Origin of the sequence: Kordia sp. (assembly GCF_050633145.1) — a bacterium.
Lineage (GTDB): Bacteria > Bacteroidota > Bacteroidia > Flavobacteriales > Flavobacteriaceae > Kordia.
In genome coordinates this window covers 147,881-205,551 of sequence record NZ_JBOEFY010000004.1, presented here as the reverse complement: position 1 = coordinate 205,551, position 57,671 = coordinate 147,881, and the positions used below count along the sequence as shown (strand labels likewise).

General features: G+C 31.9%; 50 protein-coding genes and 1 tRNA gene (2 of these 51 running past the window's edge). 31 read left to right on the top strand and 20 right to left on the bottom strand.

Features of this window, described 5'->3' with window-relative positions; all coding sequences use genetic code 11:
• From gldK to ACRBBL_RS03105, 5 genes are all read left to right on the top strand, one after another.
• Positions 1-160: the end of a gliding motility lipoprotein GldK gene (gene gldK, locus ACRBBL_RS03125; RefSeq protein ID WP_431367584.1), read on the top strand. 1,205 nt of this gene lie to the left of the window's left edge; the window shows 160 of its 1,365 coding nt (coding positions 1,206-1,365); its start codon lies beyond the left edge, outside the window; its stop codon occupies positions 158-160.
• Between the two features lie 82 nt (positions 161-242).
• Positions 243-875 (top strand): gliding motility protein GldL, encoded by a 633-nt coding sequence (gene gldL / locus ACRBBL_RS03120; RefSeq protein ID WP_431367583.1) that lies wholly within the window; start codon positions 243-245, stop codon positions 873-875.
• Between the two features lie 53 nt (positions 876-928).
• On the top strand, positions 929-2,497 hold the full coding sequence (gene gldM / locus ACRBBL_RS03115) for a gliding motility protein GldM (protein ID WP_431367582.1): 1,569 nt from the start codon (positions 929-931) through the stop codon (positions 2,495-2,497).
• Positions 2,498-2,518: 21 nt separating this feature from the next.
• Positions 2,519-3,412: a gliding motility protein GldN gene (gene gldN / locus ACRBBL_RS03110; RefSeq protein WP_431367581.1), complete on the top strand. Its 894-nt coding sequence runs from the start codon at positions 2,519-2,521 to the stop codon at positions 3,410-3,412.
• Positions 3,413-3,544: 132 nt separating this feature from the next.
• Entirely contained in the window at positions 3,545-4,660 is a 1,116-nt protein-coding gene (locus ACRBBL_RS03105) for an NAD(P)/FAD-dependent oxidoreductase (protein ID WP_431367580.1), read from the top strand.
• Positions 4,661-4,669: 9 nt separating this feature from the next.
• Here ACRBBL_RS03105 and ACRBBL_RS03100 read toward each other — a convergent pair whose 3' ends face one another.
• Positions 4,670-5,059, bottom strand: a complete 390-nt coding sequence (locus ACRBBL_RS03100; protein ID WP_431367579.1) for a DUF983 domain-containing protein — start codon at positions 5,057-5,059, stop codon at positions 4,670-4,672.
• A gap of 85 nt (positions 5,060-5,144) precedes the next feature.
• Between ACRBBL_RS03100 and ACRBBL_RS03095 the strand changes: the two genes are divergently transcribed.
• The 3 genes from ACRBBL_RS03095 to ACRBBL_RS03085 all read left to right on the top strand — a co-directional run bounded on the left by ACRBBL_RS03095 (position 5,145) and on the right by ACRBBL_RS03085 (position 7,397).
• Positions 5,145-7,067, top strand: coding sequence for an ATP-binding cassette domain-containing protein (locus ACRBBL_RS03095; protein WP_431367578.1), 1,923 nt, complete (start codon positions 5,145-5,147; stop codon positions 7,065-7,067).
• A 16-nt stretch (positions 7,068-7,083) separates the two neighbouring features.
• Positions 7,084-7,266: a CPXCG motif-containing cysteine-rich protein gene (locus ACRBBL_RS03090; RefSeq protein WP_431367577.1), complete on the top strand. Its 183-nt coding sequence runs from the start codon at positions 7,084-7,086 to the stop codon at positions 7,264-7,266.
• 58 nt (positions 7,267-7,324) lie between these two features.
• Positions 7,325-7,397 (top strand) — tRNA-Met (locus tag ACRBBL_RS03085).
• A gap of 93 nt (positions 7,398-7,490) precedes the next feature.
• Here ACRBBL_RS03085 and ACRBBL_RS03080 read toward each other — a convergent pair.
• Together ACRBBL_RS03080 and ACRBBL_RS03075 are read right to left on the bottom strand one after the other, a co-directional pair.
• Positions 7,491-7,748, bottom strand: coding sequence for a hypothetical protein (locus ACRBBL_RS03080; RefSeq protein ID WP_431367576.1), 258 nt, complete (start codon positions 7,746-7,748; stop codon positions 7,491-7,493).
• A gap of 102 nt (positions 7,749-7,850) precedes the next feature.
• Complete coding sequence (locus ACRBBL_RS03075) at positions 7,851-9,509, bottom strand: helix-turn-helix domain-containing protein (RefSeq protein WP_431367575.1); 1,659 nt, start codon at positions 9,507-9,509, stop codon at positions 7,851-7,853.
• 209 nt (positions 9,510-9,718) lie between these two features.
• Between ACRBBL_RS03075 and ACRBBL_RS03070 the strand changes: the two genes are divergently transcribed.
• Positions 9,719-9,907 carry a hypothetical protein gene (locus tag ACRBBL_RS03070; protein WP_431367574.1) on the top strand — a complete coding sequence of 63 codons (189 nt, stop codon included), beginning with the start codon at positions 9,719-9,721 and terminating at the stop codon, positions 9,905-9,907.
• A gap of 220 nt (positions 9,908-10,127) precedes the next feature.
• On the opposite strand, the gene ACRBBL_RS03065 is transcribed toward ACRBBL_RS03070, so the two are convergent.
• Together ACRBBL_RS03065 and ACRBBL_RS03060 are read right to left on the bottom strand one after the other, a co-directional pair.
• Positions 10,128-13,334 (bottom strand): AsmA-like C-terminal region-containing protein, encoded by a 3,207-nt coding sequence (locus tag ACRBBL_RS03065; protein ID WP_431367573.1) that lies wholly within the window; start codon positions 13,332-13,334, stop codon positions 10,128-10,130.
• A 441-nt stretch (positions 13,335-13,775) separates the two neighbouring features.
• Entirely contained in the window at positions 13,776-16,775 is a 3,000-nt protein-coding gene (locus ACRBBL_RS03060; protein WP_431367572.1) for an AAA domain-containing protein, read from the bottom strand.
• A gap of 495 nt (positions 16,776-17,270) precedes the next feature.
• Between ACRBBL_RS03060 and ACRBBL_RS03055 the strand changes: the two genes are divergently transcribed.
• Entirely contained in the window at positions 17,271-18,002 is a 732-nt protein-coding gene (locus ACRBBL_RS03055) for a hypothetical protein (protein WP_431367571.1), read from the top strand.
• Between the two features lie 124 nt (positions 18,003-18,126).
• On the opposite strand, the gene ACRBBL_RS03050 is transcribed toward ACRBBL_RS03055, so the two are convergent.
• The 4 genes from ACRBBL_RS03050 to ACRBBL_RS03035 form a co-directional block, all read right to left on the bottom strand.
• Positions 18,127-18,765, bottom strand: a complete 639-nt coding sequence (locus ACRBBL_RS03050) for a response regulator (protein ID WP_431367570.1) — start codon at positions 18,763-18,765, stop codon at positions 18,127-18,129.
• A 2-nt stretch (positions 18,766-18,767) separates the two neighbouring features.
• Entirely contained in the window at positions 18,768-20,603 is a 1,836-nt protein-coding gene (locus ACRBBL_RS03045; protein ID WP_431367569.1) for a tetratricopeptide repeat-containing sensor histidine kinase, read from the bottom strand.
• 22 nt (positions 20,604-20,625) lie between these two features.
• Positions 20,626-21,144 (bottom strand): hypothetical protein, encoded by a 519-nt coding sequence (locus ACRBBL_RS03040; protein ID WP_431367568.1) that lies wholly within the window; start codon positions 21,142-21,144, stop codon positions 20,626-20,628.
• A gap of 115 nt (positions 21,145-21,259) precedes the next feature.
• On the bottom strand, positions 21,260-21,652 hold the full coding sequence (locus ACRBBL_RS03035; protein WP_431367567.1) for a fucose-binding lectin II: 393 nt from the start codon (positions 21,650-21,652) through the stop codon (positions 21,260-21,262).
• 378 nt (positions 21,653-22,030) lie between these two features.
• On the opposite strand from ACRBBL_RS03035, the gene ACRBBL_RS03030 reads away from it, so the two are divergent.
• The 3 genes from ACRBBL_RS03030 (at position 22,031) to ACRBBL_RS03020 (ending at position 25,143) form a co-directional block, all read left to right on the top strand.
• The gene (locus ACRBBL_RS03030; RefSeq protein WP_431367566.1) at positions 22,031-23,059 is read left to right on the top strand and encodes a TylF/MycF/NovP-related O-methyltransferase; all 1,029 of its coding nucleotides are present in this window, start codon (positions 22,031-22,033) and stop codon (positions 23,057-23,059) included.
• Positions 23,060-23,065: 6 nt separating this feature from the next.
• Complete coding sequence (locus tag ACRBBL_RS03025) at positions 23,066-24,349, top strand: hypothetical protein (protein ID WP_431367565.1); 1,284 nt, start codon at positions 23,066-23,068, stop codon at positions 24,347-24,349.
• 188 nt (positions 24,350-24,537) lie between these two features.
• On the top strand, positions 24,538-25,143 hold the full coding sequence (locus ACRBBL_RS03020; protein ID WP_431367564.1) for a hypothetical protein: 606 nt from the start codon (positions 24,538-24,540) through the stop codon (positions 25,141-25,143).
• 40 nt (positions 25,144-25,183) lie between these two features.
• On the opposite strand, the gene ACRBBL_RS03015 is transcribed toward ACRBBL_RS03020, so the two are convergent.
• On the bottom strand, positions 25,184-26,506 hold the full coding sequence (locus ACRBBL_RS03015; RefSeq protein WP_431367563.1) for a glycosyltransferase: 1,323 nt from the start codon (positions 26,504-26,506) through the stop codon (positions 25,184-25,186).
• Between the two features lie 74 nt (positions 26,507-26,580).
• Between ACRBBL_RS03015 and ACRBBL_RS03010 the strand changes: the two genes are divergently transcribed.
• The 7 genes from ACRBBL_RS03010 to ACRBBL_RS02980 all read left to right on the top strand — a co-directional run bounded on the left by ACRBBL_RS03010 (position 26,581) and on the right by ACRBBL_RS02980 (position 34,551).
• A complete protein-coding gene (locus tag ACRBBL_RS03010) occupies positions 26,581-27,531 on the top strand; it encodes an aminoglycoside phosphotransferase family protein (protein WP_431367562.1) in 951 nt (316 codons plus the stop codon).
• A 239-nt stretch (positions 27,532-27,770) separates the two neighbouring features.
• Complete coding sequence (locus ACRBBL_RS03005) at positions 27,771-31,298, top strand: cold shock domain-containing protein (RefSeq protein WP_431367561.1); 3,528 nt, start codon at positions 27,771-27,773, stop codon at positions 31,296-31,298.
• Positions 31,299-31,469: 171 nt separating this feature from the next.
• Positions 31,470-31,955 carry a hypothetical protein gene (locus tag ACRBBL_RS03000; RefSeq protein ID WP_431367560.1) on the top strand — a complete coding sequence of 162 codons (486 nt, stop codon included), beginning with the start codon at positions 31,470-31,472 and terminating at the stop codon, positions 31,953-31,955.
• Positions 31,956-32,002: 47 nt separating this feature from the next.
• Positions 32,003-32,578 (top strand): hypothetical protein, encoded by a 576-nt coding sequence (locus ACRBBL_RS02995; RefSeq protein WP_431367559.1) that lies wholly within the window; start codon positions 32,003-32,005, stop codon positions 32,576-32,578.
• A 192-nt stretch (positions 32,579-32,770) separates the two neighbouring features.
• Positions 32,771-33,190: a hypothetical protein gene (locus tag ACRBBL_RS02990; RefSeq protein WP_431367558.1), complete on the top strand. Its 420-nt coding sequence runs from the start codon at positions 32,771-32,773 to the stop codon at positions 33,188-33,190.
• Between the two features lie 143 nt (positions 33,191-33,333).
• Positions 33,334-33,888, top strand: a complete 555-nt coding sequence (locus ACRBBL_RS02985; RefSeq protein ID WP_431367557.1) for a hypothetical protein — start codon at positions 33,334-33,336, stop codon at positions 33,886-33,888.
• A 168-nt stretch (positions 33,889-34,056) separates the two neighbouring features.
• On the top strand, positions 34,057-34,551 hold the full coding sequence (locus ACRBBL_RS02980) for a hypothetical protein (RefSeq protein ID WP_431367556.1): 495 nt from the start codon (positions 34,057-34,059) through the stop codon (positions 34,549-34,551).
• Between the two features lie 277 nt (positions 34,552-34,828).
• Here ACRBBL_RS02980 and ACRBBL_RS02975 read toward each other — a convergent pair whose 3' ends face one another.
• The 9 genes from ACRBBL_RS02975 to ACRBBL_RS02935 form a co-directional block, all read right to left on the bottom strand.
• Positions 34,829-36,487, bottom strand: a complete 1,659-nt coding sequence (locus ACRBBL_RS02975; RefSeq protein WP_431367555.1) for a twitch domain-containing radical SAM protein — start codon at positions 36,485-36,487, stop codon at positions 34,829-34,831.
• Between the two features lie 20 nt (positions 36,488-36,507).
• Positions 36,508-38,124, bottom strand: a complete 1,617-nt coding sequence (locus tag ACRBBL_RS02970) for a GMC oxidoreductase (protein ID WP_431367554.1) — start codon at positions 38,122-38,124, stop codon at positions 36,508-36,510.
• Positions 38,125-38,136: 12 nt separating this feature from the next.
• A complete protein-coding gene (locus ACRBBL_RS02965) occupies positions 38,137-39,282 on the bottom strand; it encodes a glycosyltransferase (protein ID WP_431367553.1) in 1,146 nt (381 codons plus the stop codon).
• Between the two features lie 8 nt (positions 39,283-39,290).
• Positions 39,291-40,307 (bottom strand): hypothetical protein, encoded by a 1,017-nt coding sequence (locus ACRBBL_RS02960; RefSeq protein ID WP_431367552.1) that lies wholly within the window; start codon positions 40,305-40,307, stop codon positions 39,291-39,293.
• 614 nt (positions 40,308-40,921) lie between these two features.
• Entirely contained in the window at positions 40,922-41,743 is an 822-nt protein-coding gene (locus tag ACRBBL_RS02955) for a hypothetical protein (protein WP_431367551.1), read from the bottom strand.
• Positions 41,744-41,883: 140 nt separating this feature from the next.
• Entirely contained in the window at positions 41,884-42,765 is an 882-nt protein-coding gene (locus ACRBBL_RS02950) for a DUF6268 family outer membrane beta-barrel protein (protein ID WP_431367550.1), read from the bottom strand.
• A gap of 201 nt (positions 42,766-42,966) precedes the next feature.
• Positions 42,967-43,425 carry a DUF1572 domain-containing protein gene (locus ACRBBL_RS02945; RefSeq protein ID WP_431367549.1) on the bottom strand — a complete coding sequence of 153 codons (459 nt, stop codon included), beginning with the start codon at positions 43,423-43,425 and terminating at the stop codon, positions 42,967-42,969.
• Positions 43,426-43,447: 22 nt separating this feature from the next.
• Positions 43,448-44,704 carry an FAD-dependent oxidoreductase gene (locus tag ACRBBL_RS02940; protein ID WP_431367548.1) on the bottom strand — a complete coding sequence of 419 codons (1,257 nt, stop codon included), beginning with the start codon at positions 44,702-44,704 and terminating at the stop codon, positions 43,448-43,450.
• A gap of 114 nt (positions 44,705-44,818) precedes the next feature.
• Complete coding sequence (locus tag ACRBBL_RS02935) at positions 44,819-45,208, bottom strand: DUF4345 domain-containing protein (RefSeq protein WP_431367547.1); 390 nt, start codon at positions 45,206-45,208, stop codon at positions 44,819-44,821.
• A gap of 293 nt (positions 45,209-45,501) precedes the next feature.
• Here ACRBBL_RS02935 and ACRBBL_RS02930 point away from each other — a divergent pair, with 293 nt between their 5' ends.
• The 3 genes from ACRBBL_RS02930 to ACRBBL_RS02920 all read left to right on the top strand — a co-directional run bounded on the left by ACRBBL_RS02930 (position 45,502) and on the right by ACRBBL_RS02920 (position 47,770).
• Positions 45,502-46,446, top strand: coding sequence for a methyltransferase domain-containing protein (locus ACRBBL_RS02930; RefSeq protein WP_431367546.1), 945 nt, complete (start codon positions 45,502-45,504; stop codon positions 46,444-46,446).
• A gap of 74 nt (positions 46,447-46,520) precedes the next feature.
• On the top strand, positions 46,521-46,892 hold the full coding sequence (locus ACRBBL_RS02925) for a VOC family protein (protein WP_431367545.1): 372 nt from the start codon (positions 46,521-46,523) through the stop codon (positions 46,890-46,892).
• A gap of 173 nt (positions 46,893-47,065) precedes the next feature.
• Positions 47,066-47,770 (top strand): helix-turn-helix transcriptional regulator, encoded by a 705-nt coding sequence (locus ACRBBL_RS02920; RefSeq protein WP_431367544.1) that lies wholly within the window; start codon positions 47,066-47,068, stop codon positions 47,768-47,770.
• 9 nt (positions 47,771-47,779) lie between these two features.
• Here ACRBBL_RS02920 and ACRBBL_RS02915 read toward each other — a convergent pair whose 3' ends face one another.
• Entirely contained in the window at positions 47,780-48,712 is a 933-nt protein-coding gene (locus tag ACRBBL_RS02915) for an XAC2610-related protein (protein ID WP_431367543.1), read from the bottom strand.
• Positions 48,713-48,880: 168 nt separating this feature from the next.
• Here ACRBBL_RS02915 and ACRBBL_RS02910 point away from each other — a divergent pair, with 168 nt between their 5' ends.
• The 8 genes from ACRBBL_RS02910 to ACRBBL_RS02875 form a co-directional block, all read left to right on the top strand.
• The gene (locus ACRBBL_RS02910) at positions 48,881-49,519 is read left to right on the top strand and encodes a tetratricopeptide repeat protein (protein ID WP_431367542.1); all 639 of its coding nucleotides are present in this window, start codon (positions 48,881-48,883) and stop codon (positions 49,517-49,519) included.
• A 101-nt stretch (positions 49,520-49,620) separates the two neighbouring features.
• The gene (locus ACRBBL_RS02905) at positions 49,621-50,316 is read left to right on the top strand and encodes a hypothetical protein (RefSeq protein WP_431367541.1); all 696 of its coding nucleotides are present in this window, start codon (positions 49,621-49,623) and stop codon (positions 50,314-50,316) included.
• 24 nt (positions 50,317-50,340) lie between these two features.
• Positions 50,341-52,446 (top strand): MORN repeat-containing protein, encoded by a 2,106-nt coding sequence (locus ACRBBL_RS02900; protein ID WP_431367540.1) that lies wholly within the window; start codon positions 50,341-50,343, stop codon positions 52,444-52,446.
• Between the two features lie 19 nt (positions 52,447-52,465).
• Positions 52,466-53,080, top strand: coding sequence for a hypothetical protein (locus ACRBBL_RS02895; RefSeq protein ID WP_431367539.1), 615 nt, complete (start codon positions 52,466-52,468; stop codon positions 53,078-53,080).
• A gap of 142 nt (positions 53,081-53,222) precedes the next feature.
• Positions 53,223-54,329, top strand: a complete 1,107-nt coding sequence (locus ACRBBL_RS02890; RefSeq protein ID WP_431367538.1) for a hypothetical protein — start codon at positions 53,223-53,225, stop codon at positions 54,327-54,329.
• 360 nt (positions 54,330-54,689) lie between these two features.
• The gene (locus ACRBBL_RS02885; RefSeq protein ID WP_431367537.1) at positions 54,690-55,238 is read left to right on the top strand and encodes a hypothetical protein; all 549 of its coding nucleotides are present in this window, start codon (positions 54,690-54,692) and stop codon (positions 55,236-55,238) included.
• Positions 55,239-55,588: 350 nt separating this feature from the next.
• Positions 55,589-57,397 (top strand): tetratricopeptide repeat-containing sensor histidine kinase, encoded by a 1,809-nt coding sequence (locus ACRBBL_RS02880; RefSeq protein ID WP_431367536.1) that lies wholly within the window; start codon positions 55,589-55,591, stop codon positions 57,395-57,397.
• 215 nt (positions 57,398-57,612) lie between these two features.
• A protein-coding gene (locus ACRBBL_RS02875) for a response regulator (protein ID WP_431367535.1) crosses the window boundary here: on the top strand, positions 57,613-57,671 show its beginning. The gene runs 592 nt beyond the window's last position; the window shows 59 of its 651 coding nt (coding positions 1-59); its start codon is at positions 57,613-57,615; the stop codon falls past the right edge of the window.

Here is a 57,671-nt window from a genome sequence, read left to right as displayed (position 1 = left end):
TCGTAAAGTAATACGTGGTGGATCATGGAAAGATGTTGAGTACTTCTTACAAGTAAGTACAAGAGATTTTGAATACAAAGATTCGGCAAGAAGTTATATTGGTTTCAGAACTGTACAGAGTTACATGGGAACTGATGTTATCGGAACAGTGAAAAACTAAAAAACTAAATACTAAAATAAACCACGGTTAACCCAACACTTAAATTTTATTAACTAAACACTAAACTAAAAATTAGATTATTATGGCAAAGAATGGCAAGATCACGCTAACGAACATGGTATATGGACTAGGAGCGGCAATTGTAATTGTAGGAGCATTATTTAAAATTCAACACTGGCCTTACGGAAGTGAAATTTTGACTCTTGGAATGATTGTAGAAGCACTAGTATTTACATACTCAGCATTTGAAAGACAATCTGACGAACTGGATTGGTCATTAGTATACCCTGAATTATCAGGAGGATCAGCAAAAGCGAAAGCTAAAAAGCAAGAAGCAACTGATGCAGAAGGATTATTATCTAAAAAATTAGATAACTTATTAAAAGATGCTAGAATTGATGGAGAATTAATGAGTAGCTTAGGAGATAGTATTCGTAACTTCGAAGGAGCTGCAAAAGGAATTTCTCCAACTGTTGATGCAATTTCTTCTACAAAGAAATATGGAGAGCAAATGTCTTTAGCTGCAGCACAGATGGAATCTTTAAACAGTCTTTACAAAGTACAGATGGATAGCGCTAACCGTCAAGCGGCAATTAACGAAGAAGCAGTTGAAAATGCAGCTAAGTTAAAAGATCAAATGCAATCATTAGCATCTAACTTATCATCATTAAATGGTGTATACGGAGGAATGTTATCTGCAATGAACAAAAACTAATTAGTAGTTATATACGTAATTCAACAAAAACTAACTAAAAAAACTAATTAGAAATGGCAGGAGGAAAAGTATCTGCAAGGCAGAAAATGATTAACTTGATGTACTTGGTATTCATCGCTATGATGGCAATGAATATGTCTAAAGAAGTACTCTCAGCTTTCGGATTAATGGAAGCAAAGTTTGCAGACTCAAACGTCGCAACAATCGATAGAAACGACAAGTTACTTACAGAGCTTGAGACTAAAGGAAAAGAAAATCCAAAAGAATTTAAAGCTCCAGCAGCAAAAGCTCAGAAAGTAAAAATAGTTTCAGATAAATTCTATGCTTATTTAGAAGAGTTAAAAAAGGATTTATTAAAAGAAGGAAAATATACAGTTGATGCAGAGACAGGTAAATTACCTTTCGAAGCAATGGACAAAACTGATATCTTAGACGAAGCTTGGTTTACAGGTGACGGACTTACTAAAAAGGGTAAAGAAGTTATGGCTAAGATAGAGGAGTATAAAGGTGAAATTAATGCAATATTAGCTACAGACGAAAACTATAGAGGTAAAGCTGAAGAATTTGCAAAAACATTTAGTACTGCAAAAGTAACTAACAAAGACGGAAAAGAAATTGATTGGTTAGCATACCACTATCAAGGTTTCCCAGCAATCGCTTCATATACAAAGTTAACAGCGATGCAAAATGATATTAAGGTTACTGAATCTGATATGTTTAGCCTTTTCTTAGGAAATATTGTAACAGAAGCAACAACACTTAATAACTACAAAGCGATTGTATTAGCTGATAAATCAGCTTTCTTCGCAGGAGAAAAATTCCAAGGAAAAGTAGTAATTGGTAAATATGCAGACGTTCCACCAACAAAATTAGTAGTTCAAGGGAAAGAAGTTAACTTGTCTGAGGCTATTGATGATAGTGGAGCAGCAACGTTAGATTTCAACGTTGGAAACGTTGGAGAGCATGAAATTAAAGGAGAATTTACTTTTATTGAAAATAATAAAGAATTAAAAATTCCTATCATAGCTAACTATGTAGTAGTACCAAAACCTAATTCAGCTACAATTTCTGCTGATAAAATGAACGTAGTATATCGTGGAGTTAATAACCCAATGACAATATCATTTGCTGGTGTTGCTGATAATAAGGTGAATGCAACTGCTCCTGGATTAACTAAAAAAGGAACAGGAAAATACAACATGAAGCCTTCTACTGGAACAGAGGTTAAGATCAATGTTTCAGCTACACTTGACGATGGTTCAAGAGTTGGGGATAGCAAAACGTTCAGAATTAAGGAAATTCCTTCACCAACAGGATACTTCAGAGGTCTTTCTGGAGCACAGAAGATGTCTAAGTCTGGTGTTGAAAAAGGAACAGTGAAAGCTGATTTCGAATCATTCGATTTCGAATTCCCATTAAGAGTTACACAATTTGACTTTAAAGTACCTGGGCAGCCAACAATTACTGTTAGAGGAAGCAAATTAGATTCAAATGCTAAAAATGCTTTAAAGCGTGCTAGAAGAGGTCAAACAGTACAGATTATCAATATTAAGGCAAAACCAGTAAATCCTGGTCCGCTAATTAAAAAGGTATCGCCAGTAATTATTGAAATTACAAACTAAAATTATTTTAAAACATTTGTTATGAATTGGAGAAGTTTATTTACAATTGCATTTACAATATTAATCTCAGGATCAATGTTTGCTCAAGCAAATTTATTGAATGCCAAAGATCCGAGTCAAATAGGTGTGAAAACGCAAGCGCAAAAAGATGCAGATAATGACGGGCCATTACCGTATGGATATGTTGACGACAGAGATGTTCTTTGGTCTGCAACAACATGGGAAATTGTTGATCTTGATGAAAGAGTAAACTTCCCGTTATACTATCCAATTGATACTGTTGGTATGCGTGCTGACAGACGCTCTTTATACGATGTGTTAATGACGAATATAAAGTCAAAAAAGATAAAAAATATCTATGTTGATGGAAATTTCACAGAAACACGTACGCTTGAAGATATACAATCTAGTTTAAAGAAAACTGATACTTTACCTGAAGGTATTAATCAAATCAACAGAGGAGAGAAATTATCTGATGAGTATATTGAAACTAGAGAGCTTACCGCAGCTGATATTCAAGAATATCACGTAAAAGGAGTTTGGTACTTTGACAAACGTCAAGGAGAACTAAAATTCAGATTATTAGGTATTGCTCCTGTAGCTGTAGAAGCACAATTTGTAGATTTAGATGGTGAGCAAGATGCAATCGAATTATTTTGGATATTTTATCCAGATGCTCGAGAAATATTGCACAGTGCCAAAGCATTTAATAATAGAAATGCAGCTGTACCATTGTCTTTTGATCACTTATTAAACGCAAGACGCTTTAATGGATTGATCTATAAAGAAGAAAATGTACAAGGTGATAGACGTATCAAGGAATATGTAAAAGAGAATTCTCTCATGCAGTTATTGGAATCGGAACGAATCAAAGAAAAGATCAGAGGAAGAGAACAAGACATGTGGAATTACTAAAATTCATAACATAACAATATTAAAAACGCTCACTATTTTAGTGGGCGTTTTTTATGCGATAAATTGTAAGTTGACAAATTACTTTTTGCTTGATAGTTTGCCATCTAACTTGATACCTTTACTTTTGTACTTATGATAGATTATATAGTCGTTGGATTAGGTTTGGCTGGAATTGCTTTTTGTGAGGAATTGGAAACGGCTGGAAAAGAATTTGTAGTGTTTGAAGATGACTCTCAACAATCTTCAACCGTTGCAGGCGGATTATATAATCCAGTTATACTAAAACGATTCACGCCAGTTTGGAATGCTGATGAACAATTGGAAATAGCGATGCCTTTTTATAAAGTATTAGAAAAAAAACTACAAACAGCATTTGATGAAAAACTAGAAGTTTTAAGACGTTTTGTCGATGTAGAAGAGCAAAATATGTGGTTTGAAGCTTCTGATAAACCTAAACTATCTAAATACCTTGATACAAAACTCATCACAAATACAAATAAAGCTATTGATGCATCTTTCTCTTTAGGAAGAGTTAAAGAAACGGGGAGAATCTTTACGGGAAAACTACTCAAAGCATATCGAGAATATCTTCAAAATAAAAATAGCTTGCGGATAGAAAACTTTCAATATGACAAACTTAGTATTGCGGACAATTCAGTAACCTATCAAAACATTCAAGCGAAGAAAATTGTTTTCTGTGAAGGTTTCGGAATCAAACAAAACCCATTCTTTTCATACTTACCGCTCAACGGAACAAAAGGAGAATTACTAACTATAAAAGCGCCAAATTTAAAAGTAGATAGTGTCATAAAATCCTCTGTATTTATAATTCCTATGGGAAATGATATCTATCGAATTGGAGCAACATACAATTGGGAAGACAAAACAAATCTTCCGACAGAAGAAGCAAAAAATGAATTAGTTGAAAAACTATCTAAACTAATCAAGTGCGAATATGAAATCATAGATCAAGTAGCTGGAATACGGCCAACGGTTGCAGATAGAAGACCGTTAATAGGAACGCATCCAAAACATACACAAATAGCCGTTTTAAACGGTTTAGGAACGCGCGGTGTTATGATTGGTCCAACAGTTGCAAAACAACTCTACAATCATCTAATGCATCAAGCAGAATTGCCAGATGAAATAAACATCAAACGTTTCGAAAAAAGGTACAGAAAAAGTATAGCTAAAGAACTCGATGATAAAAGAAGAGCAGAAAACGCACGTCGAAAACAAAATTCATAACAAAAATAATTACGACTGAGTTTTATCTAATTTCTTATCATAAGACATAAAAAGATTAATCCAAATATTTCGCGATACACGCATAATTATAGGCATAAAACCAATAAGTGTTCCCATAATAGCAAAAAAAGTGACTAACAGACTAGCATTTAGAAACCACTTTGCAACTATAAAGGCGGCAAATGCAAAAGCAATTCCAACACCATAACTTACATACATAGCTCCGTAAAAAAAAGAAGGTTCAATTTTATAACGTGTACCACAATGTGAACATGTTTCGTTCATTTTCAACGTAGTATTCAATTTGTACGGATTTTTCACCTCATACATGCGTTCGTTTTGGCATTTTGGACAAGTTCCCGTTAAAATACTATTTAATTTCGATCCTTTTTTTAACATTTGTAAAAATATATTATAAAATCACTTTACTGCACTACAAAAGTAAGGTATACATTTTATAAAAACGGTAACTTTTGTCACACTCATGATAAATATTCACAATATAGCTGTTGCTTTTGGCGGAACATATCTGTTTAAAGATATTGCGTTCCGATTGAATGCAGGCGACAGTGTCGGACTGATTGGAAAAAATGGCGCAGGAAAATCTACGCTACTCAAAATTCTTGCAAAAGAAAACGAACCAGATGAAGGCGCAATTGCAACGGATAAAGACATTGCAATTGGTTTCTTAAAACAAGATATTGAATTCACGCAAGGGCGAACGGTTTTAGAAGAAAGCTATGAAGCTTTTGAGCAAATTCGGGAACTTGAATTAAAAATAGATCAAATAAATAATCAACTATCCGAACGTACAGATTACGATAGTGAATCGTACACTAAACTCATAGAGGATTTAAGTGAATTTACAACACGATACGAAATATTAGGCGGATACAATTACAAAGGCGACACCGAAAGAGTTTTACAAGGACTAGGTTTCAAACGTGAAGATTTCGACAAAAAAACGGATACCTTTTCTGGTGGTTGGCGTATGCGAATTGAATTAGCAAAGCTCTTACTGCAAAAAAACGATATCTTGCTCTTAGATGAGCCAACAAACCATTTGGATATAGAATCTATAATATGGTTAGAACAGTTCTTAAAAACGTTCCCTGGCGTTGTCATCATTGTGTCGCATGATAAGATGTTTCTGGATAATGTAACAAATAGAACTATTGAAATTTCACTAGGACGTATTTACGATTACAACAAACCATATTCAAAATATTTAATACAGCGACAAGAAATTCGCGAGCAGCAATTAGCAACGCAAAAAAATCAGGAAAAGCACATCCAACATACTGAAAAGCTGATTGAAAAATTTCGCGCCAAAGCTTCCAAAGCAACGATGGCACAATCGCTCATCAAAAAGCTGGAGAAAATTGATCGCATAGAAGTTGATGCTGATGACAATGCTGTAATGGCAATTCAATTTCCTTTGTCAATTCAACCTGGAAAAGTAGTTATAGAAGGTGAAAAGATCTCTAAAAACTATGGAGAAAAGCAAGTATTGTCAAACGTTAATTTATTTGTAGAAAGAAGTAGCAAAATTGCCTTTGTTGGACAAAACGGACAAGGAAAATCTACCTTGGCAAAAATTATTGTCAATGAAATTCCGCATGAAGGTAAGATGGAATTAGGGCACAATGTGCAAGTGGGTTATTTTGCGCAGAATCAGGCTGAATATTTAGATGGCAACCTTACGGTAGAAGATACAATGATTGAAGCTGCGGATGAAAAAACACGTCCAAAAGTGCGCGATATGCTCGGTGCTTTCCTATTTAGAGGTGATGAAGCAGAGAAAAAAGTAAAAGTGCTTTCTGGAGGAGAACGAAATCGTTTGGCGTTATGTAAAATGTTATTGCAGCCTTTCAATGTATTGGTTATGGATGAGCCGACGAATCACTTGGATATCAAATCTAAAAACGTACTCAAAAAAGCATTACAAACCTTTGAAGGAACTTTAATTCTTGTTTCGCATGATCGTGACTTTTTACAAGGACTCACCAACAAAGTCTATGAATTTAAAGATGAAAAAATAAAAGAATACCTCGGTGATATCAATTACTATTTGGATGAACGAAAAGTAGCAGACTTGCGAGAGGTTGAAAAACGCACGGTTGTAAAGCAAGAAGTTGTAAAATCGGAAGTGCCAAAACAATCGTACGAATCGCAAAAAAAGCTAAAATCGCTCAACAATAAGCTCAACAAAATTGAACGTTCCATTTCCGATTTAGAAAAAGAAATCAAAGATATCGATATGGAATTAGCGATTAATTATGAAGAAACCATTGCTAAGCCAGATTTCTTTGATATGTATCAAGGAAAAAAGAAAACTTTAGAGACTCTAATGGAAGATTGGGAAGAGCTTCAGGAAGAAATGGATGCATTAGAATCACAATCCTAAGCCGTATTTTTGTAAAATGAACGAATATTTTTTTCAATGTCCGTATTGTTGGTCAGCAATTTCCATGTTAATTGACACTTCTGTGAGTACTCAAAAATACATTGAAGACTGTGAAGTTTGCTGCAATCCGATTGAGTTAGAGGTGCTTAGTGAAGATGGAGAAATAAGCGGATTTCAAGCAAGAAATATAGAGCAATAAAAAATTTCACTTTTTTGTTGGTAGAATGAAAAATGGTTGTATATTTGCAGTCCAATATCGCGGGATAGAGCAGTAGGTAGCTCGTCGGGCTCATAACCCGAAGGTCACTGGTTCGAGTCCAGTTCCCGCTACTAAGTAAAGCTTCACAGAAATGTGAAGCTTTTTTTTTGCATTTAACTTATCCTAAAAGATACAACAGTTACCTAACTACAATATTTTTAAACTCATATGTTTTGTTGCGTATGTTGATTATTAGTATCAGGTTTTAAACATGCATTTCCTTGTAGTGTTATTACGATATTTTCACATGTAAAACCAGGAGAAGTTGCTTGTAATCCTGTAGATTGTCCAGTGCAATCATCTGTATCTTTGTCTTCCCCATTATTTGGATTAGGAGTATTTGTTCCTCCTAGAATAATGGTAGTATTCAAGTTTGCAATCTTAAATTTTTTAAATACCATTAATTTTTTGCCTTTTTTCATACTATAAATTATTAATTGAATGTACTCAAAGCTAATTATTCATTTGATAAAACAAGGAAAAAATAAACTTCAACAATTGATAATTCACTGAATTATCAATTACTATTGACTTTCTCGTACTTTTTTGATGAAATAAGAAGGGTTTAGCCCTGTTCTTTTTCGAAAAGCTCTTAGAAAACCTTCCTGATTTGAAAATCCGGCTTCTGCGGCAATTGCCCTTATAGTGTATTTTAAGTATAATGGATCGTGTTGAATACGAGTTATCATATAATCAATACGTAAATCATTAATATACGTTGCAAAGTTTTTCCCTTTATGAGAATTGATAATCTTAGATAAATATTTGGAATTCGTATTCACAATTTTTGCTACATCTTTCAAGGATATTTGATTAGTGAGGTAGTGTTTTTCTTCTTCAAAAACAGCTAGTTGTTTTAAAATTTCTTGAATAGTTCGTTCATCTATATCTATAGCAATCGGACGTATTTGTGCATTCTCTACTATAATTTCTTCTTCTATGATAGCACTAGGTCGATTTACAATTGCATCATATCTTTTTTTGTAAACTTTTTTCAAAGTATAATAATAGACCAATCCACCTAATGTCAATACAACAAGTATGATACTTATGATGAGTATCAAATTTTTATCACTTTTTAAATCTGCTATCAAATGATCCCTACTTTCCATTAATTCTGGAATGTCATATTTCTTTGTAATTGTAGTAGATAAATATTTATAATTTGTATGACTAATACTATCTGCTTTTAGCAACTGTTCTATATAATATAATTGCAACTCTTTATCTTTTTTTTCTTTCGAATCTTTTATCAAATACAAATAGGATTCACGTATGGGTAGAAATAAATTTTGGGTTTCAGTAAAAGCAGTATCTATTTTCTTAAAAAGCGATAGTGCTTTCTCTCTTTCTTGTAAAGCATCATAACTTTTTGCTAAATAAAAACTGGAAGTTATTTTGTTTGATTTGTCCAAATAAGGAATGCCTTTTTCTAAACTATCAACAGCAGCTTTATAACTCCCTTTTAAAGATAGATTGATTCCGGAGCAAACGATAAAACGGTAATACAAGTCCATTAACTTATTTTCTAACGCTAATTGGATTCCTTGCTGATTAATGATACTACTTTTTTCCAATTGTCCAGTTTCATAATAAATCGCCGTTAAATGAAGTAATATGTTTAAATAACTAGACATATTCATCTCTTTTTTTGCTTCCTCATAAACGATGCACTCTTTAAATAGTTTTATGGCTTCTTCATAATTACCTATTCTGCGTTTTAGAAAAGCAATATTGTATTTTATGTAATATTGATATGTTTTATCTTGATTTGTATTTGCATAAGATTCCGCAAATAAATAATTATCGATGGCTCTTTGGTAATCTTCTGCCATATCTAAAAACAAACCTTTATAAAAGTATCCTTTCATGGGAAACTCCTTATCCGTTTTTAAATCTTTAGTATAAAAAAGCGTACTATCTATATATAGCATTTTCTTTTGATGATCTGTATTTTTTACACTCAGCAAATAATATGCTCTTCCTATCAATTCTTTACGCTGACTCTCTTGTGCTTTTTTTAAATAATATCTGATGAGTGTTTCTGCTTTATCTATAGCTACTTTTTTATGCAGCACCTTTTTTTTCAATGCAATACCTTCTTCTAATAAAGCATCACTTTTTTGTGCATAACAGCATAAAATGACTGAGAAAAAACAGAAAAATGGAAGCAATTTCTTCATATAAGTATTTATGGTTCTGACAAATATAACCGAAATCGTACGCGAACTAATTCTTTTAAAGACTCAAATCTTTTACAATTCCATGAATTGCGTTTATAATTCAGAGAATTGTAAATACCTTCTGTTGACTCATGTTTTATTTAGCGCTTGTTTTGTCTCTGTATTAATACACGAAATAAAAATCATTTAAAATTTAAAATCTAGAAATTATGAAAAAAAGAAACATTAAGAATTTAATGCTTAAAAAAGAAACAATTAGCATATTGACTGATAAAGAAAAATTAGGTATAGAAGGAGGAATTACTCCTATAACAACATCATCCGCTGTCTGCGTAGGGGCTACTGCACGACTAACTATTTATTTAAGTGAAAAATATTGCCCTAGTCCAAACAGTTAAAAAATGTAAATCAAAACAAATTACATTAGAATTTTTTCAATACACATGGAGTAAATATTTGTGGATTCGAAACAATAAAACCAACTATAGTTTATTTAAGGTCGGAAGCAATTCCGGCCTACTTTTTAAGAGCTAAAAAACGTATTAGAATCATCATGTTTGATGATAACGGTAATAAGTTGAAAGAGATTTTTGCGACGGTTATTAATCTAACGCATTGTTACTTTTTCTTCTTCCTCTTCTTTTTACCCAATGAAATCTTATAGTCATTTATATTTCCTTTGACCTTTAGATTGAGATACCATATTCTTTTGTTAGGATCTACTTCTATAATCTCATCTTCTTTCTCTTTATCAGTAATAGTACGGTCTTTCTTGCGTCCAAATATTTTTTTCCAGGCAGCTTTTCTTACAATTTTCCAAGGAATACGTAAATAATATTCGATATTTTGATTACTATCATGCATACCGGATAATTCCATATGACCCAAAGTAGATTCAATCGTCATAGACGGAATATTAATCTTTCCTTTCTTTATGTCCAAGCTATTTTGTAAGGTGTCAAACCGAATGTTTCGGAGGTTTTTATCTCCCATATACTTTGAAAGTGCCAACATTGGATCGTAATTCTTTAATCTTCCATTTAATACTTTTACGTCCATTTCTATAGTTGATTGATCCAAATCTGGTACCAAATCTGGGTATACTCTAATCTTCCCTTTAATTCTAGAGGTGAGTTTCCCTTGTAAATTTTCTGAAACGAGATGATCTTGACCGAAATTTTCAAACTTGAATAGCAATTTATCCAAATCCACATTATTCATATGCAAATCCGGCTGAAGATAAATATGCTTTGGATCGCTACCATTAAAATATCCACTTAATCGAATATTTCCTCCTGCAGCATCCATGTGTAGCGTATCTACATAAATGTAATGGTTAGGTGTCGTTCTTAAATCTGCTTTGATTTTTTGAAGATCTATTCTATGGTAAATAAAGTGAGCAATATCTACCTCAAATCGCATGTCTGTAAATGGCAACTCATATAAATTGAAGGCCTCTGCATGTGCTGTTACATCTGCAGTTTTTGAAGTAACAACCGCTGCTGGTTTTGGCGGGCTTAAATCAAAATTAAAGAGTGCATCATAATCAATATAATTTGCTTTCAATTTGAGGTAATTATCTCTTTTCTTTATTTGCTGATCGTCCCCTAAATAATAGTTTAAATCGAAATTAAAATTAGTAGTTCCTATTTCGCCATGAAAGTCATTGATAACAATGTGCTGATCTTCATAATGTATATTTCCTTTAAAATCATGAAAACGCAACGGATGCAATTTCATTTTTGTATTTAATTTATCTAAATCCAGATCGATGGAGTGTAAAGAAGAATCTTTATAGTGCATGCTAGAATCAAAATGCAATGCTAAATTGTCAAATTCTTCATGTCTGTATTCTTCTGGAACATAATTTTCTCCTTTATACGAAAAAACATCTTCCAATTTTAATTTATTAGAAGTGAGATTGATATCTAAGTCCACATCTCCATTAAGTTCTGGTTGCATCCAAAAAGCATAATCATGTATGAGTCCGTCAAAATGAAAATCACTATCATCTATATATCCCGTAAAATCTACTATTTTAAGGTCTACACTATCTATTAATACATCAGCATGGAAATCATGTAATTTATGCGGATAATGCTTCAAATTTGCATGTAAACTATCAATGAAAAATTCACCTTTCGGTAAATATTTAGATTCTGTAAAATCTTTAGCAGAAGCCTTAAAAGAAAATCCTAAACTGAGATTCTCTACCTGTTCATCAATACCAGTTTGGATAGAGTCTTGTGCTGAATATCCTGTCAATTGCGAAATATCCAGATACTTAGAGGAAATATCGAAATGAGCTTCTATTGGTATGTTCGTATGATGTACTATGGCAGGTAAGTCTGATAGAAAACCGCTAATAGATAAATCTGTATTGCCCATTGACATATCAAATTGTTTCAACGTAGCTTCTTTACCATTCATTACTAGGTTTACATTCAAAGTGTCTAAAGGAGCAGGCAGGTTTTTGGCGTTTAAACTCAAGTTTTTTACAGTCAACTGCGCAAAGTATGCTTGATTGAGTTTTTGTAATGCCTTTTCGGGTTTGTCAATATCAATAATATCATGAAAATTCATTTTCAACGAAACTTGTCCAGATGCACCTTGTACTTGCTCTAGTTCAAAAAAGTCTGCAATAAAATTCAGATTAAAGTTAGAGTCTATTTGCATATCAACTTCTGGAGATTCAAAATTCTTAACAAGAATAGAACCTTCAAATTCTCCCTTTTCCAAAGAAGCGGTCATGTCTGTTAAGGAAAATTCCATGGTACTTGCATTTCTATTTTCACCATTTGTAAAATGGCCAATAAAACCCATATTATCTATCTTTTTTCCTTTTTTAGTATTCTCTAAAAAAGCTTTTTTAGCTCCAAAATTTGCATTGATAGAAGGTCTATTTCCTTTATTGGATGCTCCTTTGATACTAGCATTAAAATAAATTTCACCAGCATTTTTGTATTTTTCTAATATTGGTATTACATCAGCTGGAGCGAAAGCTATAAACATATCAAAATTGGGCTTTGTTCCCTTTATAGAAAGATCAAGGTCTACATCATTCTTTATATCTATAGAACCTTCTAACTCAAAATCGCCATTTTCCATGACAATACCAGAAGGTTGTATGTCAAGAATACCAGTGTATTCATTAAATACCACGTCTGTATGAATTTCTAAATGTTTTTTATGGAAGAAAGTAGTGTCTCTATTTTTTATCACATTTAATTCCAAATCGGCATCTACATGACCTGAGATAACGCTGTCTTTTTTGCTAAAACTACCTGTGCCTGCATATACGAACTTTTCGACATCTGTATTCGTCGCTTCATCTAAAGTGTGAATATCTAGATTTTTAAATTGAATCTTTTTTAAATGAATATTAGTGGAAGGTGTTTCTGTATCAGATGTACTGGCTATGGAGTTTTGAATGTTTGTAGTATTGTTTTCGTGAATAACAATATTGAATACACCATCTTCAACGATTAAAGATTGAATATCATAATTTCCACTTACAATATCCCATAGGTTAAAGCCAACATACACATCTTTTACATCCATGATAACAGGTGCATTGTCCTCTTTTGTTTCAAAAATTTGGAAATCATATACCTTTAAAGAGATGTATGGAAAGTTGCCAAAAAGAGATAATTCACTCTCACCAACTCTAATAAGACCTTTATGTTCTTTGTTTAGCTTAGCAATTTCCTCTTTAATAATTTCAGATTGATAACTTTGAACATATAATATGAGACCTCCTAGCAATAAAAGCGGGACTATGATTAATCCTAATAAAATTCGTTTCCATAATTTTTTAATCTTCAAAGTAGCTGTCTTTTAGAATTAGAAAAAGTGTTTGCCCTTAAAAGTAACGAATTCGTATGAAAAAAACTTATTTAGTTTTAAATCAACTTATTGATTAGGTATAATTAAAGTCGTTTTTCCTTAGGTCACGATATTATAGTTCTTACTATTTTAGTTATATATGTTCAATTAATAATTAGAAAATCGAATGCGGTTGGAGATTCTAAACGGAATAGGCTAGGATTAACTAGTTAAAGATCAAAGATTTTTAGTTCCGTTACTAGCAAAGACACTTCAAAAATGGAGAGTCTTTTTTTATTTAAAGAATACAGAATAGGTACAGAATTTTGTATGGATCAAAACTAATTAAAAAACCTGTTATATTCTGACTTGAGATCTTATTGTTATTGATTTGACTTTATTCTAGAGGTATGATTTGTTGTATTGTTTATTAGGTCTTTATTAGCTTGTTGAATCGTAATTGTCAAACAATGTTTTTTGATAGATATCTCCTTTGAATTTATTTATTAATTCTCTAATAAACTCGTAGTGTTTCACATATTGATTTGGGATAAATAGTAATTTAATTCCCTTAGCTTTTAAAAGCTCCATTTTTATTTTATCAGATTTGATTGTACTCTTTCTTGAATAATGTTCGCTACCGTTTAATTCAAAAACAATTTTAGGAACATTGTTTTCATAAAGTACTCCGTCAAATTCTTTTTTATTTACTAATTTATTATTCTTTTCTTCGGGGAATACATCAATAATTTTAACATTCCTTCTAAATTTACTACCTCTGTTAGAGCAATAATGATTCATAGTCAGATAAAATTCATTCTCAAACTTTGAATCATTTGAGAAGCCAATGGTAAACTTATTTACAACACTCTGTGAAACACTTGTTGTCCCATTTTTTGCTACATAATCAATCAAAGCATATAAATCATCATCTCTTCTTGAAAGAATATCAATTGCTTTTTTGTCTGTTACGACAATCAGATTCTCTTTTGCTCTTGTAACTCCAACATTTATCAATTGACTATTATTCTTTATCCAATCGTATGTTTTAGAAGATGTATTTTTTGAAATTGCAGTAGATATTATTATGGTCTTGTTTTCCTGACCTTGTACTTTATGGATCGTTCCACAACTAACAGAACTATCTATTTCCTCTTTATTTTTTGCAACCTTTAAATAATAATTTATTACTTCTTCTTGATTTCTGAATGGTGTAATAATGAATACGTCTTTTAAATTATTTTCTTTTATATAGTTTACGATTGCCTTAGCTTCTTCTATTTGTGAGTTTCTATTTTTATTATTTACATTATTTACATCTATGAGTTTAATTTCTCCTTGTGTTTTAATCGCTTTAAGATTTAATTTACTTTCATAAAATCTCATATTAGAATAATTAATAATCTTTTTACCGCATCTATAATGATAGCTTAATAGGATATTTCGCGAAATATTATCAATGCTCTTGTACACAGAAAGAATAGAATTGTTGAAGTAATCATAATGCTCATCAACTTGAAATTTTTTCATTAACTGCTCGTTTCGTGTTTCTTCAAAAATTACAATAGGTTTCAGTTGATTTGTATCACCAATTAAAACCATGTTTGTACATTTTGAAATTGGAATTAAGCTAGTAGCAATGTCACATTGTCCTGCTTCATCAATAGCTAGTAAGTCAAACTTAAACTTTCTTCCCAACCTACGACATGATATGTTGGTTGTTAAAACTATGGGAAATACTTTTGTGAATCTTTCTAAGTTTTCATCGTCTGATATCCATGTGTTGAAAACCTTGACTTGCTCGTCTTCATCTTCTAAATACAGTATTTCAATAAGGTCACTGTATTTTTTAGTTTTTAGCCGCTTAATGTATCTTAAACATTCAAAGTAAAAGAATTGTAACAACTGATAATTATCTTTAATAACCTCAAATATCCCTTTTACATTATCATCCGTTGTTTCAGGAATTTCCTTTAATCGTTTTTCGAGTTTGTTTTTTTCTTGTTCAAGTAAGTAATAACTACCTTTTGATAATAAGCTATTAACAAAATCTAAATTTTGTTCTAAGTCAATTCGATCTTCATAATTTTTTAGTTTTTTAAGAAGTATTTCGTTTTTTATTCTTGATTTTTCTTTTAAATTAAATAGAAGTTTTTCTTTTGGGACATCATTTATTTTAAATTCGTATAATTCTTTTATCCTTTTTAAAGCTTTTGCCACTAACTTGTTGTTGCCAAGTCGTATAATGGGAAATAATATCTCTTTATTTTTGTATTTACCCAAAAACAATTTGTCTTTTATTCCATCAATTGGAATATTATTATTTGAGGAAATAAGCAAGGTTTTATTATTGGTCAAACAATTCACTACAATATTTAAGATGGTTTGAGTTTTACCAGTACCTGGAGGACCTTGTACATACGTTACAGGAAACTTTAATGAATTATAGATTGTTCTTAATTGATCTATATTGATATTATTGTCATAAAGGACTATATGAGGTTCTTTTCTGTTTTTTCTGTCAAGCAAGGAAAAATTTTGAAAAAATGCTCTCAAAGGAGGATTCATTTCTTTTTTTGAGTGCTGCAAATTTATTTCATCATAAATGCTAGATATATCAATTTGAGCATAACCTAAAACAACAATCTCAGGTCTCGTATTAGGTAATTCTCCCGATTTGAAGTTACTTCTTAAGAGTTCAATTGCCCCATTTTTATCTTCAAGATACATGGCTTCAAAATCAGCAGGAATCATATCTGTGTAGTAAGATAAAGAATGTTTGATATTTTCTACATAGAAATTTGAATTGAAGTGTAATTTATGCCCTATCTGCAGTGTCTTTTCTACCGGATCATAAGTGAGTTGTCTATAAGCAACAACAAATTTTCCTCTAGAACTTAGGTCTATAGAGAACTCACATATCGCTAGTTCGTAATTATAAAACTTATTATAATCATTGGAATAGATTTCCTTTAGTATTTGTTTTTGTTGTATGTCTGATAATTGATAAGGAGTTTTCTCAATAAGCTCTTTTATTTCAAGATTTTGAATGAGATGTTGTTTATATAAAAAAGGATCAGAATTGGCTTTATAACACTCTAAATAATAATTAAGCACATTGTTATCAAATCTGTCAAAGTCATATTTATCTAAACTTTTATCCTCATCAAGTTTTTTTATGAGTTTTTCAGAAACTTTATAATGTGAGAATTTCAAAATCTCTGCATTATGAATACTTGAAATAAAAATCTTTGCATCTAGAATCGGTTCATCTTTTGTAACATTAAACATATTTACAAAAAGTTCGTCATTTGCGGTAATGTCTAAAATTGCAATCCAGAATAGTTTAATCTCACCATTCTTATTCTTGTAAGTTATGTTTAGGTATTTGCCCTCTCGAATGGCTTTCCCTATAAGTGCTATCGTACTTATTTTTGACATGGATTAGAAGCGTTTCTATTCTTGTTATTTTTCTAAAAATACAAATTTTTCTCACAAATCTCAAGATGCCTTATAAAGGAAGTGATGCTATATAAAAGGTCAAAAGCGATCAAGTGATTTAATGTTTTGTGAATAAGGTGTTTAAAATGGATATAACAATTATGTATTCTGTAAATAGAATTACAGCTGACTAGTGATTAACCGAAAATACTACTGAATAAATAAGAGCACTAAATAGGCGTGAAGGAATTGTTTTCCATATATTTGCCCGTTAAATGATAGCGGTTTAGACGTATATACTAATGCATATATTTTATGTAAAGTGGAAGATTTTGTAAAAGTTACAACACTGGTTTCTAATACTAATTTTTATAAAGTATTATTGAGTAGAAGCCCATAAGCTGAAAGTCACTGATTCAAAATCATAAAACAAAAGACTCACGGAAATGTAAGGTTTTTTATAACCTTCAAAAATAATAGGTAAAGCAAAATAGAATGACTGATGAAAATATAACAAAGATTAATGAAGCAATAGCTGAGTATTTTAATACAAATACTACCGTTGATTGGATTCCTGTAAAAACAATTATGCCTGCATTGGTTGAAGCTGGTATCTTTGAGAAAGATGTGAAAAAAGGATTTCCAATGCGAAAAGTACTTCGTAGACTGGATCAAAAATCAGAGCTTTCAAAAATTCCTGCAGCACACGCAGAAAGAAGACCTGAAAATACGTATTGGTATCTAGTAAGAGAAGGTAAAGAATATGTGCCAAAAGAAGCAATTCCTGAGATATCTAAAAAACAACAATACATACAGGACATTAAAAATAGTGATGAAAATTATCTATTAGACATGGCAGATGAATTGTTAGGACAAAAAGCATCACGAAAGCATACGTTTGACACCTTAGTTGGAAATCTTCATAAAAGAGGAAAAGGGCGTACAAAATTACCTTTAGATGCCTTTTATAAAGACTTAAAGTTGGTGATTGAGTTCTTTCAAAAAGAGAAAAATTTTGAAGACTTAGACGAAAAAGAACAAGCACGCGTTACACAAATAAAATATTATGACCAGCTTAAAAAAGAAGCTGTTCTCAACAAAAGTTTTCGTTATATGAAAATCAACTATGCACAATTTGAGTGTAACGAAAACGAAAAATTGGTACGAAATACAGAAAATGATACCATCGTACTAAAAGAAATTCTAAAAGACTTCTTAGAAGACTAAAAAATATATAAATACAAAATACATGAAACCTTCTTGAGAAATTGAGAAGGTTTTTTTATGAAAAAGGAATTAGATAGTTTGTTAAGATTCGGATGAAACGATCATGATTCTTATCAAGTGTATTTTAAATCTCTATAATTTTCTTTTCGATAGCCAATCGTATCAATTCTGCAGAAGTTTTAACATTGAGCTTATGCATAATGTTTCTTCGGTGTGTTTTTACAGTATGCATACTAAGAAATAAAGTTTCGGCAATAGCATTACTGTTCATTCCTTGTGCCACACATTTAACGACTTCTATTTCACGTTTAGACAATTCATCAACCATTATTTTTGCCTTATTCTTGCCTCTAAAATAATCAAATACTTGTTCGTTTATTTTAGTATGAAAGTAGTTTTTTCGCTGACTTGTTACTTTTATTGCTTCTACCAATTCTAACTTAGAAGCGTCTTTAATGATATACCCTAAGGCGCCACTTTTTAAAGAATCTCTTATTTTTTGTATGGATTGATGCATGGTTAACATCAGTATTGGCAAATCAATCCCTTTTTTATTTAATAACTGTATCGTAGCAATACCGTCAATCGTTGGCATATCAATATCCATCAAAATCACGTCTATTTCTGTCTCTTCTAAAATTGAAGGAACTAGGTGACCGTTTTGAGCGTGAGCTACAATTTTAATACCATCTTCTGGCTTAAATAATGCTTCTAAACCTTCAGCAAATAAATGATGGTCATCTACTATCAATACGTTTATCATGGCTATATTAAATTTGTTTTGATTGCAATTGGCAAATCAATATTCACAGTAGTACCAATGATAGCATTACTATCAAATGAAATACTTCCTTCATAAAGTGTAACAATTTCTCGGATGCTTTCCAATCCCATTCCATCGACTTTCTTATCTGCATCAAACCCTTTTCCATTATCTTGAACTAGAATATTGATAAGATTTTCATCATTAAAATAGGTGAGAAGTATAGATAATTTAGTCGCTTTTGCATGTTTAAGCACATTACTTACTAATTCTTGTACGATTCTATAAATTAGAATTTCGCTTTCAGAATCTATAATTCCATCATGAATAGAAGACGAAAACTCAACTTCCAATTCTTTAGATTGCTGCAAATGAGCCGTTAGTTCTTTCAAAGCTTGCATGAGTCCAAAATCTTCTGAAATCCCCATGTTTAAGGAATGAGAAATGTTTCTAATATCTTCACAAGCTGTATTTACTAAACTCATGAGCGTTTCGTGATTTGGAATCGTATGTTCCTCTATTCTACTTACATTCACTTTGATAGTCGCTAAAAGACTTCCAAAGTGGTTATGTAACTCTTTTGCCAAACGTTTCTTTTCGTTATCTTTTCCTTGAATCATTGATTGCAAAGCACTTGTTTCATGACTTTTAAGCAAATCTTTAATTTTATCATTATGTTCTTTCTGCTGATGAGAAGCAACAAGTTTGGCTGTTTTAAATCTTTGGCGAAAGTATAAGAGAATTGTTATCGAGAGCGCTAATAATATAAAGGCAGTAATTATATAATTTGTGTTTAATTTTTCGCGCTTTTCAAGTAAATCTATTTCTTTCTCTCTTAAATTGACTTCAAAATTGGTGCGAACATCGGCAATTTTCTTTGTCAATTCTTTGCTTTGCACACTGTCTTTATACACAATATATTGTGATTGATATTTTAGTGCTTCTTCATAATTTTCATTTTTCGCATACAGTTTTGAAAGTAACAAATAGGCGTCTCTTATCTGTTCTTTCAAACCAAGATTTTTGGACATTTCTATAGACTTTTCTGTATGAAATACAGTTTTCTCAACCTTGTTTTGCTCTAAATAAATATTTCCAAGCTGATTGTGATAATCAGCCATTCCAAACTGATCTCCAAGCGGTTCTAAAATATTAATTGCCTTAAATAAGTCCTCTTCTGCTTTTTGGTAATCTCCTTGTTTCCAGTATACCAAAGCTCTATTTCCTATTGTATACGCTTTGCCAATAACCATATTTATTTCTTCGAAAATCGGTTCTGCTTCATTATAAAGTTTTAAAGCAGTATCTAATTTTCCGTGAGAATAATAATTAAAACCAGTATTTAGTAACGCAATACAAAGTCGCTTGTTAATTTTATGTGCTCTAAAAATGTCAATTGCCTTGGTTTGATAAATTAAAGAATTATTAAAATCTTCGTTTGCGATATAAGTGTTTGATATTTCACTATAAGCTTCCGCTTCAAGAGTTGGAAACTTCTTTTCAATAGCCAAATCTGCACTTTTAAAAAGACTTTTTAAAGAATTTTCTAAATCACCTTTAAGACGATATGCTACGCCTTTTAAGTTGTAAACTTTTATCTTATAATAATTTTGCCTGTAATTTTTAGACCTTTCTAATAGTATATCTGAATATGTAAATATTTCTTCTGGAGAAGATGACTTTACAATGATTTGATATACTAATGTTGTTGCAATTGAATCTGAAAGAATTTCTTTTTCATTATATATGCGTTTTAAACTATCTGCTACCTTTTGATTTTGTCCATGCAAACTGAAAGACACACAAAAAAGGAACGCAATTATAGTTTTAAAAATCATAGAATGTAAATTGAAAAGAATATTAATCTTGAATAACTCGAAGCACTGGATCTACTGTAAAATCAAATTTTTCCCAGGTATTTTCTGCTACTTCATAATGTAGTGTCATTTCAAGAGAAAACGGCAATGGTTTTGATACTTCTTGCGGATCAACATCTATATAAAAACTAACAGGTTTGTTTTCAGATCCTAGTTCAGGTACCGCTTTTATATTCTTATTTGTGCATTCAAAACTCTTAAAATTTAGTTTGTGACGAATAAATAAAAACAAGGGAACTATTGTAAAATAAATTCTTTCTTTCGTATCAACTCCTATAGCAAATTCCTTAATAGGATCACCTAAAGACATAGAACCTTGCGAGTAAATAAGAATGTTACGCAATACTTCTTCTTCAAAATTCTCAACAAGTTTTAACTTCAGTTCTTTGGTTTTCTTTTTTTTCTTCTTCTTTAGTTTCTTCTTTTCTATTTCCATTTCCCCATGAGCTTTCATGATATTATCTGTATTAGCTTGAAGGAAAATGTGTCTGGATGTGCTCATATGTAGTTAGTTTTGTGAGTAAATATATAAAATATTATAGCTTTTTTGTGAAAAGAAAGTTGCTCTTAAATTGACAGAGCAACTTTTCTTGCTATTATTTTGGGGGAATGAATATTTATGATCCAACAAGTGCTACAGACATCTGCATAATAGTGTCATTATAATCATTATCTTGAGCGTCTTCAGAAGATATTTTATATACTGAAATACCTGGCGCCATAAATTCTTCTGTTTGTTGAGATCTACTTGCTGGTTCTAATGTAGCTCCACCATCTTTTGAAAATTTGAAATCAAATTCGACTGATGCAGGTAATTGAACAACCTGTGAATAATGTTGTTTCATAGGTTTACCTTCTCCTGATCCTGAAAATTCTTGAGAACTTGGTCCATCATTAGCATTAATAAATGCTGCTACATGTTGCTTATAAGTTGCATTTGTTAATCCTGTAATTGAAATTAATGCATAACCGCTTCCTTTAAGGTTTACTATTTGTGTACTATTAGACATAACTAAATTGATTTTATGTTTCTTACTCTGTTTAAAATAGGCTTTTCAGATACCGCCTTGTTGTAATTTTAATGCGCATTATAAATTAAGAACAGGACAAAATTGCGGTATTTTAAAGCGTAAAACATCATACGAAAGAGGTGTTTTTAAGGATACCCCAAAAGAGGTATCAAACAAAAATCAAAGAAAAATTTCCTAATAGAGATGGAGTAAATATGTCCATTAGTTTTTGAATATAAAACCTTCAGCTTGGCTTTCTCCAAAGCGCAATAATTTCTATAATCCAACATACATTTCCCACTTTTTTATTGTAATTTTAGTACTGTGTTTTCAACCAGACACTACTTAACAATCTAACCAACCAACCACTCTTTTCAAATGAAAGAGAAAGAATCATTAAAACTAGAAATACACGCGTGTATTGAAGCTATAACTGCAAGTCCAAGAGAATCTGCGCTATATCAGAAATTGGGCGATTTACAACGTCAATGTGGTGATTCCGTTGGTGCTTCAAAATCGTATCGTAGCGCAACAGAACTAAGACGTCATGAATCTGGTGCTAAAGAAACCGATGTTATAATTACATCTTCCATAAATAATACGGATGCATATTTAAACTTACTGAAAGACTCTTTAACCTATCAATTATGGGGCGCTAGTGACGGAACTGCCTTTGAAGTCAGAATCTCAAAACCACTCATAAGCTTGGCGCGAATTATTCTGCGGATAAAAGAATTCTTTAAACTTTCTACTCCCGAAAATCGAGAATTCGGTTTAGATTGGCCAGCCAAAGCACTCACAATGGCTGGAAAAGAACGTTTAAATAATGTTGAATACTGTACAAAAATAGTATTGCAAGAAAATATTCCGGGCGATTTAATCGAAACAGGTGTTTGGAGAGGCGGTTGCACAATATTCATGCGCGCACTCTTAAAAAGTTATGGCGATCAAAAACGAGCTGTTTGGGTAGCCGATTCATTCTCAGGAATGCCCAAACCAGATAAAAAACAATATCCAGCCGATAAAAAGTTTGATCTATCGATGTGGAAAACCTTAGCTGTAACGGCTGATGAAGTTCGCGAAAACTTCAAACGATTTGGACTGCTTGATGACAAAGTAAAATTTTTAGAAGGATGGTTTTCAGAAACCTTACCCAAAGCACCTATTGAACAATTGGCAATCATTCGACTAGATGGTGATCTCTACGAATCTACCATGGATGCACTAAAACATTTATATGCGAAACTTTCAGACGGCGGTTTCATTATTGTGGATGATTATCATTGCGCAGCGCCTTGCAAGCAAGCAATAGACGAATTCAGAGAAGTAAATAACATTACAGATGAAATCGTAGCCATAGATTGGTCTGCGGTATACTGGCGTAAAAATATGGACAAAACGAACTAAATATTTATGGTAGAAAATTGGGATGATGCAGCATCAGATGTATCCAAAGCAATGAAAAGTTGGTTACAAGAATTAACTCAAATAACCTGTTCAAATACAGAAAACAAAGCAAATTCATTTCCAAAAGTATTGTTCGTTCTAGACAATGATTATGGCGAATTAACCACAATATTATATTTGGTTTTAGGACAGAACTATTTTAGTCAATCCAAAATACTACTGACTTCCAGACTCTACGAGAAAAATCAAAATGTCTTGCCAGGTCAGGTTGAACTTTGGTCAACAGAAGAAGGTTTATTAGAAACGATACAAAACGATCAGCCCGATATATTGGTCTTCGCCGCTGGATATTTAATTCCTGTACACAACTTATTAACGAGTGAAGCGCTTGAGCGAGTGTGTAAAGCAGCAACCGATCAAAGCGTAAAAGTCGTAACTGCCGATCCGTTTCTAGGATTACTATCAGAATGGTCGCCAAAAGGTTTGAATCAAATTATCTCAATTGATATTCCAACAGACGCCAATGAAAACCTAGCAAACTTAAAACAACAAGCAGATAAAAAATTACATACAGAACTTGCGGCGGCAAATTCTTTCTTATGTGAGTATGAACATTTATATCCTACGTATACAGATATGAGTGGAATTAAAACCTATGCTTCGGACGAAAAAAATAGAAGCTTCTTCAATGAAAAATTAGTAATTCCATCTGAACTTCAATCATTACAATCGAAAGACAAACCGCATTGGATGTTCATCATTTCTGAAGTAGATTTTCAGACGCAAACCATGCATTTAGGCGCAGGAAAATTTGTAGCGATGGTATGGAATTTATTAACACAAGGAGCCAATTTAGATCGGACAGTCATTTTTTTAGGACCTAGTGCATTAATCAATATGTTGCGATCTATGAGTAACACTCCGAATGAAAATATTCGCTTATTCAATTTTGGAGCTTTTGACGATGTAATGTCGTTATTGCTCACGGCAGAATATACTTTTTACTGGAATGTAGTTTCGCACACCATTCTCATTCAACTATGGAACGGAAAATCGGTTGTTCTTTTTGACAAAGGACATTTAGCGCGCTCGGTTTCATACTTATACGAACGTGTCATTGCTTGGTATTATCAAGGTTGGGAACCAAATTATTTTGATCAAACTCAAAAAATAACTTTAGAAGGATTGGCTGATTTTGTAAGCGATCATAAAAAGCAAACTCCGAAACTCATGAAAGCCTATACGCGCGCGCCATCTCCAGCAGAACTATTCAATTCATTGCTCAAGTAGAGTAATATAGATGTATAAGAAGACAAAGTTTTTAGTCAAAAAGTAAATTTCTTCACGTGATTTATATAAAATTCTGTTACTTTTAGTTTCTAACTAAATGATTACATACAAATTAGAGTTTGGTTATAATAACAAACATAGTCATCTCCAATATATAAATAGTATCAACGATAAAAGTAATTTGAATAATGGCAAAAAAAAGTATTGATATCAAAGGGACTATAGTTCAATTTATCTTAATTGTATTTAGTGTAGTGCTTGGTATATATTTAAGTGAAAGAATTGAAGAAGGTAAGAATAAAAAAGATTCCGAAGAACTATTAAGCAAGATCAAATCGGAAGTAAAGGACAATCTGATCATATTGAATGAATGGTATCCATATCATCAAAAAATAGTTGAAAAATTGAAAGAACTTTTAGTGGATGAGGCGTTTATAGCGGAATTTAAAAAAGATAAATTCATCTTTTTTGAAAGATTGCTCACCAAAGGTAGTTTTATGGGGAAATCACCAGCCAATGATGCTTGGGATATTGCAAAATCGCATCCGCTTATCGTGAATATTGAGTATGACAAACTGTTTGTACTATCTAGAGTATATAAGCAACAAGAAATGACATTTAAACCCGGAATGGAGATGTTTGAATTATTTAACTCAAAGGATGTAAATACAGACAAGTACGCAAAATCAAATCTAGAATTAATGTTATACCGTATGAGAGAACTTGTGGCGCGAGAACAACAGTTGATGTATTATTACAAAGATGCAGCAGTAATACTTGATATAAAAAAGTAAACTTAATCTACATATAATATACTCAAACTTACAGTAAACACTAAATAAAACTGATCAACGCAGAATGACTATACCATTTGGTTTTTAAAGAAGTCAGATCGTTTTCTTGCAATATATTTCTAGAATCTTCTAAATACGTAATGCCTGAAACAGCAACTTCATAACAGCTAAAATCCCTGCGACGTGCTTGAATGCAAAAATCGATTCCTTGTAAATTTTCTGGAATAAATTCAGAGTCAAATCCAGTTGTAGCTAATAAAACTTCTCTTTTAACTAACAAAAAATCATCATGCAACCAGGAACTTTTTGCGTATCTTTTTTCAAGTGTTTTTTTGCTTGGCGCGATGATATCCGCATTCGTTTCATTCAAAATTTCAAGCATATCAGTTACAAAACTAATATCGCTGATCGTTACGGTATCTTTTACAAAACAAACTAGTTTTCTGCTAGAAGCTTTAAAACCTTCCATTCGCCAAGAATCAATAGTAGATGTTACTTCAATGATAGATTCTTCAGTAATACCAATCGCTTTCAATTGTTGTACAATCGGACTTTGATAATTCACAATAAATTCAATATCAGCAATCGTTTTGGAAATTGGTTCTTTTTCAATAAATGTAAATGGTGGCGCTTCATTTGTTCGAATCAATGGCAATTCCATTCGCTGTAAAGCATCATCGGCAAGTCGTCTCCACATTTCAAAAGCTGCCGCAGAAGTCAATTCGTTACTAGCGCGATCATCATGTATGCGATAATAATACAAGACATCATCAACCAATTCAAAATGTGAAACTTCTTCTACTTGAAGAAAAATATCGCAATCTTCACCAGCTTGCATAAAATCATCAAATCCGCGCCAACCCAACGTTTGATCGTAGGCACTTTTTCGAATCAAATACGGTTGCGCCTGATTAAACACATCTGTCACCATGCCTTTAAAATAATTTCGTGGACCAAATGGAAACCACTGTACTTTCTCTACAATTTCACTCTGTTGATTGATAAAACCGCGTTTTCCGCGAAGTAAACTTGCCCAAGGATTTGCTTTTGCAGCTTCAATAAAACGTGCTACAGCATTCGGAGCCAATTCATCATCGTCATCTAAAGGCAAAATATACGCTTCATTATTCTGACTGCTAATGAAGGCTCTCGCTTTCGCTATTCCTTGATTTTCATTGAAAAAAACCTTGACTTTAGGGTTCTCAGTAGCTTCAATTTCTTTAAGGATTTTATGCGAAAGTTGGTCGCCACCATCCCAAACAAGCGATAACTGCCAAGCGTCACTAGTTTGACGAAATACGGAGTCGATACATTGTTGTAAAAATTCTCCCTTGAAGACAGGAACTTCTATAGAAATTGTCATAAAATATCCTTGAATTAAAGTTGCTTAATTCAAGCAAAATTATTAAGTTATTTCATAAAGATAATTAAAATATTTTGGACAAATACGGTTATTACTTCAACAAATTACCAAAAATTGCGCAACTAAAAACACTTCAGTTACTTGAAAAAGAAGAAGTGCTATCGTTCAATTTGGATCAAAAGGTATCTGAACTTGCCGAACGATGGAAATTAACGCTTGGAAAGGTGTTAAGTGGAGGAACAGCAAGCCTTATTATTGAAGTAATTAGAGAGAATGGAGCAGCAGCTGTATTAAAAATTGCTTTGCCAGGAAGTAGTATTTGGACAGAAGCTTTGGTGCTTAGAGTTGCAAAAGGAAACGGATATGTAAATCTGTACGAAGTAGACTTTACTAAAGAAGCAATTTTATTAGAAAAGCTTGGAACACCACTTAGCGGAACATCAAAAACGATTGACGAACATATTGTAACAATTTGTGAGGTGCTTACCAAAGCATGGGTGAGACCAGATATTATGATTCCGCTGCCAACTGCCGCTCAAAAAGCCTTGGAAATGAGAGAAATCATTCAACTGAAATGGATTGAACTGAACAAACCTTTTTCCGAACAAACCTTGCAGTTAGCTATTGAATATGCACAGGCTCGATTGGAAGCATACAATCCCGAGAATTGTGTGTTAGCTCATGGAGATACACATGGTTTTAACCTTATGGAAACCAAAAATGGCGCGTATAAATTTGTAGACCCTGACGGTGTGTATGCTGATAAAGCTTATGATTTAATTTGCATCATGCGCGATTGGAGTGATGGTTTACTACGAGGAAATACACTGGAATTGCTTTTAGCACGATGTAAATGGGTTCATGAATTAACTGGTGTTGACAAAACTTCCATTTGGCAATGGGGATTTTTGGGTAGACTAATGATAGGAATCACATTATTAGAATTAGGAAACACTCATGAAGGCAAGCAAACCTTAGAAGTTGCCGACAGAATATCGCATTATCGAATGTTTAGTGAAACTTAATTTTGAGTGGTCTACTTAGAAAACAAGTATGAATTATTATTTGCTTGTTGAATATAATCTATTCATTAGATATAAATATTAAAAATCTTGCTCTTTAGTATGACTTTACATAAAATTCTTTTAATTTTAGTTTCCTAACTAAATTAATATATACAAACCAAGGTTTAGTTATAATAGAAATAACAGGAATTCCTGTTATACATACGTTGTAGGTAATTAGAAAAACCAGCTAAAACAAAATGAAAGAATCTGGAATAATTAAATGGTTTGACACAAGTAAAGGTTTTGGCGTAATTATAACGCCTACCAATGGAGAATACTTTATACACAAATCAAATATTCAAGATAAATCATTAGAATTAACTCCAAAGACACCTGTAGTTTTTAAACCTGACTTTGAGAAGAATAAAAAAACGGCAAAAAACTGTAACCCCCCTAAAAATACTGATGATTTATTTACAATTTTATTACTTAGTGGAAACAATCAAACTGTAAGCATTAAAACTAAAATTAAAGGAACAAGTCGTTGGGGAAATCCATACATAAGGGATGAATTTATATCTTATAATGTCGTAGAAATTTCTTTAAATTACATTTTTAATAAAAAAAGTGAAAGTGACTTATTCGCATTAGTTACAGATGCTTATATACAGATTAAAGATACTATTGGTAAATTTGATTATAATAATTTATTTCAAGTAATAACAAAACACATAAATCAGTTACAGATAGAAGATTCCTCTCAATTTATTGATAAGTGTTATCGCTTTTTTGGTGAGAATTTATCAGAGGGTATTTTGTTTTCCATTTGGAAATCTAAAAATTTTCATTTCATTTCAAAATCCGAGTTTGAAGATTATGAAATACCAGAAAAAATACTTTTACAAAATGTCAAAAATTTAACAGTTGATGATTTAGAAAGAATTAAAGAATATGAAGATGGTGACAATTCTTGCTATAAAATAGTAATTGAAAAGATTAAAGAAATATCAAACCAAACACCCTTTGATACAATCATAGAAACCTATAAATTCATTGAAGTTGTAAAAGACAACTCAAAAAAAGAAAGACTTCTTGATGACTTAAATGAAATTCTGTACAAAAATTCCTTGAATGAAATAAATGTTAGATTAAATGAGTTGCCTCCAATATCTGATAAAACTATTTTATCTAAATACAATAATTTAAAACAATTAATCCCTACAGAGATTAGTGAAAAACAAAAGGTTGAACTATCAAAAATCATATCCGAAACCATAATTAATAAAAGTTCAGAACTAGTTAAAACTGATTTATGGCTTTCTGGCTATATTGATAAGATTGAAAACACTCAAATAGTTGAATTGCTTTGTAATGAAAATATTCAAATTAATGATAAACTAAAGGCTATAGAAAAAACTCATAATTCTGACCAAATCATATTAATTCTTGAAGGATTACTTGACAAACAAAAATCACAAGAAATATTTGAACTAATCGAACAATTTGTAAAGCAAGAAAATGAGTTAGGTTATTATTTTGAATTAAAGTCGGCAATAGAAACTGGAGATTTTGGAGATGATAAAATTGGCTATAATCTTTTAAAAACATTTCAAACTATAATTAAGGAGAAGACAACAAAAGAAGAGCAGACAAAACTTTTCTTTGAAGGTTGGCTTGATAATTACCCCCCAGATTATATTCTTTTTATCGCACAGAATCTAACAGAAGAAGAACTAAGAAAAATTTTAAAAAACAATTATACAGAGGGAGATTATCTCTTTAAATTATTAGAAACTAAATCTAATGAAATTTCAAATAAAGAAACTAATTGGTTTTTAAAATTAAGTCAAGAATTTTTATCAATTGAAGATTTTGAAAAAATAGATAATCTGTTAATTGACCAAACTACTGATGAAATTTGGTTCAAGTTGTGGGAAAACAAAGCAACAAAAATTTTACGAAAAGAATATCTGGTTGACTATCTGGATGATGAGCAATCAAAATATAAAAAGATACATAAATGGATAAATTCAGATATTATTTCTAAAGAAAAAATATCTGAATTTCTATATGAAAAATTAGAACAAAAAACAGACATAACGGATAGAATAGAATTCTATACTGCTTTTAATATTATTCAAAAATTGATTGAATTAGATTCTAAATGGGCAGATGGTATTTCATCATTGAAAAACAATTTTTTCAATCTACTGCTATGGCATTTAGATATTACGAATAACTTTGATTTTGATACTTTAAAAGGGAAGTTTATATATTTTAAACCTATAGACCAAGTTTATATATTTAAGAGATTATTCTACTTAAAACATACAAAAAAGATAGATTTTACGTTTAAGGAATTAGATGAAATAGTAAGAGCGGATGTCGATTTATTTCTAACTAACGAAAAAATTAATAACGATTTTGTTTTAGATATTTCAACGCACATCTTAATAGAAGCAATAAAAAGTTATCAAACTAAAAACAATTTTTTATTCGAGAGTGATTTAATTCTTAAAGACCTAAAAAACAATAGTAGAAAAAAATTCAAAATAGAAAACTATTTTGAAGACTGCCCAGGCAGATTAACTGCTGATTGGAATTGGAAAACTAATGGAAATATTAAGAAGAATTCTTTCCCTAATGATAATGAACGGTTTTATTATTCTATAGAGTTTGAAACAGCCTTTCCAAGAGAGGGTAATAATTATTATGGATCTTATACTTATTTCGAGAAAAACCCAATGTTTGAAACGTTAAAGGATGACGTAAAAAAAATAACAGGTCGAAAATGGAATCCTGACAAAAAACATTGGGGAGTTCCTTCAAGTTCTGAAAGTGAAGTGTTTGAGTTCGCTAAAAGGTATAGGTTTTTTATTGACCTTGGAAATAAAAAACATTATGATAATAACACTCATCTTGTTGAGTACTCAAGAGATGAGAAACCAATTGGTATAAGTTTTTGTGAAGGTAGAAAATCTAACAAAAAGCACAATAAACTTAATTGTGAATTTTGGTGGTGCACAAATCAACCTTGTTTTCAATTTGCAGAAATCGACCATCTATCAGATAATTTCTCTATTCCAAATGATGCAAACAAAAAAAGATGGGAGTATTACAAATTAATCGATATTTTAAGAGTTTTAAATATAAATACTGACGAGAAAAAAGAGACTCCAGTTGATTTTATTCCTGATGGTAATTATTATAAATTTATTGGACATATAAATGCCTTCAACAGACTCATTGATAAATTGTATTGTCATAGTTGTGATGAACTACTTTATCCGACAGAAACATCTCATTTTGCTTTATATCGTGATACAAAGTTTCATTGCGTAAATGATAATTGCTCAGAACACAATAAGACTATTTATTTAAATCACTGTCTTAATGGAGAATGTAATAACATTATAGATAGTCGTATTTCAAAAACTTGTAATAATGGATTATACATTTGTGATAGTTGTGGGAGTTGCTGTTCAGATGCAATGTTTAGAAGACGTTTGGATAATTTAAAATTAGTCGGAAGTTACACACATCCAGAATTAGTAAGAAATGTTCAAGAAGAAAATGGGCACCTTGAAAAAGCGGAGTATTACTGTTTTAAATGTAAGGGAATGATGATGGAGATTAATGATAAAAAATACGAATGCAAAAGTTGTAATGTATCATATGATTTAAAAAATTTTAAATGGCTTGATAGAAAATGGAACAAAAAAAATCAAAGAAGAAGTGATTATCCAATTTATCGGAGAAATGATGATTATAATGAACCGTTCTAATGATTGATGAAATAAGAAAAGCCCATAACAAAGTATAAAAATAATAGCCGAAATAGTAGCAAATATGAGTATTGTAGCCCGCAAAAACATTAGTAGTAAATTGAAAATTATGCTTCCGAAACCGGCTACTTTTCATACACAAACCGTTGGCATTCATTAGAAAACATAAAAATGAAATTTGAAGAAATAATTGAATGGATTGGGAATTTCAAAGTTTCCGAAGTAATGGAAGACTATGAAATAAGTGATTTTTTTGATGATATAAGAAATGAATTGCCTGAATCTAACTCATTGACTGAATCACAAAAAAAACGACTAATAAAAAGTCTTTTCGGATTTTTAAAAAACCAAGACCCTGAAATGGATGAGAATTTCTCATTTATCCATTTCATAGAAGATATTGATACTCCTAACTATGAGATTTATAATTCAGAATTAATAAGGTTTAATAAAGAAAATGGAATTGTAACATCAACACTTTTATTGAATAGACATATAAATTCATTAGAAGGATCAGAGTGGGAAGATTGTGTAGAATTACTGAAATCTATAGCAGATAATGAAAATCATACTGAATATGTTAAAGAGTTTGCTTTAGATTTTTACGAACATCAAATTGAAAATAACGAAATGCCAACAAAACCTAAACAGCATTAAAACGCAGTTTAGCTAAACCGTTAGGTGCAATTAGAACGAAATTAACAATGCTGTCAAATAAACTTGAAATATTTAGAAAGGAATTTTTGAATGCCAACTCTTGGTCTCAAAGAAAAGACGGAGTCCCTCTTGACCTTCTTGACAATTTGACAAATGAAGAACTTGAAATTGCGGAAAACGAGTTAATAGAAAATTTGGATTTAAAAGATGATTGGCAAATTAATGGACTTGGACATATAAAATCTAAAAAAGCACTACCAAAACTTTATGACTTACTTAAAAAGAGTAAAAAAGGAATGAAAATTTCAATAGCACACTCAATTTTTCAAATATCCGAAGATAAAGAAATGACAGATATCGTCCTGACAGAAGTGCCTAAACTAAAACATTGGACTGAAATTATACACATGCTTTATCTTTTACCAATATTCAAAGACGAAAGAATTGACTCAATGCTGAATGGTTATAGAGAACATAAGGATTATTTAGTTGCATATAACGCAACGCAAGCAATGGGACTTTCGACTAAGGAGGTGGTTAAAAAGTTTAGAGATAAAAAAACTGCACCTAACAATGGCTATAATTCATTGTGGCAGAAAGTTAAAACAAAGTTTAATTTATAAAATAAAAGTCTGGGTTTCGACGGAATAATTCTACGGATGATTCCACAACGAAATCATAGCCTAGACGTTAGCATACATATGAGAAACAAACTTTTGATAATAGTATTTATATTGTTTTTTACCCAATCTTATTCACAAGACTTTGGTGAAATAAAAATTGATACAAAACTTCAGACTAAACATTCTGACACGTTGAAAAATATTGGAGAAAGATTGACTGGAAAGTGGAAATATCTTGGAAAAAGAAAAAACGGAACTTTGACAGATACAATCGGAACAAGCTTTAGTAACAATAAAAAAACTATAATTACTATTGAAAACGGAATCGTATTTGAATCTGAAGGAAATAAGAGTAAAAAAGCCGATTACTATTATGAAATCACTTATAGTTTTAAAAACGGAAAAGGATATTATTCTCGTGAGGAAAAGTCCATTAATGATGATTGGAAATCAATAACTTCTTGTCAACCGATACCTGAATTAGTGTATTACAAAGAAAAATTTGGAATTCTTTTTATTGGAATGGGAGGACAAAGTTTTAGTGAAATAATTGAATTGACAACTGAAAAACTTGTGATTGAAAATGGAAAAGAATATTTGAAATTAGAATAAAATACGTATGCCAACACTGTATATAATTTGTTGCTAGTATTCGCCTACTTACGAAAATCCGCGAGGACTTTCTACCGGTGTTTTTTGCTAACTTTAGTGCTTAAACCACGCAACTAATTATACACAAAACCGTTACACCACATTTGAAAAAAGCACTCAAAATAAAGATTGACGAATATGAAAATCCGATTAAAGAATTAATTGGGAAGTCGATTACGGACGTAAATTATTACGAAATAGATTATGGAGAGCCAACGTGGAATGAAACTGAATATCACTCGTTGGATTATGGAATTGAATTGGTCACCTCTGACAAATTGAAATTCTATTTTATTTGGGGTACTGAATACACCCAATACGATGTCAAATTTTGCAAAGGAAATATATTGACTGAATTCAGTATCGAAAATGGAGCTAAAAAATATAATGTAAATAGTAACCAAAAATGGACTGAATTAATCGGAATGAAAATCAGCGGAATTGAAAGCAGTTGGTCTTATTGGAGTTTGATTAACGAGGACAAACGAAATTACTCTCCGCAAGATGTTCGAATTGAATTTGAGAATGGAAAAGAAATGTGGATTTCTGCTCTTGAAATTAGAGACGGAAGAATAATCGGAATGCAAGACCATTTGACTGTTGTCTTCGATAAAAAAACAGCGGATAAATATAAAATCGGAATAAAAAACGTGGTGTAACAATGTATAACCGCAATTACGGCGGATTCGACTACGTCCGAATCCACTCGGAATTGCTTAAGTCTGTGCTAAACCGAAAATATTCACTAATTTAACCCGTAACTGACGGTTATACCAGACGTTGTAGCACATTTTGAGCAACTACCAAAACGACTAAATTAGAACTGATTGAAAAAGACATTATTTGTTTTAGGCACTATACTAATCGGATTAGAATTTATTTTATATATCCATTGGTATAAGGAATTATATTTTATGGAATTCTTTTTCTTAATTGGGTTTTGTCATTTAAGTATTACAGCAATCTTTTTTGGAATATTAACCGAATTTCTTCCAAAAGAAAAAAGGAAATTGATTATCAATTTATCATTCTGCGTTTTTGGTTTGATAATTCCATTAATACTTTATAATTCATATCGAATCCAAAATAAAATCGATAATGAGGGAATTTTAAAAAGCGGAATTGTAGAAAAAAAAGAAAGAGGTTCCAAATCTGTTCGTTGGTTAGAATCTAAATTTAATTACAATGGAATTGATTACAATTCTAATTTTCATATGGAAATCGAAGATTTTGACAAAGTGAATATAAAAGATACTGTTCTAATAAAATTTATACCGGAATATCCTAAATTAAACAGAACAGAAAAACTAATAAATAAATAAAAACGTGCTACAACACCGGTAACCGTTGCGCAACACTATAATTTCAAAAAAACAAGGCATTCTTAACACTTTTAAGAGTGTCTTTCTTTTGTTGAAGCCTGTGCTGACTTAATTCAGTATTCTTTGGGCGAGCAAAGACATCGAAGATTCATGAGTTCATTAATTTAAAAATAGAAAACACAAGAACTAAAACGAAAATAGAAGCCTATAATTTAGTTATGTAAAATAAGTGTCTCTCTACATTTAGAAAGTTTTAATCGAAAAAATTATATAAAACTCATGCCATTTCATTACGTTCTTGAATTACAAACAACTCTTCAAAAGTAGTATGAATCGAATCTGAATCAATAATACGTTGATAGGTGTTTAAAAGCGATATCCCAAAAATATATCTTACATCTACAAGTTTATCTGAATATTCTTCTTTCGAAATATGTTTAATAAAATGATCAATATGCTTAAAGAGTTCACGGTCGTGGACTTTTGTAACGCCCCAAATTCCAGAAATAACACGTGCTAGTTCTTTCAAATACATGTCTAAAAGCTCTGGAATGCTAATATCTGTAGCAATAGCAATCACATTTTCATGAGAAGCATGAAAGATATCGTAGGAAGTTTTTGTGATTTCCGTTTTGGCTTTTTCTGCTTGTTCTATATTCAATCGATTGATCAAATAACTTCGAAGTGCAGGTGATAATTGTTCGTTTAACAGATCGAATCTTGCGCGTTTTTGCAATGAATTTTCACGTGTTGGCGTATAATGATTTACAACTGCTTTACCAGCTTGTAGTCTAGATTGTAATGCATTACTTCGATTGTCTTTTGTCAGATAACCACTCAATCGGAAAATAAGTTCTCTATAATTTTTAAGATTTTCTAAAGCAACTTCTGTGGTTGGTAACTTAGGTTCTTCTGCTTTTAAGGTATCAATTACTTTCTGAAGTTCATCAACTGGAAGTGTGGTTAAAGACATGTTTATAGGCGAATCAACCTGATTGAAAAATAATTTAATATCTCGCTCCGTACAGTAACTCACCGTTTCTGGTAATTCATGCCAGTTGATGCGCATTGGACAATAACGCCAAACTAGGTTGAGTCCTCTGGCTTTCATCAATTGATTGAAATAGTTTGAATTTTCCATCACTTCTTCAAAAGAAGCACCTTTTCGAATGGTTTCGTAGGTTTCCTTTTTGAAAGAATCTATGGAAATGTGAATCCAACAATTAAAACTTTCCAACAGCGATTTTATAGCATCGTTCAAGATGGTTGCATTCGTTAAAATACAAGTTTTAATTTTCGGATTTACTTCACTAATGGCTTTCCAAATACTTTTGTAAGCGCCAATCATAAATGGTTCGCCGCCCATAAAATCAGTTTCTACAACTTGTGGTAAATATTTTTTTAGTTGTGCTACAAATGCATCATCATACGGATTTGGCATGGCTGGCAACCCTTCTCGATGTACACGAATAGAAGACGAAGCCAATCCGTGGCACATAATACATTGTAAATTGCAATTGTTGTGAATGTTGAATTCCAACTTCATTGGTAAAACATCTGAATCTAATTTTACACCAGTTTCAGCATTCCTTTTGTCTCTCGTAATTCCGAAATATTTAGCTTGTTGACTGTAAAAGTTAGCATGCGATCCACCAAAATCTTTTGATAGAATTTGTTCACGACACTTTTCGCAACCAATCGGAAATTTTCCAGCTTCTAATTCTTTTCGCATTTTTTGTGCTTCATCACTATTCCAAATTTCATCCAACGAATGTTTTGGATATACACCCATAACTTTCGTACGATTAAAACAGCAAGCCGTCACAATTCCTAATTGAGAAAAATGCAAGTTCATGGAAGGCGCAGGACACAAGGTGTGTAATGAAGCTCCGTGTCGAAATTTATTATATTCTTTCAGTATATTTTCGTCTATCATAATACTAGTAAATAATGCTATTAATCAAGTTGCTTGTTTATAATTTCGCTTACGCGGATTGCATTTGCTGCAATGGTAAGACTCGGATTTGTTCCAGAGCTCGATGGAAAAAATGAAGCGTCAACGATATAGAGATTGTTTACTTCGTGCGCTCTATTATCAGCATTTAAAACACTTGTTTCTGGATCGTTTCCAAATCGGCACGTGCCACATACATGACCAAAATTTATGTTATTCTTACTTCCAGTAACTACCGTAGTTTTTAAGTTTGGCGCGAGTGATTTTGAAATTAGTTTCAACAGCTTTTTATTTCGTTGTTTTAGTTCTTTTGAATAGGTATACTGAATTCGGAAACCATTTTTAGAATTTGAATCAAGTTCAATGCGATTGTGCAAATACGGAAGGTCTTCTACAATAGTGCTAAATGCAGAACTTTTATGGAAATATTTACTTGCCAGTTCAGAAACTTTTGGCAGCATAAAACTCACTCTTCTTCGAAACCAACTTGGGTCTTTTTCTTCTACATAGCGTAAATAACTCAAAATAATTGGCGGTATTGCTTTTAGTCCAACCGATTGAAATGTTCCTAGTTTTTGACCGTTATGAATATAAAAATCATTCAGCGTAATTGATTTTATTGGACCAGTTGCATCTCGATTTTCTTTTTGATTCACCATGATAAAATCACTTGTATGAAGCATTAAATTTCGTCCAACCATACCAGAACCATTTGCCAAACCATTTTTCCAATGATCCGATTTGGAACGTAATAATATACTTGGTGTTGCATAGGCTCCTGCAGCTAATATGACTGTTTTTGCTTGAAGTTTTATTGCTTTTCCACCTTTTACATATACAGCATGAACCGTTTTTACACTATTTGCGTCTGCTTCTAACCGAATTACTTCACATTCAGTTAAAATTTTAGCGCCATGTTGATACAGTGAAGGAAGCAACGATCGTGTACCTGCATCACTTTTGCAACCACGAAAACAAAGATCCAAACATTCCCAACATTTATCTGAATTATGATATCCCACATGCGAACGATACGGATGGAGTCCAGCATCCTTCATCGAAGAAAAAATAAACTGATCGCGTTCGCTCAATGCTGGTGCTTCTAGCAAAGGTGCTTCTGCATCTGGATTCAAAGTATCTTGCGTACCACAAACTTTCATGTGTGCTTCTGCCTTTCTATAATATGGAATAAAATCAGTGTAATTTATTGGCCATTTTTCGGGAATGGTAGAATCGCCAATATTTTTAAAGTATTTTTTTGGTGTAAAATCTGCTGCTTGAAAACGTTCCAATTGTGCGCCATATAAAATGGTAGATCCGCCAGTACCACAACCTACAGGTCCGAAGAAATTTGTTTTTCCGAACGAAGTTTTCCCTTCCAATTTATTTGGCCAGCGTCCTTTAATAAGTCTTGCTTCCGTTTCATCAATACCAGCGGGAATTTGTCCATTTACAAAATGTACCGCTTGTACATATTTTCCTTTTTCTATAAACAAAACACGTTTGCCAAGACGACTGAGTTCAAAACCAATCGTAGCTCCGCCCATACCTGTTCCTACAACAATTGCATCCCAATTTTCTTCTTCAGGATTTTCAGGTGTGTATGTTTCTATGCTCATGTATATATTCCTTTAATCAGTTGCCAATGTTTCCAATAGGATGGAAGCAGCTTTATTGGCGCCGTTGTATTGTTTTAGTAAGTCAGAATAGTTGACTAAGTTTTTTTGTATGTCTGTATTGGTAAGCAAGCGTTCAATGGTAGCATTTAAATAAGTTGCATCTAGCAATTCTTGTGGTTTGTCCATTAAAATTCCTAAGCCTAATTTCTCTATTTGTCTGCCAATTTCCAATTGTTCTATATTATTAGGAAATATAAGCATTGGTGTTTTGTGTAAAATACATTCCATCACAGTTCCATGTCCGCCATGACAGCAAACTATTCTACTTTTTGTGAGGCATCCTGCTAAATATCCAAATTTGACACTGTGTACATTTTCTTGAGATTTTACTTGATAATCACTATCAGAAACCATTCGTATTTTATAATGCTTGTTTATATTTTTCAAAAGCCAAGGAACTAAAGTTGAACCATTTCCTGTGCTTCCAAAACAAAGAAAAATAGCTACTTTTTCGAGTGATGTAGTATCTTTATAAAGTCTTTTCCAGCCTTGCCAAGAAAAATGTCCACACCAATTAATATTTGGATTTTCAATAGGTATTTTATCGTTGGTCAATTCTATTTCGGGAATACCGGGAACTAATATATTTCCTGTATCTAAGGGAGAAAAAAGCGTGCCTTTTGTTCTATGACAAAAAGAAAGAAAACCGAGCATGTTTGAAATATGAAAAATACGATTTTTTGGAAATTCAGATAGTAAGGTAACTGTATATCGATAATCTGTAACAATCAAATCAGGTTTTAAATGCGCGACTAATTGTTTGTCATTTTCGACCATTCCTATCAAATATTGACCTCTCATTTTAAGATCGTCAGCGCTTAAATGATTTGCACTTTCAAAATTTAATAAATCGTGCTTTCTTCCAGAACCAAAAGATTTGATAGCGCCAAAAGAACGCGAACTACTCGCGGGCATTTCAATTGATGGATGTATTGTAATGCCTTCAGGAAGCGCCTGTATTAATTTTGAATAGTACGTATCGCAAGCAATATGAACATCAGCACCTTGTGTTAGAAACTCCTCTGCAAGCGAAAACGTACGGGTCAAATGACCCAGTACGTTGCTTAATGGTAAAAATAATATTTTCGGTTTGCTCATCGTTCACCCTAATTATCCTCAGGCGGACATTTTAGGCTAAATTTAGCAAATGCATCTGTAATTTCTTTAAGAGCTTTTTCAATTGCTTCTAAATATTGATCAAAGTTTGGAATTGCTGGAATATTGATATGGATGTTTAAAATATCTGAAAGACTAGGAATCGTTAAATTGATGTTTAATGCTTTAAGAAGATCTTGGATTAAGTCTTGGATTGGTTCCAATGCTTTGTCAATCCATTCTGCGACTCCTTTAAATATGGTAAAGATCTCATACAAGCTATACTCGTGTGGATATGGTATTGGAATCCATATTTTGATATCTTTTAATTTCTTTTCTAATTCTCTTAAGAGACTCATTACTGGATCAAGAGCACTAAGAACATCATTGATGGCGTTATTAATAGCATTTAATGGATTAAGTGCGTCTTTGATTTTTTCAAGTTCGTTGTAGAAACTTTCAATTACTTTATTAGCTTCAGACATTGTTGTATTGAGTGCTGAAACTCCTGGCTCTGCATCTTTAGAGAATTCGTTTAAGTATTTTATAGAAGTGTCTTTTGCACTACCATCTGGTAAGCTTTGCACACATTTATATACACTAGTGAATGTATCATAAAACTTTTGAGAGGTGTCCTTTACTTTTTGTGTTGCATCAATCAACTTTTGTAAAACAGGATCTAATTTTTGTAAAGCTTCACGCAATGGTTTTACTACAGATTCAATACTGTCAGCTGCTTTCTTTGCTGCTTTCACCTCAGGTTGAAGTACAGTTATTGACTGTTTCAATACGGAAGCTGCTTGTCCAACTTCTGGAATTACTGAAACAAAAGTCAATAATGTTTTGGTCTCTGTTAAATACTTGTCAAGTTTTGTTAGATTGTCATCAATTGTTTTAGAATAGCCTAAAACTTTAATAATTTCATCGAGATTGTTTTTCAAACGCTTTAGGTTTGAATTCAACTCTCCAGCAATCGTGGGTGTTTGCTCCAGCGTGCTGATAAATTTTGTAGTTGGATCAGTGTTCATAATTTTTTGTAAATGTTAATAATATGGTGGTATGATAGTTTAGTTTTTCTGTCTGTGAACGGTGTTGTAAGCCAACTTAAAATAGGATACAGCTTTTTTATACTCAAAAAGTTAACCTATTGATTTCATTTAGCTAAGCTAAAAAAAAGTATTATAATTACTACAGGTATAAATACCCTTTTTCATATTCTTAAAAGAAGCAAAACCTGAAGAATAAATTGCTATTGTTAGGTTGCTAATTGGTAGCCATTGTTTTACAGGTAGACTGTATTTAGTAATAATTTTAGCTCATTAAATATAAGTATTTTGAATTTAACAAGTCATTCTTAATTCACTTAAGACATATTTTTTTTACACAATAAAACATTCTTATAACAGTAATTACGTATTGTAAGCGCATTTTTTAACTGCTCGAATTTAAATAAATACGACTGCAAATACTTTTTATACCATTATTTCATAGCTAAATTTATATCGTTACTAGTTAAAATCGAATTAATAATCAGCGACTCCTTTTTTGCTTAAATCTCAAGTAATAAAAAGTTTATGTAGAGTGAATTAGGAGTTTTGCTGTTAAACGAAAGCTTCATAGAAATATGAGGCTTTTTTTATAGTTATCGTTTTTTAAAATCTTTCAAGCCTTTTTTTCTACCTCTATCATAGCCATCTTGGTAGGTATCATACCCAATTTTAGAAATAGGACAAATTGGTGTGATGAAAATAGGTTTTATACCTCCATTAACGGAATTGTGGTGTGTGTATCCATCTTCGTACCCATCTTCCCAACCATCGCAATACGAACGCTTATCTTTTTTATTGTTTCTCTTCTTCCTTTTCTTCCTCTTCTTTTGATATATATGTATTTCCTCTTCTGAAGTTTCAAGATCTGGATTTCTCTCTTGGAATTCATCTCTACCAGCTAGTAAACCTCTATTGTATCCAGCTTGGTAGTTGTCATTGTCAATTTTGGCAACAGGACAAATAGGTGTCGTAAAAAAAGGTTTTCTCCTTCTATTTATTACATAATAATACGTGTAGCCAACTTCAAAACCATTTTTCCAACCTTGACAAAAAGAACGTTCATCATCTATATCTCTTGCTGGAATTGCTATAGGATGACTGCCATCATCTTCAACTGTTGGATCTCGTTTTTTGAAATCTTTTTTACCTTGAATAAGTCCGCAGTTATAACCATCTTGATAGGTGTCAAATCCAATTTTAGAAATAGGACAAGTAGGTGTTGTAAAAATGGGTTTTATTCTGCGATTTTGAATGCTATGATATGTAAAGCCATCTTCATAACCATCTTCCCAGCCGTCACAAAATGTTTTTTCGGGAGTTGTTTGTTGTGTTTCTAGAATGTTAATTTGGTGAGATGCTACTGCTGTAGATAGTACACTTGTTATGCATAAAAAAGTGAGTAAAAGTTTTTTCATAATGTAGAGTGGTTAAAATGTTTTTGTAATGTGAATACATTTACACAATAATTGTTCCGTAAATGCTGAGTACAAGTCTACTATGAAATTGATTGAGCTAATTAATTATAATATATAGGAATGTTTAAATGAGTTCCGTATTAAATCTTAAACTTAATACCTGTTCTTAAGTAGATTTTGGCTTTGTTATCTAGTGAAAAAATAGTCTCTCTACTATTGTTTCGAAGCTCATTATTTAAAGAAAAAATATAAGCAGCACGTGCATAAAATTGTAGTTGTTTGGTAATATAATATTCGTATTGCAATCCAGATAAAATCAATGACATATTGATACTTCTTGCTGCTTCTCCATTAATTACGGGAACTTCACGTTGTAAATTTGACGTAAAACCATCCAGTTGGGCAAAGGCTTTTAATCGCTGCTTTTTTGAAAAATGATATTGTAGATTTGTTTTGGGAATTCCAAGATTATAAGACCATTTAGGACGAAATTTTTTATAGAAACTCACAAAAGGCAACGGAAAGTTAAAACCTGAATTTCCAGAGTATGTAATTCCTAAAATCAATTTTTGAGCTTTTCCATACTGTTCTTTCCCTTTTTTTATAAACACAACAGTTCCAGAAAGTACAACATCTTCAAGACTTAAGGCATTTGCAGCTAAATTAGTGCTAAACCCAGGTTGGAAACGAACGCCTAAACGCCAATTGTTTTTCAAAGGAGTTGTGTAACCTATGCTAAAATCGAGCAATTGAAAATCGTTTAAATCACGTGTTGGAAAAGGAAATTCTCGATTCGATTTTAAATGAATATTACTATAGTCAAGCCCCAAAAATAAATAGGTGTCGTCATCTTTCAATTTAATTGGATAATTGAATAGCGCGCGCATTCTAGAATATTCTATATCCGATTTTGCTTTGGGGATATACGTATAATCAATTCGTGCCAAATCGCCCAATTGTGCATACGCTGTAGCAGAACAACACAATAACATACAGATAAGAATTCGGGTGAAATTAGGCATTTAATGAGTTTGCAATTTTAAGTGTTGAAAGATAAACGATTCAAAACAAATTATCTAAAAAAAAGCTGCTAGGATTTCCTGTAATGTGTCTTCAAAAGTAAGTTGTCAAAAACACATACGAATAACGAAGTTAAAATTGTTATAGTATACAGTTGAATTTTAAATTGAAAAATATACTTTCTAAATCAACAATCAACAACATTACACCAACTTCTTCAACAATGAAATCTGCCCCAAATGATAATGCGAATGCTCAATAATTCCGTGCATGTTACGGTAATAACTACCATATTTTTCATCTGTAAAAGGCTGATCAAAACAATCTTCAGGTAATTTTTCTAAGTAGTCAGCAAAAACTTCTGCATCTTTCAATATCTTGCTTGTAAATGCTTCCCACTCTGATTGCGAAGTAATATTCGGATGATTGAAACTATGTGCATCTTTTGCTTGTAATTCTTCACCTTGAAACACTTTCAATACGGCTGCTACGTAATATTGAATATGATATGTTAAGGTTAAAATTGTATTTAAATCTTTCACCTTAGTTGTCGCTTGTTCGAAGGTAATATTGTGTAAAACATCTTTTAAATTTGTGGCAGTCCAATTTCCTCCAAAATAAATTTCTCTAAAATGTTTGGCGACTTGTGTAGCTACTTTCATAAATATTTTTGTTTTTAAATGATTATGATTTTATCATGTTTCCCAATGCTTCAATTACGCCCAAAGCCGAAGCTTCTCCAGCTAGCATAGCAGCGTTTAAGGAACCATTTAATTGTATATCTCCAGCAAGGAAAGTTTGAGTTGTTAAACGTGTTTCTGAGGGCGACATGGTATATTGCAGCTGTTGTAAGTTTGGCAATGCTTTTGGAATGGTATATTGTTTTAAGAACGTACAATTTGTAATGCCGCAATAGTGTTGCAGTTCTTCCTGTACTTTTTTGATTAAAAATGCATTCGATAAGTTATGATCTTTTACGACTGTAACCGATAGCAATTCTTTATTACCTGTAGAAGCTGTTTGCAAACTAGTATGATAGAAAATATTATTTATGAGCAAACTATCATCTGCAACTAAGCCAATTAAAGGTTTGGAAATACTGCGTTTGGAAGTTTCAAAATACAAGGTTTCACATGATTTCCAATCCGTTTCTTGCGATTTTAAATTTGAGATCAACTGACTTGCTTCTGTTGCAACAATGGTAAAATGACTTTCTAAAACTGTCCCGTTTTCTAAAGTGATTTTTCCATCTTCTACTTTTTGTACGCGTTTGTCAAAATGAAACTTTGTGCGTTGTAATTTTGATGCCAATTGCTTGGGAATAGCCTCGATTCCTGATTTTGGTATAGCAGCAAAACCACTACCGAACATTTTATATACAAACTCAAACATTCTGTTAGAAGTCTCTAAATTTGATTCTAGAAAAATTCCACTAAAAAAAGGTTTAAAAAACTTCGAAATCATCGCTGCGGAAAAACCTAAGTTTTGCAAATGTGCAAGTGTTGTTGTTTCTGGTTGTTTAAAAATTTCATCCAATGATTTTTTCTTTAAACTGGAATTCAATTTGAGTATTTTTAGCTTATCTGAAAAATTACCAATACCAGAAAAAAGTGTTGGAAATACTAGTGAAAACTTTCGCAACGGATCGCCAATAGTTTTTTGTTTTCCTTGTGTAAAAATAGTTGCACCAGGCAAAAATGGTTGTAAATCGAGTGTGGTATAATCTAAATATTTTTTGGCAGCAGGATACGAAGTCAATAATACTTGAAATCCGTGATCTAATTGATAATTATTCACGATATCCGTTTTTACGCGTCCGCCTACACGGTCGGTAGCTTCAATAATCTCAGGGTGATATCCGTAATTTTCTAAAACTTCTGCTGCAATCAATCCGCTAATCCCTGCACCAACAATATAAATTTTATACGCTTCTTTTTCCATGAAAACTTGTATCTAAAATCATCGTAAAAATACGACAAAACCAGCATAATCATGCTTTTTATAAATGATTTGTACCGTAATTTATGTTTCTTAAAGAGTAAGAGATATCAGTAATTATTCCTTTGCGTATGCTTTTAAATTATAGCATCCCCAAATTACAAAAACGATTTCCAAAATTGTTCCAACGGTAAATGAAGTAGAAGGAACACCATCCACAAACATACTTAATAAACGTCCTGCCGCCAATCCGCCCATAAAGAAAATTACAGAGTAGGTAGCGCCACGCCAATGTTTTTGAAAAAGGACACTATAGCCCCAATAAATTCCTAATGCAAAATAGCAGCCCATCATTGCTCTAAAAACATGGTTAAGGTCTGTGCTTTCTACATTGAAATCAAAAAACAATGGTAAAAATGTATTTGGATATAATCCGTAGGTAGCTCCAACAACTAAAATAGCAAGGGTAGATAAACAAAGGTGTAGGTTTTTATGAATTTCTTTCAACGTATGAAAATGGTTTTAGTATTATAAGTTTCGGTTTGCGATCAAAGTAGTTTCTATATACTCAACGTATTAATGGCTTTTACAAGTTAATCAAAAATGTTAAAAATATGTTAAAATTATTCAATAAAAATAAAATAAATTTAATTCTAAGGGTGAAAATTACATGGTAAACCTGCATTGGAACAGTTATTTTGATGTCATCTGCTTTAAATTTTTTAATATTGATGTATTGATATGAATTGTATTGTTGAAAAAGAAGAATAAAAAAATGTCTTTCGATAAATTGATAACGTATGCACTGGAAAATAAAGGCGAGTTTACAGAAGGTATTGCATTTTACAAAAATTGGCGATCAACTCAATCACATTCCAGCTACGCTTAAAAAAAACTATCATAAAAATGTGTGTTTGTATCAATTTTACGAATGCATTCGAAAGTTTGAAGCTTCTACTATTGAACTAAATACAACAACTAAAAAATCTGCTTTAGAAATTGGCACAGGCTATTCGTTAATTGCGCCTGTAGTTTTATACTTATTAGGTTTTGACGCCATTGTTACGGTAGATATTTCCAAAGATGTTTCTATCAAAACGTTTCAAAAGCAAATTCAATATTTAAACAATGATGAATTACTTCAAGCCATTGTGAAGCAAGGAAAATTTAATCAATCTGAAATAAAAGAAAAACTACAGCAGATACAATCGTTTCAAACACTCGAAAAACTATGTGCATATTGCAATATTACCTACATTCCAAAATACACATTAAGTGATATTGAAAACACAAAAAAATCGTATGATTACATCTGTTCACAAGTAGTTTTTGAACACATTCCACCAACATTTTTAGAAGCGTTATTTAAGAAAATGAAAACTTGGTTGACTAAAGATGGTTGCGCCGTGCATACAATCAACTTTATAGATCATTTTGCAAATCCAGGTTTTTTTCAAGACAAAAATATTTCAGAATTCAACTTTTTAAAATACTCTGATACAACATGGAAATATTGGGCTGGAAATGATATTGCATACACCAATCGCTTGTCGTATGTCTATTATTTAGAACTTTGTGAAGCAAACAAATTGCAGCTAATTAACCTTGTAGGAGAAAATTACCGAACGCACAATCCGTTGCCTGTGGAAGAAATTCATCCAGATATCATCAAGAAATACAAGCAACTTTCTACAATAGAAAATGTGTGTAAATATCAACGTGGAACCTTAATTTTTAAAAAATAAAATACCTCTGACATCATCTGTCAAAGACGCGGATACATTTGCAGTATTATTAATTCTTTAAAAAATACAACAACATGAAAAACGCAGTAAACTGGTTTGAAATTCCAGTCACAGATTATGAAAGAGCTAAAAAATTCTATTCTGAAGTAATGGGAGAAGAAATTAAAGATCATCACATGGATAATATGAAATATGGAATTTTTCCATACGATATGGAAAGCCATAGAGTTGGTGGCGCTATCATGCAAATGGATGGTTCAAATCCTTCGCAAGACGGTTCGACAGTATATTTAAATGGAGGAGAAGATTTAAGCATTTCATTAGGTAGAGTAGAAGCTGCTGGCGGAAAAGTAATCATGCCAAAAACGGACATTCAAGAGAATGGATTTATTGCACAATTTATTGATACGGAAGGAAATCGTGTAGCGCTTCATTCGATGAGTTAATCATAAAAAGAGACTTTCTCAATAGCTTCTTTTAAACGTCATTTTGAACTTGATTCAGAATCTCATTAAACTAATTAGCAGTGCGATGCGAAACAGAATCAAGTTCGATTTGACATTTACATTAAGTTGTTTAAATTAATAGTATTAAAATAAATGTATACGATACAAACAGTATGACACAACTTGCAAGACTCATATCGATATTAACATTGTTACGATCAAAACGTTTGTTAACCGCAACGGAATTGGCAGAAAAATACGATGTAAGTGTACGTACAATTTACAGAGACATTCGAAAGCTAGAAGAAGCTGGTGTGCCTGTGTACACAATTGAAGGTAGAGGTTATAGTTTGATAGATACGTATACCATTGCGCCTGTTCAGTTTACAGAAAAACAAGCCAATGCACTTATTACAGCCGAACATATTATCAATCAGTCTAAAGATGTTTCTTTTGTGAACGATTTCAAGGAAGCATTAATAAAAATTAAATCAGTTTTTAAAACATCCATACAAGAAAAAAGCGAAATACTGAGCGATAAAATTCATGTGTTTAATTGGAAATTGGAAGATACTTCAAGCGATGCACTTTCTGAAATTCAGTTAGCAATTACCAATTTTAGTATCATGGAAATCAACTATAAAAAAGCGAATGATTACCAGATTTCTCAACGAAAAATAGAACCTTGTGCCATGTACTCAACTGATAACAAGTGGATTTTAATCGCATGGTGTCATTTACGAAATGAGATGCGTGCTTTTCGAATTGATCGCATTCAAAGTTTCAACATATTAGAAGAGAAATTTGAAGACAGAAAATTCAATATCAGTGACTATTTTTCTTCACATCCGTATTCAAGTCATTCGTATAAAAACTAAGAAACAATTTCATTCAGCTCCTTGTCTAAACGCTACAAATACAAGTTTTCCATTCTTTAATTTATAAATAGTACAGTCGCTGCGTTCTGATAATTCATGTGTTTGCTTACAGGTAGTTTTTTGTGTGATTCTAAATTTTCCTTCAAAAAAATTAAACACTTCGCTCGTACGTGTTAGTTTGTCTAAAACTACGGAACGACTTCCAGAAAAACGCTGCTGTACCCAATCGAAAGTTGCATGATGCAAGCGACTTAAAAGTACATCTTTTATATACACATTTTTCTTCGAGTTATATAAATAATAATCCCATTTTTGATATTGATCTGGTTTTTTTCTAGCAATTCTTATATCATCATAACCGTCAAAATTATAATCTCCCGATTGCTGTAATCCAAGAAAGTAGGTTTGCTTTGAAATTAAATTCAGCGGAACTTTAAACACTTTATATTCCTTTTTATGTTTGGTAGAATTCATATCATAATCACACAACCTTAGAAAATATTCAGGAGGAATTGCAATCATTTTTGTTTCAAAATAACCGCCGTTATGTTCGTGGTCAATATCTTCTATTTTGATATAAATTGCTTCTTTAAAAAAACCGCCTGTCAATAAATAATCAGTATTTGCAAAAGCAAAAAGACGTCTCTTTATATTTTTGTTGTGATGTTCAGTATCTGGTTCTACTTGCTGATTTTGCCATGCAGTTAACGGAACACGCTTTCCTGAAAATGAATTCTCTTCATCAGAATAATGATAGTTATACACTAAAATAGGTTCGCCATTTGCATCTACTAATGTAATTTTTAAACCTTGAATTTGTGTGTAAGTATCGGTCGTGTGTGGAAATATACCTACAATGCTAAGTGCATCATATTGGCAATGTTGTGCTTGTAAAAACTGCAGACAGCATACACAAATACAGAAAGTTATAATTTTTTTCATTGGATAAATTGCTAGTGATGCTATTCATACAAAAAGTATACCAACACACAAATAAACGCGTGCTATAAAAATATAAGTAATCGTTTGTTTTTTGATAAAAATACGTAATTCGTCGTATTGTTTGATGATGAATAAATTGAGATTTTTGAATTCTAAAATTCATTCTGTATGAAATCTATATATCTATTACTGAGTTTGTTCATCGTATCATTTGCAAATGCGCAAAACACAAAATCGTTGCTCGATGATGCTTTAGTGAAAAAAGAACAACAAAAATTTGCAGAAGGCATCAAACTATGTGAACAAGCAATTGCAATAGACAGTATGTTGATAGACGCTTATTTTTACAAAGCAGGATTTCACACAGCATTAATCAACAAGCAAAATGCAGCTGCAGATTATAAAAATTACAAAGCTGCTATTGCAGATTATTCAAAAGTCATTGAGTTGCATCCAAAACATACCAAAGCATTCTTTTATCGCGGTGGCGCACATGATGCAATGGGTTTTATAGATGAAGCTTTAATCGATTATAAAAAATCAATTGAAACAGACGAAAAACAATCAGAAGTGTACAACAGTATGGGCGTTTGTTATGCTAAAAAAGGAAATGTTGATCTAGCACTAAGTTATTTTGAAAAAGCAATTGATTTCAATCCAAAATATGGAAAAGCATATGCTAACAAAGGAAATGTGTATGATATGAAACAAGATTTAAAAAATGCTTGTGAAAACTGGAAAAAGGCAATAGAGTTAGGATATACAGGCAATCAAAGACGTTACTTGGCAAAGTGCAAGAAAAACTAAGTTGATGAAAAATACGCAATCTGTCGTATTGCACACACTGTTAAAAAAAGAGAATTTTGAATAGAACTTAAAAAGAATTCAAAACACTCAATACCAACAATATGATAAAAAAAATAGGAATACTACTTTTTGTAATGACGCTTGTATCTTCTTGTACCGATTTTGGTGAGAAGAAAATTTTTAACGGAACAGAAGTATATTACAAAGATGGTGTAACAGAAGCAGAAGCGGATGAACTAGGAAAAAACTTGGTTGAATCTGGATTTTCAAACGGAGAAGTCAAATCGGTACAATTTGTAAAAGATGGCGAAACTTATGTATTTAAAATGGTCATTAAAGAACAGTTTTTAGAAGACAAATCATTAGAAAACATCTTTAATGTCTTTCCAAAAGAACTTTCTGGCTATATGAATTTGCCAATCGATTTACACCTTTGTGATAATCAATTTAACACTATACGTGTATACAAACTAAAAGATGCATTCAAGTCAATTATGGCGAAAGGAACGGAAATTCGTTATACAAATAAAGTAATGATAGAAGATGTTGAAAAGTTAAAAGACTTCTTGATTGATTACAAATTTTCAAGTGATAGAGTTGAAAAAACAGTTGAAATAGACAGGGAAAACATGACCTATATTTTTAAACTAGTCATTGAAAAAAATAGACTGGAAGACAAAAATGTTATTAGCTATTTAACACTCCTAAAAATGGAAATGTCTAAAAATGTATTCAGTGGATTGGTTGTGAAAATTCACATGTGTGACGATTTGATGAATACATTAAAAGTAATTTAAAAACGAATAAATACCATAACCACAATGAAAAATATAGTACTGATAATGTTGTTTTATTTTATGTGTCAATTGGTAATGGCACAAAAAATAGACATGGTCAATGCACCGCGAAATCCTATAGGTTTCAAACATAAAAAAGCACATTTCTTTTTGCGTGGCGATATCTATGCTTCTAGCGGAAAAATATTTGACAGAAGTGGAAACTTGATTTATAATTACGGAACACGCTATTATTACAATCAAAATGGGGAAATAATAGGAAACAATTACGGTGATCAATGTGAATACGATTCAAGAGGAAATATAATCAAGTTTCAATACAAAAATGGAAGTCTTAGTGAGTATACTTTCAACAATAAAGATCTATTGATTTTTGAAAAAACCTCGTATGGTGAAGAAAAAAGCTATGCTTACGATTCGCAAGAAAGAATTGTAAAAATAATTGTAAATAAAAAAGGAATATTTCACCAACAAAGAGAATATTCATACAGTAAAAAAGGTGATGTTTTAGTAGTTGCAATACAATACACTAATGCAGATAAGCAACCTGGATTTAAAGGAAAATATCATTACACAGACGGTTTCTTAGTAAAAGAAGAATTGAGCTCAGGTGTCTACGAATATGTGGTGAAAAGAGATGCCAAAAGAAACAAAATTGACTTCTACATGGCCAATGATCCAAACGCAAAGCACTATAAAACCTTCAATCGTTATTTTAGTGATGCTAACAAACCTGCAAAGCTTGAATATGGATATTATATTCCTAACGGAAAAAAGAATGGAAAAAAGCTAGCAACGGTATTTGTCAATGGAAAACGCGCTAGTGATATTACAATCAGTAAAGGTGTAAAACCGAATGAAAAAGTGCTGTTTGATGGTTTAACGCAAACCTACTATTCCGTTTCAAATGTGCAAGAAGAAACGCATAGTGCCAATACAAAAATGTATGTGTCAAACGTACTTTCTCAAGGAAAAAACATGATTAGTTATGCGCATGATGGAAAATTTATCAATTACGTAGACGGACAAAACAAAGTGAAAGCGCGAGAATTTGCATTTCTCGGATCACACATGATTGATCATCGCATCGAAAAAACACTCGGAAGAACCTACATCATTTACAACTACAAAAACAAAAAAGAGCAAGCGGTAAAGGAAATGAACTTACTTAGCACAGATGAAAACTCAATTTTTTACACACGTGAATTAGAAAAAGATAACTTTTTTATTGTCGTTAAAGGACAGCATATTGATTATAAAAAAGCGCGATTTGAATACTTAACTAGTGGCGATCCAGTAATTCTTATTGATAACGAGCCGCTGTATATCTTAACAGGGTTCAAAAATGCAAAAGATAATGTAGTTCATAAAGGACGTCCGTATAATGGCGAATTAGACAAAAAACAAACGAAAGCAACTGTAAAAACAGAAACTACTAAGAAAAATTCAAGTGCTGATTTCGACTGTGTAAAAGGCGATTGTAAAGAAGGTTGGGGACGCGTAAAAGTCAACGGAATTATTACAGATGCAACGTTTAAAAATAGCAGTATAGAAGGTGTTGCATACATATCATATCCAAATGGATCGTACTATCATGGACAATACAAAAACAATCGTCGTGATGGAGTTGGCTATTACAAATGGAAAAATGGTAACGTGTATATAGGCGGATGGAAAGATGGGAAACAACATGGTTTGGGCTATACCATGAACAAAGAAAACCAAATTACAAGTGGAGGACTATTTGAAAATGGAAAGCTAGTTACCGAAACTACTACAGATTATATAGCAAATAAAGCAACAGGGAATTGTACGGGAAATTGCGAAGATGGATTTGGAAAATATGTGTACAATAATGGTGATATCTACTGGGGATTCTTCAAAAACAAACAGCGATACGGAGTTGGTACGTATTTGTGGAAAAATAAAAGTGTATATACAGGCGCATATACTTCAGGTGGAAAACGAAATGGATACGGAATTTACACCTATGTTGATCGTTCGGTATTCAAAGGAATCTTCAAAGACGATCGTATTGACGGACTCGGTGTTATGAAATACAAAACAACAGGTAATGTTGTACAAGGTGTATTCAATAACAAAGGCGCAAAAGTAAAAGAATACGAATAACACTTAATAAAATATATAAATGAAGAAAATTACAAGTATCATATTACTTCTTTGTGTGCAAATCTGCTTCATGCAATGCAAAGACAAGATTGAAGTAGAAACCTATGAAGTAACTCCTGAATTTGCTAAAAAAATTGACAAACCAGAAGTGCATTTTACCGTAGACATTCCAACAAACTTAAAATTTAAGAAGCCAGTTGAAGGTGAAAAAACATACTCGTACGGAATGATTCAAAACGTTGGAAAAGACAGCGTGGTAACAGAAATGTATTCGTTTGGATACATTAAAATGAATGGAATGTCACTAGAAAAAGATGGACAAACATTTATGAAGCAAATTCGTGATATGCTCAAAAGTGGCGGATACGAAATAGAAGAAGATAACATTGGTATTATGGAATTTGATGGTAAAAAATACCTTTCGCTTCAAGCAATTGGAATCATGAAAGAAGGCATCAGTAAGGAATTCGTCGGAAGATATTATTTCAATACTGTAGCAAAGCCAAATCCGTATGGAGATACGCATATCATTATGCTCATGGCAGCGAGAGACGATCAAGTTAAAACCTATGAAGATTTCAAAGATAAACTGGGCATTTCTAAAGTTTGGAATACGTTTAAATACCTAAAATAACCCAGTTGATCGTAGTAAAGAGGTTGCTTAAATACTTTTTTTGAGTGATCTCTTTCTTTTAATGAAGTTCAAATTTGAAAGAAATTATATGTGATAAATTTAGAAGAATAGAAACTGCTTTTTTAGGGCGAAATACGATGTGATGATGAAACTTAGAATCTTTATATTATGTATGTTCAATGCGATTGTGTTGAACGCAAACATGGCGTCTCCAGTGCAACAAGGAACTTTTGGAACACGTCCTTTCATTAGTCAATATGTGCATATAGTTCATGAGAATTTGCGCATTACTGTTGATGAAAACTTTCAATATGCCGATTTTGACATCGAATACATCATCAACGCAGAAAAAGATGGCGTACAAATTCCGTTGCTTTTCTATGCTTCAGAATACTATGAAAACTTTGAAGTCACCATTGATGGCAAAAAAATAACGCTTCAAAAACAAGAAGATTTTTGGGATTTATACGGAGATGACAAAGAAAAGCTCACCAACTTTCATTACCTATACAACACAGATCAAAAAGCAATACGCGAAATCGAAAATCAATTCAAATACGGTAGAAGCGACCGAATTTCCCTGAACGATTTCTTATACTTTAAAACAGACATTGCAGCAGGAAAGCACAGTATAAAAGTACGTTACAAAGCAAACAATTGGCGTTACAAACACAATCGATTAAATGAAGACAGTTTTCGTTATGCACTCGCGCCAGCAAAATACTGGAAATCTTTTGGTACGCTAGATGTTACGATTGATACGAGTAAGGTTAAAGACGAAATAACAATCAATCTTGGAGAAGCAAAAAGCAGAAACAACAACGGAATTGCTACTTATCACTTTGAAAAATTACCTGTAGACATTATTCAGATTACTCGAATTCCCAAACTAAGCAGTTTTACAACATTCTTACTCAATCTGGAATCCTTTTGGTTAGCGATCATTCTTATAAGTTTCATCGTACTATTTCATGTTTGGAAAATGTATCGTTTCCGTAAAAAACACCCAGAAAAAAAGATATCGATTCCAGCTATTCTTGGCGCTGTTGTCATTCCAGTAACATTTATTTTAATGTTATTAATTGCCACTTTTTGGATAGATGCTTCTATTGGAAAACCATACGCGAGCGGACGTGAAAGCTATGGCGCATTCTATTCGTTTCTATACTTGCCAAAATACATTTTCATCTATGTTATTTTTTCTGTCATAATAGATCTTCTATTTAAAAAATTTCACGCGAAAAGTTAGAGAAGGTGAATTTAATACAGCAGTCAATAGCGGTTTTTGTCTTTTCCGCAGTATAACATGGATTTTTCGTTAAAAATTTTTGAAGCCTTGGAAAAAATTTAGAAAGATTCATGTGGTTTTAGTTTTTCAATAAGAGAAAAACTAAAAATACCTCTGGAAAAGCGCACTTTCTTTTGTTTCTTTTCTTTGTGCGAGCAAAGAAAACGAAAATAAAAAACTAAATTCTGAGTATTTTACGAAATTAAAGTTGGCTGTTTATAGAATTTTGTTTGAATGAAATTTACATTGAACTGAAGTTGATAAGTAATAACTCAAAAGAATTTTTGTTAATTTACACAACAACTAACAAAAATTCAACAAATGAAAAACCAAGAAGTAACGCTAAAATATGTTGTCGCAGGAATACTTACTGTACTGATCACTTGGTTTATTCACGAATTTACACATTGGCTTACTAGCGAATCATTAGGTTATGAATCGTTCATGCGATTGAATAGTGTAGGACCTTTAAATGGAGATATTTCTACAGAAACACACAAAGCAATCATTTCAATATCAGGACCAATCATAACTATTCTACAAGGAATTATTGTTTTTATACTACTAAAATCAAAAGGTTGGAATAAATACCTATATCTATTTTTATTCACAGCATTTTACATGCGATTTTTTGCTGGATTGATGAACTTTTTAAACCCAAATGATGAAGCGCGCTTTGGTCAATTTCTTGGAATTGGAACACATACAGTATCTCTTATTGTTAGCATTTTTCTATTTTCAATGGTATATATCATCAGTAAAAAACACAAACTGCATTGGAAATTTCAACTTTGGACAGCAATTATCATTCTAGTTACAAGTTGGACAGTAATACTACTTGATCAATACTTTAAAATTAGAATCATATAATTTGTAGAATTGTAACTTTTTATTCAGTTTGTCTACATATTATGTATGATACATATAGAAGCTATAAAGAATTTTTTCATTGCAATCGGCTGCGGCTGTATTGTAATTATTCTATTTGTGTTTATTAAAAGTTTTACCAATGATTCCATAGCTTCTATTATTATATTTCCACCGATATTTTTTTTAATCAGATATAAATTGAATAAATATAAATCATAGAATTTTCAATTGTTCAATCAAAAAAATACGCAACTCTTCGTATAGGAAATACAGTAAAAAAGTAAGAATATTGTTAGTGCGAATCATCACGCAAAACGAAATCAACCAAAACATTTTCTATCTTTATAAAGATGAAAAAAAGTATACTTATATTTTTATTGCTTATTTCTACATTTTTATTAGCTCAAAATGCGGAATTGTCACCTGAAGAAACTATTGCATTGTTTGAAACATACGAGCAACAAAGTGAAGATTTCAATCAAAAAAGAGAGTTGGATTCTATGCAAGTCTACTTAAAAAAGTTAGATGCATTAGTACCAAAAATTCAAGATTCATCATACAATTACAGAGCCGATTTAATTCGCGGTTCGGTGCTCACACGTAATACACAATCGGATCAAGCAATGAAAGTATTGCTAAAAGCTTCTGAATTCTTCAAACTACAAAAAGACTTCAAAAATTACTATCGCGCACGTTATAAAATCGGGATTTGTTATTACTATGTAAATCGTCGAGAAGACACAAAAACTGCAATGTTAGAAGTTGTAGAAAATAAGCAGTATATATCTGAAGATTTAGCCACAAGCGCATTAGCAAATATTGGAGCTGTAAATATTGAATTGGGCATGCAACAAAAAGACAATGCATTGTTTCAAGACGCAATCAACAGATTCAATAAAGCAATTTCGATCAATCGAAAAAGTAATAAATACACAAAATTGGCTTCCAACTATAGCTTATTAGCTGAAAGTTATAATCAATTAAAAGACAGACAAAAAGCGCTCAAATTGTTAGACAGCGCTATTTACTTTGCCCAAAAAGATAAAAATGCAGGACAAGAAGGTTTTGCGCAAATCAAAAAAGGAAACATATTTACTAAAGGCAAACAATATTCGCAAGCACGTAACATGTTTGATAAAGCAATAAAAACCTATAAAAATGCGGATGACAATCCATCATTATTATATGCGTATATAGAAAAAAAGCGTATGTACATGTTAATGGAATCGTATGAAGCGGCGAGCAAATTGGGCGATTCAATTTATGGTTTAACAATTGAAAATTACAACAAACGTTTTGCAGATGGAATTTCTGAAATGGAAACCAAATACAAAACTGCCGAAAAAGAGCGTGAAATTTTAGAACAACGTGCAGAAATAGCAGAAAAGGGATTGGCGTTAAAAGAACGAGAGTATCAAATATATGCCGCCTTAGCTTTGGCGTTATTAATGTTGGTTTTAGGTTATTTATTTTACAATCAGCAGAAGTTAAAAAACAAACAGTTAGTCAAAGAAAACAAGTTAAAAGTAGCACTGAAAGAAATAGAAACGCAAAACAAATTGCAAGAACAACGCTTGCGAATTTCACGTGATTTACATGACAATATCGGTGCACAATTGTCGTTTATTATTTCTTCAATTGACAACTTAAAATACGCCTCCAAAGAGACTTCGGTTGAGTTTAAAGATAAACTGAGTTACATTAGCGAATTCACATCAGCAACCATCGATCAATTGCGTGATACGATTTGGGCAATGAACAAAGATGAAATTTCTTTGACCGATTTACAAAGCAGAACGCTCGCATTTATTGAAAAGGCGAAAATGGCAAAGCAAGATGTGAAATTTAAGTTCAACAATGAAATCAATTCGTCTATTCAATTCACGGCGATTGAAGGAATGCATTTATTTCGAGTGCTTCAAGAAGCAATCAATAATGCTTTAAAATACGCCAATGCGAATTTGATTACGGTTGATTTTAAAGAAGTGGACAAACAAATTATAATTGAAATAAAAGATGATGGTGTAGGATTCGAAAAAGAAACTGTTCAACTAGGAAACGGATTGTACAATATGCAAAAACGTATGGACGAAATCAACGCGGATATTGACATCAATTCAAAACCATCTGAAGGAACGGAGATTGTGGTGAAATTTTAAATTATAAATGTTGAATTTTAAATTGGAAAATAGCATTTTTTAAGAGCCAAGAAGTTTACTAGTTTATAACAAACAACAAACAACAAACAACAAACAACAAACAACAAACAACAAAATTAAAATATTAAACTACATGTCAAATGAAGAAGTATTTTTAACTGACAACTCATAACAGATAACTAGAGCGAAGCGACAAAACTCAAAAACCAACAATCATGAAACTCAAAATAGCCATTGCAGAAGACAACCATTTTTTAGCCAAAGCGGTGATTGA

Coding starts and splice junctions, on each gene's coding strand:
- ACRBBL_RS02910 (WP_431367542.1), top strand. CDS start 48,881: ATGAAATCTATATATCTATTACTGAGTTTGTTCATCGTATCATTTGCA.
- ACRBBL_RS03055 (WP_431367571.1), top strand. CDS start 17,271: ATGACTGATGAAAATATAACAAAGATTAATGAAGCAATAGCTGAGTAT.
- ACRBBL_RS03030 (WP_431367566.1), top strand. CDS start 22,031: ATGAAAGAGAAAGAATCATTAAAACTAGAAATACACGCGTGTATTGAA.
- ACRBBL_RS02970 (WP_431367554.1), bottom strand. CDS start 38,124: ATGAGCATAGAAACATACACACCTGAAAATCCTGAAGAAGAAAATTGG.
- ACRBBL_RS03000 (WP_431367560.1), top strand. CDS start 31,470: ATGAAATTTGAAGAAATAATTGAATGGATTGGGAATTTCAAAGTTTCC.
- ACRBBL_RS02975 (WP_431367555.1), bottom strand. CDS start 36,487: ATGATAGACGAAAATATACTGAAAGAATATAATAAATTTCGACACGGA.
- ACRBBL_RS02965 (WP_431367553.1), bottom strand. CDS start 39,282: ATGAGCAAACCGAAAATATTATTTTTACCATTAAGCAACGTACTGGGT.
- ACRBBL_RS02950 (WP_431367550.1), bottom strand. CDS start 42,765: ATGCCTAATTTCACCCGAATTCTTATCTGTATGTTATTGTGTTGTTCT.
- ACRBBL_RS03040 (WP_431367568.1), bottom strand. CDS start 21,144: ATGAGCACATCCAGACACATTTTCCTTCAAGCTAATACAGATAATATC.
- ACRBBL_RS02955 (WP_431367551.1), bottom strand. CDS start 41,743: ATGAAAAAACTTTTACTCACTTTTTTATGCATAACAAGTGTACTATCT.
- ACRBBL_RS02915 (WP_431367543.1), bottom strand. CDS start 48,712: ATGAAAAAAATTATAACTTTCTGTATTTGTGTATGCTGTCTGCAGTTT.
- ACRBBL_RS02930 (WP_431367546.1), top strand. CDS start 45,502: ATGCACTGGAAAATAAAGGCGAGTTTACAGAAGGTATTGCATTTTACA.
- ACRBBL_RS02885 (WP_431367537.1), top strand. CDS start 54,690: ATGAAAAACCAAGAAGTAACGCTAAAATATGTTGTCGCAGGAATACTT.
- ACRBBL_RS03020 (WP_431367564.1), top strand. CDS start 24,538: ATGGCAAAAAAAAGTATTGATATCAAAGGGACTATAGTTCAATTTATC.
- gldN (WP_431367581.1), top strand. CDS start 2,519: ATGAATTGGAGAAGTTTATTTACAATTGCATTTACAATATTAATCTCA.
- ACRBBL_RS03045 (WP_431367569.1), bottom strand. CDS start 20,603: ATGATTTTTAAAACTATAATTGCGTTCCTTTTTTGTGTGTCTTTCAGT.
- ACRBBL_RS02890 (WP_431367538.1), top strand. CDS start 53,223: ATGATGAAACTTAGAATCTTTATATTATGTATGTTCAATGCGATTGTG.
- ACRBBL_RS03095 (WP_431367578.1), top strand. CDS start 5,145: ATGATAAATATTCACAATATAGCTGTTGCTTTTGGCGGAACATATCTG.
- ACRBBL_RS03100 (WP_431367579.1), bottom strand. CDS start 5,059: ATGTTAAAAAAAGGATCGAAATTAAATAGTATTTTAACGGGAACTTGT.
- ACRBBL_RS02905 (WP_431367541.1), top strand. CDS start 49,621: ATGATAAAAAAAATAGGAATACTACTTTTTGTAATGACGCTTGTATCT.
- ACRBBL_RS03060 (WP_431367572.1), bottom strand. CDS start 16,775: ATGTCAAAAATAAGTACGATAGCACTTATAGGGAAAGCCATTCGAGAG.
- ACRBBL_RS02895 (WP_431367539.1), top strand. CDS start 52,466: ATGAAGAAAATTACAAGTATCATATTACTTCTTTGTGTGCAAATCTGC.
- ACRBBL_RS02925 (WP_431367545.1), top strand. CDS start 46,521: ATGAAAAACGCAGTAAACTGGTTTGAAATTCCAGTCACAGATTATGAA.
- ACRBBL_RS03050 (WP_431367570.1), bottom strand. CDS start 18,765: ATGATAAACGTATTGATAGTAGATGACCATCATTTATTTGCTGAAGGT.
- ACRBBL_RS02880 (WP_431367536.1), top strand. CDS start 55,589: ATGAAAAAAAGTATACTTATATTTTTATTGCTTATTTCTACATTTTTA.
- ACRBBL_RS02920 (WP_431367544.1), top strand. CDS start 47,066: ATGACACAACTTGCAAGACTCATATCGATATTAACATTGTTACGATCA.
- gldL (WP_431367583.1), top strand. CDS start 243: ATGGCAAAGAATGGCAAGATCACGCTAACGAACATGGTATATGGACTA.
- ACRBBL_RS02900 (WP_431367540.1), top strand. CDS start 50,341: ATGAAAAATATAGTACTGATAATGTTGTTTTATTTTATGTGTCAATTG.
- ACRBBL_RS03090 (WP_431367577.1), top strand. CDS start 7,084: ATGAACGAATATTTTTTTCAATGTCCGTATTGTTGGTCAGCAATTTCC.
- ACRBBL_RS02960 (WP_431367552.1), bottom strand. CDS start 40,307: ATGAACACTGATCCAACTACAAAATTTATCAGCACGCTGGAGCAAACA.
- ACRBBL_RS03070 (WP_431367574.1), top strand. CDS start 9,719: ATGAAAAAAAGAAACATTAAGAATTTAATGCTTAAAAAAGAAACAATT.
- gldM (WP_431367582.1), top strand. CDS start 929: ATGGCAGGAGGAAAAGTATCTGCAAGGCAGAAAATGATTAACTTGATG.
- ACRBBL_RS03080 (WP_431367576.1), bottom strand. CDS start 7,748: ATGAAAAAAGGCAAAAAATTAATGGTATTTAAAAAATTTAAGATTGCA.
- ACRBBL_RS02945 (WP_431367549.1), bottom strand. CDS start 43,425: ATGAAAGTAGCTACACAAGTCGCCAAACATTTTAGAGAAATTTATTTT.
- ACRBBL_RS03105 (WP_431367580.1), top strand. CDS start 3,545: ATGATAGATTATATAGTCGTTGGATTAGGTTTGGCTGGAATTGCTTTT.
- ACRBBL_RS03025 (WP_431367565.1), top strand. CDS start 23,066: ATGGTAGAAAATTGGGATGATGCAGCATCAGATGTATCCAAAGCAATG.
- ACRBBL_RS03005 (WP_431367561.1), top strand. CDS start 27,771: ATGAAAGAATCTGGAATAATTAAATGGTTTGACACAAGTAAAGGTTTT.
- ACRBBL_RS03075 (WP_431367575.1), bottom strand. CDS start 9,509: ATGAAGAAATTGCTTCCATTTTTCTGTTTTTTCTCAGTCATTTTATGC.
- ACRBBL_RS03015 (WP_431367563.1), bottom strand. CDS start 26,506: ATGACAATTTCTATAGAAGTTCCTGTCTTCAAGGGAGAATTTTTACAA.
- ACRBBL_RS02995 (WP_431367559.1), top strand. CDS start 32,003: ATGCTGTCAAATAAACTTGAAATATTTAGAAAGGAATTTTTGAATGCC.
- ACRBBL_RS02940 (WP_431367548.1), bottom strand. CDS start 44,704: ATGGAAAAAGAAGCGTATAAAATTTATATTGTTGGTGCAGGGATTAGC.
- ACRBBL_RS03035 (WP_431367567.1), bottom strand. CDS start 21,652: ATGTCTAATAGTACACAAATAGTAAACCTTAAAGGAAGCGGTTATGCA.